The organism is Kocuria sp. CPCC 205258 (assembly GCF_040981005.1).
GTDB lineage: Bacteria > Actinomycetota > Actinomycetes > Actinomycetales > Micrococcaceae > Kocuria > Kocuria rosea.
Genome location: NZ_JAVKPS010000005.1, coordinates 113532 through 169429 on the forward strand (window position 1 = coordinate 113532; position 55898 = coordinate 169429).

General features: G+C 73.0%; 58 protein-coding genes and 1 tRNA gene (2 of these 59 cut by a window edge). 23 read left to right on the plus strand and 36 right to left on the minus strand.

The window, feature by feature from the left end; all coding sequences use genetic code 11:
• Window positions 1–152 carry the 3' portion of a hypothetical protein gene (locus RF644_RS10550; protein WP_017832417.1) on the plus strand. It extends 58 nt beyond the left edge of the window, so 152 of the gene's 210 nt are visible here — the last part of the coding sequence; its start codon lies beyond the left edge, outside the window; its stop codon occupies window positions 150–152.
• A gap of 78 nt (window positions 153–230) precedes the next feature.
• Here the strand turns inward: RF644_RS10550 and ilvA are convergent, their stop codons facing one another.
• Window positions 231–1478, minus strand: coding sequence for a threonine ammonia-lyase (gene ilvA, locus RF644_RS10555; protein ID WP_133411519.1), 1248 nt, complete (start codon window positions 1476–1478; stop codon window positions 231–233).
• A gap of 102 nt (window positions 1479–1580) precedes the next feature.
• A complete protein-coding gene (locus RF644_RS10560; protein ID WP_368796484.1) occupies window positions 1581–2993 on the minus strand; it encodes an AI-2E family transporter in 1413 nt (470 codons plus the stop codon).
• A 112-nt stretch (window positions 2994–3105) separates the two neighbouring features.
• Between RF644_RS10560 and RF644_RS10565 the strand changes: the two genes are divergently transcribed.
• Window positions 3106–3708 (plus strand): nitroreductase family protein, encoded by a 603-nt coding sequence (locus RF644_RS10565; protein ID WP_368796485.1) that lies wholly within the window; start codon window positions 3106–3108, stop codon window positions 3706–3708.
• Between the two features lie 103 nt (window positions 3709–3811).
• On the opposite strand, the gene RF644_RS10570 is transcribed toward RF644_RS10565, so the two are convergent.
• Complete coding sequence (locus RF644_RS10570) at window positions 3812–4684, minus strand: Bax inhibitor-1/YccA family protein (protein WP_017832220.1); 873 nt, start codon at window positions 4682–4684, stop codon at window positions 3812–3814.
• A gap of 213 nt (window positions 4685–4897) precedes the next feature.
• Between RF644_RS10570 and RF644_RS10575 the strand changes: the two genes are divergently transcribed.
• From RF644_RS10575 to RF644_RS10605, 7 genes are all read left to right on the plus strand, one after another.
• Entirely contained in the window at window positions 4898–5164 is a 267-nt protein-coding gene (locus RF644_RS10575) for a hypothetical protein (protein ID WP_017832219.1), read from the plus strand.
• A gap of 15 nt (window positions 5165–5179) precedes the next feature.
• The gene (locus RF644_RS10580) at window positions 5180–5440 is read left to right on the plus strand and encodes a hypothetical protein (protein WP_368796486.1); all 261 of its coding nucleotides are present in this window, start codon (window positions 5180–5182) and stop codon (window positions 5438–5440) included.
• Between the two features lie 139 nt (window positions 5441–5579).
• Complete coding sequence (locus RF644_RS10585; RefSeq protein ID WP_146202118.1) at window positions 5580–8003, plus strand: S8 family serine peptidase; 2424 nt, start codon at window positions 5580–5582, stop codon at window positions 8001–8003.
• Between the two features lie 160 nt (window positions 8004–8163).
• The gene (locus RF644_RS10590; RefSeq protein WP_368796487.1) at window positions 8164–8997 is read left to right on the plus strand and encodes a hypothetical protein; all 834 of its coding nucleotides are present in this window, start codon (window positions 8164–8166) and stop codon (window positions 8995–8997) included.
• Between the two features lie 168 nt (window positions 8998–9165).
• On the plus strand, window positions 9166–9351 hold the full coding sequence (locus RF644_RS10595) for a hypothetical protein (protein WP_368796488.1): 186 nt from the start codon (window positions 9166–9168) through the stop codon (window positions 9349–9351).
• A 266-nt stretch (window positions 9352–9617) separates the two neighbouring features.
• The gene (locus RF644_RS10600; RefSeq protein ID WP_368796489.1) at window positions 9618–10376 is read left to right on the plus strand and encodes an MBL fold metallo-hydrolase; all 759 of its coding nucleotides are present in this window, start codon (window positions 9618–9620) and stop codon (window positions 10374–10376) included.
• A gap of 112 nt (window positions 10377–10488) precedes the next feature.
• Window positions 10489–11562, plus strand: coding sequence for an alpha/beta fold hydrolase (locus RF644_RS10605; RefSeq protein ID WP_368796490.1), 1074 nt, complete (start codon window positions 10489–10491; stop codon window positions 11560–11562).
• 21 nt (window positions 11563–11583) lie between these two features.
• Here the strand turns inward: RF644_RS10605 and RF644_RS10610 are convergent, their stop codons facing one another.
• Both RF644_RS10610 and RF644_RS10615 read right to left on the minus strand, forming a co-directional pair.
• The gene (locus RF644_RS10610; RefSeq protein WP_368796491.1) at window positions 11584–11796 is read right to left on the minus strand and encodes a hypothetical protein; all 213 of its coding nucleotides are present in this window, start codon (window positions 11794–11796) and stop codon (window positions 11584–11586) included.
• A gap of 193 nt (window positions 11797–11989) precedes the next feature.
• The gene (locus tag RF644_RS10615; protein WP_368796492.1) at window positions 11990–12277 is read right to left on the minus strand and encodes a hypothetical protein; all 288 of its coding nucleotides are present in this window, start codon (window positions 12275–12277) and stop codon (window positions 11990–11992) included.
• Between the two features lie 150 nt (window positions 12278–12427).
• On the opposite strand from RF644_RS10615, the gene RF644_RS10620 reads away from it, so the two are divergent.
• From RF644_RS10620 to RF644_RS10630, 3 genes are all read left to right on the plus strand, one after another.
• A complete protein-coding gene (locus RF644_RS10620; protein ID WP_368796493.1) occupies window positions 12428–13261 on the plus strand; it encodes a hypothetical protein in 834 nt (277 codons plus the stop codon).
• Window positions 13262–13341: 80 nt separating this feature from the next.
• A complete protein-coding gene (locus RF644_RS10625) occupies window positions 13342–13878 on the plus strand; it encodes a hypothetical protein (RefSeq protein ID WP_368796494.1) in 537 nt (178 codons plus the stop codon).
• Between the two features lie 37 nt (window positions 13879–13915).
• Window positions 13916–14392, plus strand: coding sequence for a hypothetical protein (locus tag RF644_RS10630; RefSeq protein ID WP_368796495.1), 477 nt, complete (start codon window positions 13916–13918; stop codon window positions 14390–14392).
• Window positions 14393–14440: 48 nt separating this feature from the next.
• Here RF644_RS10630 and RF644_RS10635 read toward each other — a convergent pair whose 3' ends face one another.
• From RF644_RS10635 to RF644_RS10650, 4 genes are all read right to left on the minus strand, one after another.
• On the minus strand, window positions 14441–14734 hold the full coding sequence (locus tag RF644_RS10635) for a hypothetical protein (protein WP_368796496.1): 294 nt from the start codon (window positions 14732–14734) through the stop codon (window positions 14441–14443).
• A gap of 28 nt (window positions 14735–14762) precedes the next feature.
• Window positions 14763–15332 carry a dihydrofolate reductase family protein gene (locus RF644_RS10640; protein ID WP_368796497.1) on the minus strand — a complete coding sequence of 190 codons (570 nt, stop codon included), beginning with the start codon at window positions 15330–15332 and terminating at the stop codon, window positions 14763–14765.
• A 39-nt stretch (window positions 15333–15371) separates the two neighbouring features.
• Complete coding sequence (locus tag RF644_RS10645; RefSeq protein WP_368796498.1) at window positions 15372–15884, minus strand: hypothetical protein; 513 nt, start codon at window positions 15882–15884, stop codon at window positions 15372–15374.
• Window positions 15885–15995: 111 nt separating this feature from the next.
• A complete protein-coding gene (locus RF644_RS10650; protein ID WP_368796499.1) occupies window positions 15996–16400 on the minus strand; it encodes a hypothetical protein in 405 nt (134 codons plus the stop codon).
• Window positions 16401–16634: 234 nt separating this feature from the next.
• On the opposite strand from RF644_RS10650, the gene RF644_RS10655 reads away from it, so the two are divergent.
• The 3 genes from RF644_RS10655 to RF644_RS10665 all read left to right on the plus strand — a co-directional run bounded on the left by RF644_RS10655 (window position 16635) and on the right by RF644_RS10665 (window position 18041).
• On the plus strand, window positions 16635–16838 hold the full coding sequence (locus RF644_RS10655; RefSeq protein WP_368796500.1) for a hypothetical protein: 204 nt from the start codon (window positions 16635–16637) through the stop codon (window positions 16836–16838).
• A 184-nt stretch (window positions 16839–17022) separates the two neighbouring features.
• Window positions 17023–17592 carry a hypothetical protein gene (locus tag RF644_RS10660; RefSeq protein ID WP_368796501.1) on the plus strand — a complete coding sequence of 190 codons (570 nt, stop codon included), beginning with the start codon at window positions 17023–17025 and terminating at the stop codon, window positions 17590–17592.
• The gene (locus tag RF644_RS10665; RefSeq protein WP_368796502.1) at window positions 17589–18041 is read left to right on the plus strand and encodes a helix-turn-helix domain-containing protein; all 453 of its coding nucleotides are present in this window, start codon (window positions 17589–17591) and stop codon (window positions 18039–18041) included. The genes RF644_RS10660 and RF644_RS10665 overlap by 4 nt, the downstream gene beginning before the upstream one ends.
• A gap of 237 nt (window positions 18042–18278) precedes the next feature.
• Here RF644_RS10665 and RF644_RS10670 read toward each other — a convergent pair whose 3' ends face one another.
• Both RF644_RS10670 and RF644_RS10675 read right to left on the minus strand, forming a co-directional pair.
• Window positions 18279–18551: a hypothetical protein gene (locus RF644_RS10670; RefSeq protein ID WP_368796503.1), complete on the minus strand. Its 273-nt coding sequence runs from the start codon at window positions 18549–18551 to the stop codon at window positions 18279–18281.
• 36 nt (window positions 18552–18587) lie between these two features.
• Window positions 18588–18661, minus strand: a tRNA-Leu gene (locus RF644_RS10675).
• Window positions 18662–18949: 288 nt separating this feature from the next.
• Between RF644_RS10675 and RF644_RS10680 the strand changes: the two genes are divergently transcribed.
• A complete protein-coding gene (locus RF644_RS10680; protein ID WP_368796504.1) occupies window positions 18950–19195 on the plus strand; it encodes a hypothetical protein in 246 nt (81 codons plus the stop codon).
• Between the two features lie 140 nt (window positions 19196–19335).
• Here RF644_RS10680 and RF644_RS10685 read toward each other — a convergent pair whose 3' ends face one another.
• From RF644_RS10685 to RF644_RS10765, 17 genes are all read right to left on the minus strand, one after another.
• Window positions 19336–20745, minus strand: coding sequence for an NAD(P)/FAD-dependent oxidoreductase (locus RF644_RS10685; RefSeq protein WP_368796505.1), 1410 nt, complete (start codon window positions 20743–20745; stop codon window positions 19336–19338).
• A 75-nt stretch (window positions 20746–20820) separates the two neighbouring features.
• Window positions 20821–22284: a S8 family serine peptidase gene (locus RF644_RS10690; RefSeq protein ID WP_368796506.1), complete on the minus strand. Its 1464-nt coding sequence runs from the start codon at window positions 22282–22284 to the stop codon at window positions 20821–20823.
• Between the two features lie 34 nt (window positions 22285–22318).
• Window positions 22319–23269, minus strand: coding sequence for an exopolyphosphatase (locus RF644_RS10695; RefSeq protein ID WP_368796507.1), 951 nt, complete (start codon window positions 23267–23269; stop codon window positions 22319–22321).
• Window positions 23270–23304: 35 nt separating this feature from the next.
• A complete protein-coding gene (locus tag RF644_RS10700) occupies window positions 23305–23907 on the minus strand; it encodes a DUF501 domain-containing protein (protein WP_260987152.1) in 603 nt (200 codons plus the stop codon).
• 8 nt (window positions 23908–23915) lie between these two features.
• Entirely contained in the window at window positions 23916–24737 is an 822-nt protein-coding gene (locus tag RF644_RS10705) for a septum formation initiator family protein (RefSeq protein ID WP_368796508.1), read from the minus strand.
• 127 nt (window positions 24738–24864) lie between these two features.
• Window positions 24865–26148 (minus strand): phosphopyruvate hydratase, encoded by a 1284-nt coding sequence (eno, locus tag RF644_RS10710; RefSeq protein ID WP_109222558.1) that lies wholly within the window; start codon window positions 26146–26148, stop codon window positions 24865–24867.
• Between the two features lie 185 nt (window positions 26149–26333).
• Window positions 26334–27068: a MazG nucleotide pyrophosphohydrolase domain-containing protein gene (locus RF644_RS10715; protein ID WP_368796509.1), complete on the minus strand. Its 735-nt coding sequence runs from the start codon at window positions 27066–27068 to the stop codon at window positions 26334–26336.
• Window positions 27065–28189, minus strand: a complete 1125-nt coding sequence (locus RF644_RS10720; protein WP_368796607.1) for an adenosine deaminase — start codon at window positions 28187–28189, stop codon at window positions 27065–27067. The genes RF644_RS10715 and RF644_RS10720 overlap by 4 nt, the downstream gene beginning before the upstream one ends.
• 32 nt (window positions 28190–28221) lie before the next feature.
• Window positions 28222–29946 (minus strand): hypothetical protein, encoded by a 1725-nt coding sequence (locus tag RF644_RS10725; RefSeq protein WP_368796510.1) that lies wholly within the window; start codon window positions 29944–29946, stop codon window positions 28222–28224.
• 83 nt (window positions 29947–30029) lie between these two features.
• A complete protein-coding gene (locus tag RF644_RS10730) occupies window positions 30030–31337 on the minus strand; it encodes a thymidine phosphorylase (RefSeq protein ID WP_017832192.1) in 1308 nt (435 codons plus the stop codon).
• Between the two features lie 18 nt (window positions 31338–31355).
• Window positions 31356–31784 (minus strand): cytidine deaminase, encoded by a 429-nt coding sequence (locus tag RF644_RS10735; RefSeq protein WP_368796511.1) that lies wholly within the window; start codon window positions 31782–31784, stop codon window positions 31356–31358.
• A gap of 7 nt (window positions 31785–31791) precedes the next feature.
• Window positions 31792–33192, minus strand: coding sequence for an ABC transporter permease (locus tag RF644_RS10740; RefSeq protein ID WP_368796512.1), 1401 nt, complete (start codon window positions 33190–33192; stop codon window positions 31792–31794).
• The gene (locus tag RF644_RS10745; RefSeq protein ID WP_368796513.1) at window positions 33189–34460 is read right to left on the minus strand and encodes an ABC transporter permease; all 1272 of its coding nucleotides are present in this window, start codon (window positions 34458–34460) and stop codon (window positions 33189–33191) included. The genes RF644_RS10740 and RF644_RS10745 overlap by 4 nt, the downstream gene beginning before the upstream one ends.
• A complete protein-coding gene (locus RF644_RS10750) occupies window positions 34457–36103 on the minus strand; it encodes an ABC transporter ATP-binding protein (protein WP_368796514.1) in 1647 nt (548 codons plus the stop codon). Before RF644_RS10750 ends, RF644_RS10745 begins: the two co-directional genes overlap by 4 nt.
• 118 nt (window positions 36104–36221) lie before the next feature.
• Window positions 36222–37331: a BMP family protein gene (locus RF644_RS10755; protein WP_017832187.1), complete on the minus strand. Its 1110-nt coding sequence runs from the start codon at window positions 37329–37331 to the stop codon at window positions 36222–36224.
• 107 nt (window positions 37332–37438) lie between these two features.
• A complete protein-coding gene (locus RF644_RS10760; protein ID WP_368796515.1) occupies window positions 37439–38686 on the minus strand; it encodes an amidohydrolase in 1248 nt (415 codons plus the stop codon).
• Window positions 38687–38725: 39 nt separating this feature from the next.
• A complete protein-coding gene (locus RF644_RS10765) occupies window positions 38726–39853 on the minus strand; it encodes a mannose-1-phosphate guanylyltransferase (protein ID WP_368796516.1) in 1128 nt (375 codons plus the stop codon).
• 224 nt (window positions 39854–40077) lie between these two features.
• Here RF644_RS10765 and sdhC point away from each other — a divergent pair, with 224 nt between their 5' ends.
• From sdhC to RF644_RS10785, 4 genes are all read left to right on the plus strand, one after another.
• Complete coding sequence (sdhC, locus tag RF644_RS10770) at window positions 40078–40458, plus strand: succinate dehydrogenase, cytochrome b556 subunit (RefSeq protein WP_017832184.1); 381 nt, start codon at window positions 40078–40080, stop codon at window positions 40456–40458.
• Window positions 40459–40463: 5 nt separating this feature from the next.
• Window positions 40464–40952, plus strand: coding sequence for a succinate dehydrogenase hydrophobic membrane anchor subunit (locus RF644_RS10775; RefSeq protein ID WP_017832183.1), 489 nt, complete (start codon window positions 40464–40466; stop codon window positions 40950–40952).
• Window positions 40953–41060: 108 nt separating this feature from the next.
• Window positions 41061–42812, plus strand: a complete 1752-nt coding sequence (gene sdhA / locus RF644_RS10780; RefSeq protein WP_017832182.1) for a succinate dehydrogenase flavoprotein subunit — start codon at window positions 41061–41063, stop codon at window positions 42810–42812.
• Window positions 42812–43780 carry a succinate dehydrogenase iron-sulfur subunit gene (locus tag RF644_RS10785; protein WP_368796517.1) on the plus strand — a complete coding sequence of 323 codons (969 nt, stop codon included), beginning with the start codon at window positions 42812–42814 and terminating at the stop codon, window positions 43778–43780. The genes sdhA and RF644_RS10785 overlap by 1 nt, the downstream gene beginning before the upstream one ends.
• 75 nt (window positions 43781–43855) lie before the next feature.
• On the opposite strand, the gene RF644_RS10790 is transcribed toward RF644_RS10785, so the two are convergent.
• The 8 genes from RF644_RS10790 to RF644_RS10825 form a co-directional block, all read right to left on the minus strand.
• Window positions 43856–44962 (minus strand): YhjD/YihY/BrkB family envelope integrity protein, encoded by a 1107-nt coding sequence (locus RF644_RS10790; RefSeq protein ID WP_229587312.1) that lies wholly within the window; start codon window positions 44960–44962, stop codon window positions 43856–43858.
• Window positions 44963–44973: 11 nt separating this feature from the next.
• Entirely contained in the window at window positions 44974–45537 is a 564-nt protein-coding gene (locus RF644_RS10795; protein ID WP_017832179.1) for a 2'-5' RNA ligase family protein, read from the minus strand.
• 28 nt (window positions 45538–45565) lie between these two features.
• Window positions 45566–46630, minus strand: coding sequence for a tryptophan--tRNA ligase (trpS, locus tag RF644_RS10800; protein WP_109268805.1), 1065 nt, complete (start codon window positions 46628–46630; stop codon window positions 45566–45568).
• A gap of 56 nt (window positions 46631–46686) precedes the next feature.
• On the minus strand, window positions 46687–47523 hold the full coding sequence (locus RF644_RS10805; RefSeq protein ID WP_368796518.1) for an exodeoxyribonuclease III: 837 nt from the start codon (window positions 47521–47523) through the stop codon (window positions 46687–46689).
• A gap of 76 nt (window positions 47524–47599) precedes the next feature.
• Complete coding sequence (locus tag RF644_RS10810) at window positions 47600–48124, minus strand: hypothetical protein (RefSeq protein ID WP_368796519.1); 525 nt, start codon at window positions 48122–48124, stop codon at window positions 47600–47602.
• 126 nt (window positions 48125–48250) lie between these two features.
• Complete coding sequence (locus RF644_RS10815) at window positions 48251–49138, minus strand: bifunctional methylenetetrahydrofolate dehydrogenase/methenyltetrahydrofolate cyclohydrolase (protein WP_368796520.1); 888 nt, start codon at window positions 49136–49138, stop codon at window positions 48251–48253.
• Window positions 49139–49140: 2 nt separating this feature from the next.
• A complete protein-coding gene (glyA, locus tag RF644_RS10820) occupies window positions 49141–50427 on the minus strand; it encodes a serine hydroxymethyltransferase (protein ID WP_368796521.1) in 1287 nt (428 codons plus the stop codon).
• A 34-nt stretch (window positions 50428–50461) separates the two neighbouring features.
• Window positions 50462–51688 carry a heparan-alpha-glucosaminide N-acetyltransferase domain-containing protein gene (locus RF644_RS10825; RefSeq protein ID WP_368796522.1) on the minus strand — a complete coding sequence of 409 codons (1227 nt, stop codon included), beginning with the start codon at window positions 51686–51688 and terminating at the stop codon, window positions 50462–50464.
• Window positions 51689–51926: 238 nt separating this feature from the next.
• Here RF644_RS10825 and RF644_RS10830 point away from each other — a divergent pair, with 238 nt between their 5' ends.
• The 3 genes from RF644_RS10830 to RF644_RS10840 form a co-directional block, all read left to right on the plus strand.
• A complete protein-coding gene (locus RF644_RS10830; protein ID WP_276321322.1) occupies window positions 51927–52673 on the plus strand; it encodes a response regulator transcription factor in 747 nt (248 codons plus the stop codon).
• A gap of 25 nt (window positions 52674–52698) precedes the next feature.
• The gene (locus RF644_RS10835; protein ID WP_368796523.1) at window positions 52699–54264 is read left to right on the plus strand and encodes a sensor histidine kinase; all 1566 of its coding nucleotides are present in this window, start codon (window positions 52699–52701) and stop codon (window positions 54262–54264) included.
• Window positions 54265–54460: 196 nt separating this feature from the next.
• Window positions 54461–55898: the start of a beta-phosphoglucomutase family hydrolase gene (locus RF644_RS10840; RefSeq protein ID WP_368796524.1), read on the plus strand. It continues 1886 nt past the right edge of the window; 1438 of the gene's 3324 nt are visible here — the first part of the coding sequence; the start codon lies at window positions 54461–54463; the stop codon falls past the right edge of the window.

Here is a 55898-nt window from a genome sequence, read left to right on the forward strand (position 1 = left end):
CGGCGGTGCTCGGGGTCGTGGCCGTGGTGCTGCACTTCGCGGGTCAGGGCGACCCCGCCGCGAGCGCCCCCGGCAGCCTGCGCAACGTCTTCGTCTTCGCGACGTTCGTCAGCGCGTTCGTCACCTACCTCACCGGCCGGCGCCGCACCTGACGCCGCCCCCGCCGACACCGGCGCCGGTCCCCGCGGGGACCGGCGCCGTCGTCGTCCGGGGCCGGTGCCCGGCGGCGGTCAGTGCACGACGACGGGGTGGTAGCCCTCCGCCTCGAGCGCCCGGAGGATCTGGCGACAGTGCTCGTGCCCCTTGGTCTCCATGTCGATGGTGATGGACACGTCGCCCAGGCTGAGCGAGCCGCCGATCCGGGTGTGGTCCACGCCGGTGACGTTGGCGTCCTGGACGGCGATGAGCTCGGAGATGCGGGCGAGCTCGCCCGGGCGGTCGGTGAGCATCATCTTGATGGTCATGTACCGGCCGGCGGCGGAGAGCCCCCGCTGGATGACCTTGAGCATGAGCATGGGGTCCACGTTGCCGCCCGAGAGCACCACCACGGTGTTGCCGAGGTCCGGGTACGCGGCCTGCAGCCGGCCGTCGAGGAGGGCCGCGACGCCGACGGCGCCGGCCGGCTCCACCACGAGCTTGTTGCGCTCGAGCAGGAAGATCAGCGCCTGGGCGAGGGAGTCCTCGGAGACCGTCACGACGTCGTCGGTGAGCTCCTTGATGATGCTGAACGGCAGCTGCCCGGGCTTGCCCACGGCGATGCCGTCCGCGATGGTCGAGACCCGGTCGAGGGTCACGAGCGCGTCCCCCGCGAGGGACGGCGGGTAGGCGGCGGCATTCTCCGCCTGCACGCCGATGAGCCGGATCGGCCGGCCGAGCTGCTCGGCGCGGGCCTTGACCGCCACGGCCATGCCGGCGAGCAGTCCCCCGCCGCCCACCCCGGTGATGACGGTGTCGACGTCGGGCACCTGCTCGAGCACCTCGAGGCCGAGCGTGCCCTGCCCGGCCACGATGTCCGGGTGGTCGAAGGGGTGGACGAACACCGCCCCGGTCGCGGTGGCGTGGCGCTGGGCCTCGGCGAGGGCCTCGTCCACGCTGGTGCCGTGCAGGATCACCTCGGCGCCGTGGTCCTGGGTCGCGGCGATCTTGGGCAGGGCCGCGCCCAGCGGCATGTAGATGCGGGCGGTGATGCCCAGCTTGGCGGCGGCGAGGGCCACCCCCTGCGCGTGGTTGCCCGCGGAGGCCGCCACGACACCGCGGGCCTTCTCCTCGTCGGTGAGCTTGGCCATCCGCACGTAGGCGCCGCGGACCTTGAAGGAGCCCGCGCGCTGCAGGTTCTCGGCCTTGAGGTCGACCTCGGAGCCGATGAGCCGGGAGAGCGCCCGGGAGTGGGTCACCGGGGTCCGGTCGATCACGCCCTCGAGGAGCGCGGCGGCGTCCTGGATGTCGGCGAGACGGACGGGCAGTTCGGCCAGGCTCACGGTGCGTCTTCTTTCCCGGTCGGTGCGTCGGTGCGGGGCCGTGCGGGACCCGCTGGATCGCGCCACGGTGAGCGCCCGCCGGCGGCGGGCGCGGTCCTCATCCTAGTCGCTGCCGGGTGAGCGCTCCTGCGAGGCGGGGGCACCGGGGCCCGCCCCCTGGGCGGCCCCCTGCTCGGCGCTGCGGCCGCGGCCCTGACCCGTGCCGGCGGCGGCCCGGGCGCGGTCGTCCCGGCGGCCGCGCTTGAGCGCGGCCTGCAGCCGTTCCTTCGCGCGGGTCCGGCGGAAGCGCTGGAGCTGCGCCATGACCTGGTCGCGGGTGAGGTCGTTCCTGCGCGCGTGCTTCTTGATCTCCCACGGGAAGTAGTACGGCTCCCACGGGATCTCGTCGTCCGCCTTCCACGTCCCGCCCACGAGGTAGCGCACCACCGTGTTGAGGAAGGCCATCACGGGCACCGCGAACAGGGCGCCCGCGATGCCGAAGAGGATGGTGCCGGACGCGACGGCGAGGAAGACCGCGAGGGGGTGCAGGGACACGGCCCGGCCCATCACGAGCGGCTGCAGGACGTTGGACTCGATCTGCTGCACCAGCAGCACCACGGCGAGCATGGCCAGGGCGGTGCCGAAGCCGTTGGCCACGAGGGCGACGAGCACGGCGACCGCGCCGGTGAGCACGGCGCCCACGATCGGGATGAAGGAGCCCAGGAACACGAGGATGCCGATGGGCAGGGCGAGGGGGACGCCGAGCAGCGCCGCGCCGAGCCCGATGCCCACGGCGTCCACGAACGCCACGAAGCCCTGGATGCGGGCGTACTGCACGAGCGAGGTCCAGCCCCGGCGGCCGGCGCCGTTGACGGCCCGCCGCGCGCTGACCGGGAACAGCCGGACGAGGAAGAGCCAGATCCGTTCGCCGTCCATGAGGAAGAACAGCAGGGTGAAGAGCATGATGATGATGCCGGTCAGCACGTTGCCCGCCGTCGAGCCGAAGGACATGGCACCCGAGAGGATGGCCTCGCTGTTGTCCTGGATCGTGGTGCCGAGGTCGTCGATCCAGTCGTTCACGCTGTCGGCGCTCAGGTTCAGCGGTCCGTCCTCGAGCCAGCCCAGCAGCTGCTGGGTGCCGACCACCACGTTCTCGGACAGCTGCGCGAAGCCCAGCACGATCTGCCGGCCGGCGAGCACGAGCAGACCCGTCACGAGGCCGATGAGCACGAGCACCGCCGTGCCCGAGGCCAGGCCCGCCGGCACGTGCTGTCCGCGCAGCCACTTCACCAGCGGGAACAGGAGCCCGGCGAGCAGGCCGGCGATGAGCACGGGGATGATGACCACCGTGATCGTCGACAGCATGTACCCGAGCAGCCCCACGGCCGCGAGGATGATGATGAGCCGCCACGACCACGCCGCGGCCACCCGCACCGAGACCGCGACGCCACCCGCGGCGTTGCCGTGCAGCGGGGGGAGCTCGGTGCCGGGTCCCGGCCGCAGCGGCCGCTCGGCGTCGTGCGATGTCGAAGGCATGGAGCCATCTTGGCACGGCGGTCCGACCGCCGGGCGCCCCCCGGCCGGGGCCGGACGACGATTCCGCGGGCCGCTCCCGCACGCGGGGCGCGCGCGGTGGAAGACTGGCGGGATGTCACGCACTTTCCTCCGCGTCCTCGCCCAGCGCCGACCGGCTCCTGGCCTGACCCCGGACGCTCCGCCGCGGGAGGAGCTGGAGGCCGTGCTCCGCGCCGCCGCGGGGACCGCGGCCGCCGATCCGGGCCTGAGCTGGCGGGTGGCCGTGACCACCCGCCGCTCCGCGCCGGAGCTCGCGGCCGCGCTGGCGGGGCTGACCCGGGTGCCCAACATGTCGGCGCCCTTCCCCCGGCTCAAGGGCAAGCAGCTGCGCCGGCTCGCGGCATTCCGGGGCGCCCTGAAGTGGGCGAGCACTGGCGGCCTGGGGTGCGCGCTCGTCTTCAGCCCCGACGACACCCTGGGCGTCCCGCGGAAGGAGCAGCTGAACGCGGCGCACGGGGCCCGCCCCCTGCTCGAGGCCGCGTTCTGGGCCGCCGGCTGGGGCACCGTGTGGGCCCACCGGGACGGCGAGGGCGAAGACGCGGTCCGCGCGTTCTACGGGCTGACGGAGGAGGAGAAGCTGCTCGGCTGGCTGTTCGTGGGCCGCCCGCCCCGTGCCGTGGCCGCCGAGCACACGGCCACCCGCCCCACGCCCGGGCCCCGGATCTCGTACCACTGAGCCTCTCCTCCGCGCCCGCCCGCGGGTCGCGGCACGACGACGGCCCGGGACCCGCGGTGCGCGGGTGCCGGGCCGTCGTGGACGGTGCAGCCGGGGCGGGGACCTAGTTCGAGGTCATCTCCCGGATGATCGCCAGGATGCGCAGGATCTCGACGTAGGTCCAGATCAGCGTGACCGTCAGGCCGAAGGCCGCGGACCAGGCCATCTTCTCGGGGACGCCGACCTCGACACCGCGCTTGATGTTGTCGAAGTCCAGCACGAAGCTGTAGGCCGCGAGCAGGATGGCCACGGCGCCGATGAGCAGGCCCAGCCAGGGGCCGAGCGGGCTGTCCGTGCGGATGTTGAAGCCGAACAGCAGCACCGCGCCCAGGTTGACCAGCGCGAAGACGGCGTAGGCCATGAGCGCGACCATGAAGATCTTGGTGGCGCGCGGGGAGGCCCGGACCTTGCCGGAGCGGAAGAGCACGAGCACCGAGACGAACACCGCGATGGTGCCGATGACGGCCTGCACCACGATGCCCGGGTACATGGCCTCGAACATCCCCGAGATGCCGCCCAGGAACATGCCCTGGAACAGGCCGTAGGCGAGGATCAGCGCGGGCGAGGGCTCGCGCTTGAAGGCGTTGACCAGGCCGAGGACGAGACCGACGAGGGCGCCGGGGATGGTGAGGATCGGCATGATCCAGCCGGCGAGCGCGCCGACGACCACGGCGCCGAGCACCGTGGCCGTGCGCATGATGACGTCGTCGTAGGTCATCCGGCCGGTCTGGTTCGTCCCGGCGGCCGGGGCGTTGTACATCGAGTCCAGGCGCTCGGCCGAGTACGGGGCGCCCTGCTGGTAGCCGGTCCGTCCGTAGCCGGGCTGCTGCTGGTAGGGGGTTCCGTAGGAGGTCTGTCCGTACTGGTTCCCGTGGGACTGGGCGCTGCCTGCGCCCGGCTTCGAGAGATCGCGGAGAAGCGGGTTACCGCCGGCCATTGAGGGGTCCTTCCGTGGCACTGATGTGCGAGATGTGCGACCAGCGTAGCAAGGCCTGCCTGACGAAAGCATGAGAACTGCTGTGCTTAAGCCGAGGGCGTGCGGGCGGCCCGGCCGGCGCGGGCCCCGGCCCCCAGGAGAGCGGACAGACAGGCCTTTGCTGTTGCACACATGCTGGGGAGAACGACCGCTGTCCCGATCCGGAGGCCCCTCATGCCCGAGTCCCCCGCCCACTGGGTGCCGCTGGCCGCGATCCCGGTGCTGCTCGCCGTCGGGGCCCTGGCCGTCCTGCACTGGAGCCGCTACCTCGGGGCGATCGGCCGGCTGGAGCGCGCGCGGACCTCTCCGGACGCCGCCCCGGCGACCGCCGCCTGGCTCGAGCTCCGCAGCGAGGAGCACTACCGCCGGGCCTACCGGCTCACCTGGGCGGTGGCCGCGGTGCTCGCCGTGGGCCTGACCGCCGCCGTCCTCGCGGGCTGAGCGGCGGCACGCCCCGTGGTCCCGCTGCCCGGAGCCGTCCTCCTCTACGGCTGCATCGTCGTCGCCGGGGCGGGCGCCACTGCCCTGTGGAGCCTCGTCCAGGTCGCGCTCGACCTGGCCCCGGCCGCCCGCCGCCGGTCCCACGGCGCCCGCGCCTCCGCGCGGAGGCACCTGGGCCGCGCGACGTCCGCGACCGCCGTGGCCCTGCTGACCGCGGGCGTCCCCTCGCTGCTGCGCCATCTCGAGTGGCTCGCCGTGCTGGTGGGGACGGCCTGAACCGCCCCGACGGGGCCGTGGGCCGACGGGGCTGGCGTCACACTTCGTGATGAAGCCGTGATCTTGTTTTAGATCTGTTCGCATTGATTTGCATGTGAGAACCTTTTCCGGGATCCCCCCAGCCCTCAGGAGTTCGCCCATGCAACGATCCATGCTCGCCCCCACCCTGTCCGCCCTCTCCCTGGCCCTCGTGCTGGCTCCTCTCACGCCCGCGACCGCCGCCCCCGCCGAGAACGCCACGACCCTGTCCGCCCAGCAGGTCAGCGCCGAGGCCCCGCCCGAGATCACCGACCGGATGATCGTCAAGTACCGCACCCCCGTGACCGACGCCGAGTCGGAGCAGGTCGTCGAGGACGCCGCCGCCGAGGCCCACGTCCCGGAGGCCGAGGACACCACCGAGGTCCGGACCACCGGCGACGGCGCGGCCGTCGTCGAGCTGGCCGGCGAGGTCTCGACCGACCAGGCCGAGAAGCTGGCCGAGGAGCTCACCAAGGACCCGGCCGTGGCCTACGCCGAGCCCGACCGGCTCGTCTCGACCGCCCGGATCCCGGGCTCGGACGAGGCGGAGCCGGAGGACATGGGCTCCGTCGCCGCGACCGCCGCGGACCCGGGCGTCCCGTCCCTGTGGGCCCTCACCAACCTGCGCGCCTTCGAGGCGTGGGACACCGCCACCGGCAAGGGCGTGACCGTCGGGGTCGTCGACACCGGCTTCGCCAACCACCCCGACCTGGACTCCCAGACCATCGGCGGCTACGACTTCGTCTCCACGGCCGCCCTCGGCAACGACGGCAACGGCCGGGACGCGGACCCGCGGGACCCGGGCACCTACTCCACGGCCGGCCAGTGCTACGCCGGCTCCGCGGCCACCAACTCCATCTGGCACGGCACGCACGTGGCCGGCACCGTGGCCGCCAAGCGGGACAGCTACGGCACCGTGGGCATCGCCCCCGACGCCACCCTGCTCAACGCCCGGGCCCTGGGCGCGTGCGGCTTCGGCTACGTCTCCGACATGGCCGACGCCGTGCGCTGGCTGGCCGGCGACGCCGTCGCCGGGGCCCCCGCCCCGCGCAAGCGCGCCGACGTGATCAACATGTCCCTGTCCATGGGCGGGGGGTGCCCGGCCACGCTGCAGAACGCCATCAACACCGCCTGGTTCCGGAACATCCCGGTGGCCGTGGCCGCGGGCAACAGCGGCCGCCCGGCGATCGAGTACGCCCCGGGCAACTGCTACAACGTCATCACGGTCGGGGCCATCGGCTCGGACCGGGTGCGGGCCAGCTACTCCAACCACGGCGGCGCCGTGGACATCTACGCCCCGGGCCACCACATCCTGTCCGCGGGCAACACCGGCACCCGGGGACCGGTCGCGCCCAACAGCCGCTTCGACTACGGCACGTCGATGGCCACCCCGCACGTGGCCGGGACCCTGGCCCTGCTCAAGCAGAAGAACCCGACGCTGAGCTCAGACCAGTACAAGCAGCTGATCCTCGACTCCGGGGACGCCTGGGCCAGCCTCCCCGGGGGCAAGACGCTGAACTCCCACGACGCGCTGTGGATCACGAAGCCCGCCGTCACCGCCGCACCGGCCGCGCCCACCCCGACCTACACCACCAAGGGCGCGATCGGGACCCTGTACCAGCGGATCAAGAGCCAGACGGGGGCCCCGACCTCCCACGAGCAGGCCGTCGCCGGCGGGGTCCGCCAGAGCTTCACCAAGGGCACGATCTACTGGACCTCGGCCACCGGCGCCTACTGGGTGCGGGGCGGCGTCGAGACCGCCTACAAGCGCAATGGCACCCCCACCGGCATCCTGCGCTTCCCCCGCTCGGACGAGAAGTCCAACGGCATCGGCGGGGCCTACCAGCTGTTCCAGAACGGCAAGATCCTCTGGTCCTCTGGCACCGGGGCCTACGCATTGACCGGGGACCTCGAGAGGGCCTACGCCGCGGCGGGCAACGAGAAGGGCGCCCTGGGCTACCCCACCGCAGACCGCCGGAGCAACGGGAGCGGCGGGTACTACCAGTCCTTCCAGAAGGGGCGCATCCTCTGGGGCTCCGCCCACGGCGCCCACCCGATCACCGGCGCCACCAGCGCCGCCTACTCGCGGGCCGGCAGCGAGCGGGGGGCGCTGGGCTACCCCACCTCCGGGGCGGTCTCCGACGGCCGGGGCGGCACCTCCCAGTCCTTCCAGAAGGGGCGGATCGTCTGGAGCGCCGCCGGCGGGGCGCACGCCCTCAAGGGCTCGATCGGTGCCCTGCACGAACGCTCCGGCGGCACGGCCGGCGCCCTGGGCTATCCCACGACCGACGAGGCGTCCACCGGGACGGGCGGGGTCTACCAGGTCTTCCAGAAGGGCCGGATCTACTGGAGCCCCAGCACCTACTCCCAGGAGACCAGGGGCTCGATCGGCAACGCCTACGTATCGCTCGGGGGCACGAAGAGCCGCCTGGGCTTCCCCCGGACGGGTGAGATCACCCGCGCCGACCGCTCCGTGGTGCAGTACTTCCAGGGCGGTTCCATCACCTGGCGCCCGGGAGGATCCATCCGGATCGACTACCGCTGACCCGGCACCGGTCCCGCCGAGGCCCCGCTCCGTCCTGTCGGAGCGGGGCCTCGGCGCGTCCGGCGCCCTGCTGGGCACCGCACGCGCCGAGGTTCTGGAGTGCACGCGCCGGCCGCCCCACCGGTCCCGCCACCGGCCTCCCGGCAGTAGAGTCACGGCCATGGGGACTCTGCTGTACGAGTGGATGACGGCGCGCCAGGCCGCGGACGCGCTCGACGCGTACCTCGCCGAGCGCGGTCCGGCGCTGGAGCGCCTGCGCGCGGCACTGGCCGAGCACGGCCTGGAGCCCGACGAGATGCTCGACGGCTCCCTCTACTCCGTGTCCCCGCTGTGGGCCTGGATCAGCGCCCGGGCCTCCGAGTTCGGCGTGGACCCGCGTCCTCTCACCGAGGACCCCACCCGCCCGGCGTGGCCGAGCTGGGCCCGGCACGGCAAGCTCGTGGACCCGCACCCGCCGGCCGCCACCATCGCGCTGCTGGACGGCTTCGTCTCCTACCTCGGGCAGCTCGTCGGCGACGCGGCGCCGGAGGCGACCTGGCAGGTCGGCGAGCACCTGATCGCCGACCACCCGCTGCTCAACTACCCGGTGCTGGGCTCGGACCACCACCAGGTCTTCCTCCCCGGCATCCCGCTCTACAGCGCCTACCAGTCCGCCCACGGGCGCGCCCCGATGACCGGGACGGAGATGCTCGCCCACATCCGCCGGACCGTGGACGCCCTCCACGGCGAGGGCCCGGAGGCCGCCGCCGTCGAAGAGCCGCTGGTGACGGTGGTCGCCGAGGTCGACTGCTTCGACGTGGGGCTGCGCGAGGACATCCCGACCCTGCACCCGCAGGTCGTGGAGCAGCTGATCGACGAGCTGTGCGACCGCGACGGCGTCGAGTCGGTGCACCGGTACGGGCCCGCCGCGCTGGTCGTGGACGTCTCCGGCTGGGACGAGCTGCGGTTGAAGCTGTGGTGCACGCTGTGGCTGCAGCGCCACCTGCCGCGCTGAGACCCACCTCCGGCCAGGTGCTCGACCGCCTGGACCGCTCGTTCCCCCACCGGGGAGGAATTGGACCCGCTGACGCTGCACACCGCGGTCACCGAATGAGGGATCAGACCGTTCTGGTCGTTGCGTGGCACGATGCGAGGACCACGACGGCGATCCGGGAGGTCCACCTTGTCGAGACGGGTCAGGCTGCTGACGCTGGACGTCGTCATTCTCATCGCCTGGGTCATCGGGATCCGTCTGGTTCTCGGCGAGTGGGACTGGCTCATCACGGGCATCGGCGCCGTGTTCCTGGGGGCCCGGATGGCCTGGGACGCCCGGCCCCGCCGCGACCCGGGGATGGAGGCGTCCCGATGACGCAGGACCGGCGAAGTCGCCGCGGCGGAGTGTTTCCGGCGCATGGTGCGGCGGCTGCCCGTGGTCGGCCCACTGAGGGTCGCCATGATCGTCCTGTGCGCGTACGAGCAGGCGCTCGGATCCGGTCGGTGCCGGCCGGCAGAGCAGCCGGCGGCCCGGGTACGCCGTCCGGGCACGGCCATGGTGGCCGACCGGCCCCGGGCAACCATCCCGGTAGGCTCGTTGCACAGCGCCACCACCGCCTTCCCCCAGGAGCTTCGAGCCGCATGACCCGATGGACCACCGCGGAGAACCTGCACGATCTGGGCTCCGGCACCACCCTGGTGACCGGCCCCGCCGCCAACTGGCTGATCCTGCGCGAAGGCAGCAGCTGCACCCTGATCGACTGCGGCTACCCCGGTGACCGCACGCTCGTCGACGCCTCCCTGCGGGCGGCCGGGGTGACAGGTCTGCCCGACGCCGTGGTCATCACCCACGCCCACGCCGACCACATCGGCACCCTGGACCGCTTCGTCGCCGCCGGCGTCCCGGTGCACTGCTCGGCCGCCGAGGTGCCGAACATGACCGGCACCGCCCGCGAGCAGATCGGGCCCAAGGAGTCCCTCCCCCGGGCTGCCCGCTCGTGGAAGTGGCTCACCTGGAGCATCCACGCCATCCGGGTCGGCGGCCTCAAGGACGTCACCGTGGACCCCGAGGCCCTCACTTCTTTCACCCCCGACGCGACCGCCCTGGACGTCCCCGGGAGCCCGCGCCCGGTGGCGACCACCGGACACACCTCCGGGCACACCTCCTACCTCATCGGTGGCACCGGAGTGCTCGCCTCCGGCGACGCGGTGATCACCGACCACATGGTCGCCGAGAAGCACGGTGTCCCGCAGCTTCTCGCCGACCCGTTCCACCACGATCTGCCGACCGCTTCGCGCGCCGCGGTCCGGCTGCTCTCCGACACGGACTTCGACGTCCTGGCACCTGGCCACGGCCCGCACCTGCGCGTGCCGGCCGGCCGGCGTCTGTCGATCCACTGAGACGCCCCGTCCCCGCCTCGACAGCCGTCACGATGCGCCATGTCGTTGTCGCACCACGAGGACGTGAATACGCTCGCGCCAAGCACCTGTCCCCCTGCGCTCGGAGCACGGCATGGCCTCGCACCGCCACCAGGATGAATCAGCGGGCACCAACCCGATCCCGCGCACCAACCGGCCAGAACGCCACTGGTGGCGTCGGCTCGCACGCCTCGCCGGGTTCGCCGCTCTGGCCCTCCTGGTGCTGGTGCTCGTCTCGGCAGGGCTCAACCTCGCCCTGACCCAGTACGAGCGCACCAGCACCGATCCCTACGGACAGCGGGTGGCGGTGGACGGGGGGTCGGTCAACGTTGTGGACCACGCCGCGGACGGTCCCACCGTCGTGCTGCTCCCCGGGCTGGGCACCCCGGCCCCGGCGCTGGATTTCGCCCCGCTGGTCCGGGAGCTCGACGGCTGCCGGGTGGTGGTCGTCGAGGGGTTCGGCTACGGCTACGCGGACATGACCGGCCCGGAGCGGACCGTCGAGAACATCTCCCAGGAGCTCCACTCCGCTCTGGAGGCCACCGGGGTCGAGGCCCCGTACGTGCTCGCCGGTCACTCCCTGGCCGGGTTCTACCTCCTCGACTACGTCGACCGGTATCCCGGCGAGGTCTCGGCGGTCGTCGGGATTGACACCACCGTGCCCGCCTTCGCCGCGGCACAGGCCGGCGCCCCGGCCAGCGGGGGCATCCCGTGGGACCGGGTGGCCTCCTCCACCGGGCTGCTCCGCTGGGTGCTGCTGGCAGCCCCCGACCTCGCCCTGCCCGAGACGACGGATCACACGGCAGAGGAGAGGGAGCAGATCCACCGGATGACCATCTGGAACTTCGCCAACCCGGCCGTGGCCGACGAAACCCGGCGGATCGGGGACAACGCCCAGCAGCTGGAGGACGTGGGATTGCCGGCTGACCTGCCCGTGCTGATGCTGCTGGCCCAGGACACCGTGGACGAGTCCCCCGACTGGCTCGCCTCCCACGAAGAGCAGCTGCAGGGCGTGGACGATCACGAGCTCGAGGTGCTCGACGGGCCTCACTACCTGCACTGGACCCGCTCCCCCGAGATCGCCACCAGGATCACCGCGTTCCTCGACAATCGCGACATCGTTGCCCGGAACGGAGCCTGTAGCGCCGCACCGGCGTCTGCCGCCTGAACGCACCGGCCGCTGCCCGGCTCAGACTGCCGACACCAGCCCGCTCCACAGCAGCGGCAGCCCGCGCAGGTTCAGGTACTGGTCGACCGTGGTCGCCGACGGCTCCGTCCGGTCGTCGCCGTCCTCCCACAGCGCGTCGCACTCGTCGCAGACGTGGACGAGCGCGCCGGTGGCCTGCACCCGGTAACGGGCCACCGTCCCGTACTCGCAGTCCGGGCACTCGTCGTCGCTCATCGCGGCTCCCCTCCCTGGTTCTCTCCGGCCGATCGCCGGGCTCGGCGGGCGGATGATCGAGGATCCCGTCAGGCCGGTGGAGCGCTCACGAGGTCCTCGCGTGATCAGATTGTGCACCGGGGCACCCCGGTGGCGATAGAGCTCTCACACGACCACCAGCGCGCGGAGCGCACCGGGCGCGCAACGCCGTGGGTCAGGGCGAACTGCGCCTGCTCCCGCTGCACGTTCGTCCCCGGCATCGGGGCCGCATGTGCTTGGTGCACAACTTCTGGTGGTCCTCCAGCTGGGTCGCCGGGGTTGCCCTCTTCTCGTTGTCCGGCAGGCCGCGCACCGCGTCACCAGTGGGGCCCTCGGGGTTCGTGTGCTTGGCGACCTGCTCCCCGAGGGACCGCTCTTCCTGGTGGCCGGTGCGGCGTGACGGGGCTCGCTCGTGTGCTGCGACGACGTCCCGCAGCTGCTCCAGGCGCTCGGTGGCGCTCATGCGAAGGCTCCTCATGCACTCCATGTGTGCGGACTCCGTCCCAGTCCGAAGACGCAGCCGGGAGTCTTCGACACGATCCGCCGGGGTCGGCTGGCCGCGAAGCGCACCGGAGGTTCCGCAGCTTGCGAACCCGGCAGTAGGGTCACGCCCATGGGAGACCAGCCGTACGAGTCGATGGACGCGCGCCAGACCGCCGACGCCCTCGACGTCTACCTCGCCGAACGCGAACCGGCCCTGGAGAGGCTTCGCGCAGCACTGACCGGCGCCGGCTTGGACACGCGTGAGACGCTCGACGGGTCCCTCTACTCCGTCTCCCCGCTGTGGGCATGGCTCACCGCTCGGGCCGCGCGGCTCGGCGTCGACCCGCGGTCACTGGAAGAAGACGCCACCCGCCCCTCCTGGCCGTCCTGGGCACGCCACGGAAGACTCGTGGACCCGCACCCACCGGCCGCCACGATCGCACTCGTCGACGGCTTCGCCACCTACCTCGGCCAGCTCCTGACCGCAGCGGTCCCCGCTGCGTCCTGGCAGGTCGGTGAGCACCGCATCAGTGACCACCCGCTGCTGAACTACCCGGTGCTCGCCTCGGACCACCACCAGATCTTCCTGCCGGCCCTGCCGCTCTACAGCGTCTACCAGTCGGCCCACAGCCGCGATCCGATGTCCGGCACCGAGATGCGCACCCACGTCCAGCGGACCGTCGACGCCCTGAACGGGCGAGGACCGGAGGCCGCTGCCGTCGACGAGCCGCTGGTGACGGTCGTCGCCGAGCTCGACTGCTTCGACCTGGGCCTGCGCGAAGACATCCCGGCCGAGCGCCCGGAGATCGTGCCGTTGCTGATCTCCGAGCTGTGCGATCGCGACGGCGTCGTATCGGTCCACCGGTACGGACCCGCCGCCCTGATCGTCGACGTCCCCGGCTGGGACGAGCTGCGACTGAAGATGTGGTGCACCCTGTGGCTGCAGCGGAACCTCCTGCGATGACCCGCCGGCGTCACGATCTCGGCCGCCGGCCTCGTGGCCGTGCGCGCCGGCGCCCGGAGGGGGCCGGTAGCCTCGGCACCATGAACGAGTCCGCCCAGCAGACCGCCGAGGGGCCCGTGCCGACCGGCGGCCAGGTCCTCGCCCGCGCCGTGCCGGCGGCTGCCGTGCTCACGGTCGGGTTCCCAGCCCTGGTCCACTGGGGACTGGACGACAGCGGTACCGCACGCAGCCCCTGGGTCACCTTCGGACCGGCTCTGCTCCTGGGACTGGCGCTCATCGTGCAGCGCCTCGTCCAGGCGCCCCGTGCCCGCCTCGACGTCCACCAGGACAAGGGACCGCTGCGCCGATCGATCGGGATCACCGCCTCCTCCGGTCTGGTCCCGGACGATCCGAGCACCCGCGTCGCCGCCGGGGTGCTGGCTTGCACTCAGCTGGAGTCGGCGACCACGATCGTGGCCGGGATCGCCGGCGTCGTCGCCGTCTGGATCCTGCGCACCGAGACGTGGTGGGCGGTGACCGCCGCCCTGATGATGCTGATCGCAGTGGTCCCGGCCCTCCGCGCCCGCCGCGCCTGGGCCTACCTGGACGCCCTGCACGCCGCCGAGCGCACCGGCTGACGGCCTGCTGCCCCGGCGGGGCACTAGGGTGACGGACATGACAAGCCGTACGTCCGCAGCCCTGGCTGCCGCCGCTGTGCTGCTGATGGTCACAGCCTGCGGCCCGTCGACGGAGTCCTCATCGGCTCCCTCGGTCGACCTCGAAACGTGGGCGGCCAACACCCTTCCTGCCGTCGCCGAGGGAGGATTCTCCATCGCCGGCAGCACCGGCACCGACGGCAGTCGCGCCACCGGTTCGACGACCGATGTGGAGCCCGGGTGGTACGCGGTCACGATGGCGTGCGCACCGGCTGACCCGGGGGCTGACGCCGATCGATCCTCCGGACGGATCAGTCTGAGCGGGGAACACGGGTCCTACGGCGAAGGGGACTGCGCGAGCTCACCGGTGACCACGACCGTGCAGCTCGGCGCCCCCGACGACACGACGCCGGAGACGGTCACGGTGGCAGCTGAAGCCGAGGGCTACGAGGCCTTCTGGGGCGTGTCCGCCGCACCAACGACTGCACCCGAATAGCGCACCTGCCGCACCGGTCGACGACCCGATGACCGGAACGAGCAAGGCCTACTCGTCCAGCACGTAGGCCGGCAGCTCCGCGTCGTCGGCGACCTCCAGCTGCACCCGGTAGGCCAGCACCTCGTGCTCCCGCGTGCGCCCCGGCAGCTGCCTGCCGGCGCCGGGAACGGCGTCGAGCTCCACGGCCACTTCGCTGTCGGGTCGGATGATCATCTCGCCAGGGTTCGCGCCCTCGGCGAAGGCGTAGTGCAACGCCTGGATGGTGCGCACCGTGCCGGTCACCGGCAGGTGCGGCACGTGCTCCGGCGTCTGGTCGTGGTGCTCCTCCCAGTACCCGGGCATCGGCCGGCCGCTGTCCTGGCTCGGGTCGTCAGGCCGTCACTCGGGTGGGCCGGTATCGCTGGGCGACCGCTCCCGACCGGAACTCATGGCGGTCCACGAGCTCGAGCTGGATGCGCTCGCGCAGACCGGCGAGCAGCGTCGGCCCGTGTCCGGCAAGAACCGGCTGCACCACGAACTCGTACTCGTCGATCAGCCCCAGGTCCGCCAACGCCGTCGGGAGCGTCACGCCGCCCACCCACAGACCCTCGCCCGGCTCCTGCTTGAGCCGCTGAACCGCTTGCCCCACATCGCCTCGCACCAGCTCGGCATTCCAATCGACCTCGCTCAGCGTGCTCGACACGACGTACTTCTTCACCCGGTCGATGGCCTCGGCGAACGGGATCTCCCACTCGTCCATCCAGTCCGGCCACGTGCCCGTGGCCGGCTTCCGCCACGCCGACTCCATCATCTCGTAGGTCACCCGGCCGAACAGCAGGGCATCGGCTCGCTCCATCTCAGCGGTCCAGTAGCGCATCGACTCCTCGTCCGGGGGAAGCCCGGCCTCGTGATGGCAGCAGCCGTCGAGCGTGACGTTGATCGAGTATCGAAGTGGTCTCATCTCGTTGCTCTCCCTTGCTGTGGCGCCGTCGCGGTTGTCTCAGCGTTCGGCCTGCTCGGTGTCCGAACTTCGTGCCGCGGCGGCGTGCTCGCGCTTCCGCTGGATCGCCCCGACGACTCGGTAGGACTCCTCGGCCGAGACCACCACCGACTCCAACCCGGTGCTGATGCGAACGCTGGGCCCGCCCATCAGGTAGCCGGTGGCCCCGTCGTCCATTCGGCGCCGGCCGATGCGCCACCACTCGGTGCGCGGCCCGACGGCTGCTTTGGTGATCTGCTCGTACGGGATCTGCTGCTGCTTGCGCCAGCCCTGCCGGATCTCCACGGCGTGGTCCCCCAGACTGAGGACGACCGATCGATGCACAGCGAACGAGAGCGCTGTGTAGCCGACTACGAAGACAGGTCCGGTCGTCAGCAGATACGGTCCCTCCGGCACGAGCTCGGCCGCAACCACGATCAGTACGAGGAACACGACGGCGATCGCGATCCGGATCCGCCGCGGCTGGAACGTGACGAACTGCGGTGTCTCCTCCGGGTCTGCGTGCTCGGCCATGCCTCATGATCGCCGACCACACGGGCCGAGGATAGGCCCGGTCCCGGAACAACGGCCCACCTTCCGCACGACCGCCGGCGGCACGCAGTCTGTCGCCGCGACACGACTGGATCAGCTGGTCGCGATCTGCAGCTGCGGGGTCAGGCGCACCCATCCCTCTGGTTCCTCCCCCGGAAGGCCGGCCGGCGCGAAGTCCGCCTTGATGCCCAACTGCCCGCTGGTGCCCACGCGCCCGCCGGGAGTGCAACCAGCGACCCAGTCCCCGGCTGCCGTCGGGTCGTAGGTGAGCAGGCAGTCGCCTTCCTCCCCGGCCACGAGGTAGAACTCGGCGCCCTCGTGGATGGCCAGCAACCGAGAGCTGTCGGCATCCCAGCCGTACTCCGCGGCATCGATCTCCGCGGGAAGCGTGTCGTCCTCGGTCTGCTCGCCGGCGTACAGGTCGACCGAGTCCTGCGAGCAACCAGCGACGACGAGAGCGATCGTCACCGCCAGCATCGCGCGCGTGCACCGGGTCATCATCTGCTCCTTCGCTTCACCGACACAAGCCTCTGATGCCTTCGACCGTCTCACGGAGGGCGCGCCGAGGGGCTGAGGCCACGCCCGGTAGGGCAGGTGTCTCCGCGCCGGTGTTCGAGCACGAAATGCTCTCCTGCTCGCGGCCCTCAGGTCGTGCGGGTCGGCTGCGGTAGCGGAGGTGTGACGGGTGTCGAGGTGGATGGGGAGTACTGCTTCGAGACCGGAAGGTTGCTGGTGCTGAAGATCCGGGCCACGGGCCGCGTCGCGGTGAACGTCCCCGGTCCCACCCGCTTCGCCGCCGAGGCGAAGATGCTCTCCGTGATGGACCCGCTGCCGCTGGGCCGGCTCGGTTCCGACCTGGACGGCGAGGTTTGCCGTTGGCCGGTGGGCCCTGATGACTTCAACGCCGAGGACGCGCTGAAGGTCCGCGCCTCCTAGGGGGCCGGAAGCGTTTCGAGGACATCTCTCGAGCAATCCTTCGGCTCGAGCAGCGAACGCGGCCAGACGCTTACCGGCTCTTGAAGGCTCGTTGTCGCCGTCGGGACGACTGCTACGGTGCGACCAGCAGGCACCGGGCGAACACGTCGCTCACCGCCTCCGACTCCCCGAGGAGCACCGCGCGATGAGCACCCCCACCTGGCAGAACCCTGAGATCCTCGTCGCCGCGGCCGGCGCCCAGGGCCCGCAGGTCCATGCCGTCTTCGAGAAGGCTGCGGACATCGGCCTCGAGCAGTCGCAGGCGCTGCGTAAGGCTTCCGAGCTGCACCAGAAGTTCGTCACCGACAACACTCCCGTCGAGGTGGACTACGACGCGCTCGGTCAGGCTGCCGTGAAGCTGGCGGTCGGCGCCGTGGCCGCCGCCGGGCGCCAGGACGCCCTGGACCTGATCCTCGGGTCGTGGCGGAGCCTGTCGCAGGCGATCGCCACCGACTTGTTCCTCCTGATGCGCCGGCACACCCGCCCCGACTCCGCTCCCCCGTCCGGAGACGCCCTGGAGCGCGCCGCCGAAGCCACCGCCACCAGCTTTCAGATGCCCGTGGCCCACGCCCTGATCGCCCTCGCCGCCCGGGACCTGATCGACGCCGACGGCTTCCCGCAGGACGCCTACGACTTCCTGACCACCCCGTGGAACTGGGCCTTCGGCGCCGCCCACCCCGACGACGACACCGGGCAGACGGTGAAGAGCTCATGAGCGAGGACCTGGCCGCCTGGGCACAGTCCCGCCCGCAGTCGCTGCCCGCGGTGCAGTCGCCGGCCGACGGGCGGATGACGCCGATCGAGCTGAAGGTCGTGCGCGAGGCACTCGGCCTGTCGCGCGAGCAGCTCGCCGCGGCCCTGAACGTCGGGGTGCGCTCGGTTGACGACTGGGAGTCGGGCCGGCGTCCCATCCCCGACGGGGTGCGCGAGGACGCGGAACGGATCGAGGCGTACACCGCCGAGGTCGCAGATCACCTGGCCGCCCACCTGCTCGAGCACGCCGGGCCCGACCCGGTCTTCGAGGTCTACGACCGCGACGCCGACATGCCGGCCCTCGATCTGCCGGGCGCACCGTTGCCGCTCACGGCCAGGTGGTGGCGGGCCGTCGCCTACCAAGTCGCCGAGGATGTTCCGGGCCTGCGGATCGTCGAGGCGCCGAAGTAGTCCAGGCAATCGGCGTCGTAGCACCACATGCTTGTGCACAGAAGTGGGGCTGCCGGGGTGCGGTCAGGCTCTCTAAGCTGAAGCTGTCGGTGAGCAGCTCACGAGCGGCCCGACACAGCGCAGGCCACGTCGGGGGGCGTGGCCGCGCAGCACGCAACGCCCCTGTCGGCGCGCGCCGCCCGTGGCGGCCCTGCTTCCCAGCTGGGGCCGCCACGGAGCCGGCCGAGGCGAAGGCGATCAGTCCCGGGACATCAGGAAGCCGCCGGCGGCCAGGAACAGCGCGGCCGAGACGGCGAGCAGCACCCGGTAGCAATGCTCGGCCAGAATGACCTCATGGTGGAAATCGTCGGCGTCGAGCCTCGCGTCGAGCCTGGTGGAGTGCTTTTTGGACTGCCAGTCGGATGGCGACCGCAGAACGCGCTCCCACCGGACCTCGAGCCGCCTCTGGTGCAGATTCCATGTCGAAAATGGAGGCCAAATGGCGAATCGGCCCCAAGTGACGGTGAGCAACTCCGCCAGTCTGGGCGGATTGCCAACGATTCTTCGTGCCCCCAGTCAGACTCGAACTGACACTGAGCGGATTTTAAGTCCGCTGCCTCTGCCGATTGGGCTATGGGGGCCCGTCCCGGACGCGTCACCGGGACGCCGCCCACCCTATCGCCTCGTCCCGCTCCCACCACCAGGACGGGCCGGGGCCGCGGCCGGGAACCGCGCCTGTCGGCCGGGCGCGGGATCCAGTACGCTGGCACGGTGGTCGAGCAGCCGGCCGCGATGTCGTCGCATCCGCAGGAGGCTGCCCCCGTGCACCACCCCGTTCTCCCGTCCCACCGGCTTCCGCCGGGATCCGGACGTCCCCCGGCCCCCGCCCCGTGCGGGTGCACCCCGACGCCGTGCCGGACGACCGCGGCATGAGCGACGTCGTCGCCCGGCCCACCGGCAGGACCTACCTGGCGCCGGAGGACGAGTTCCCGGCCGACCTGACCGAGCTGTCCCTGGCCGAGCTGCACGTCCTGCACAGCAGGGTCGGCCGGCAGCTCGACCTCGAGTACCTCGGCAGCGCGTCCGGTGCCCACCCGGTCACGCTCGAGCGCCACCAGGAGCTGAGCGTGGAGCTGGACGCCCGCGAGATCGCCCACCCCCGGACCACCGGCTGACGGACGGCGGTCTGCCGAGGCCGGTCGCCATCGGGACCGTGGTGCCATCGGGCCGGGCCGGGGGCGTCACGGCCCCGTGGAACGGCTCGACCCCGCCGCGGCACGTGGCCGGGACGGGGTCGAGCGGTGGACGGATCGGATCAGAGGTTGGCCTTGCGCGGGGCGGGGGCCTTGCCGGCGGCGGTCTGGAACCGCGTGCGCGGGTCCCGCTCGTGGCGCAGCGTGGTGGTGTCCCGGCCGAACACGAAGTTCAGGGCCCACTCGGTGAAGACGCGGGCCTTGCGGTCCACGGTGGGGATCGCGTAGCCGTGGTAGAGCCGGTGCATCGCCCACGCGGCGACGCCGGAGAACTCCAGGCCCTTCGCCGGCAGACCGGGGAGGCCCTTGATGCTGGCCACGCCCTTGTAGAGACCGAGCCCGGCGACCGCGCCGAGGTTCTCGTGGTAGTAGTCCTCGAGCGGCTTGCCCGCGCGGGAGGCCATGATGTTCTTGGCCATCGTGTGCGCCTGGCGCACCGCGTGCTGGGCGTTGGGGACGCAGTACCCGCCGACTCCCCCACCGGTGAGGTCCGGGACGGCGGAGACGTCGCCGGCGGCCCAGGCACCCTCGAGGGGCCCGTCGTCGCCGGTGATCCGCAGGTCGGCCCCGGCACGGACGCGGCCGCGCTCGTCGAGCGGGAAGTCCGTGCTCTTGACGAGCGGGTTCGCCTGCACCCCGGCGGTCCAGATGAGGGTGTCGGTGCCGAACTCGCCGGCCGGGGACTTGTCCTGCATGTTGACGAGCTTCAGGTGCTTGTCCACCGCGGAGGCGAGCGACGTGTTGAGCAGCACCTCGATGCCGCGGCTGCGCAGGTGCGCCACGACCTTCTCCGCGCGCTCCTCGGAGACCTCGGGCATGATCCGGCCCATGGCCTCGATGAGCACGAAGCGCAGGTCGGAGACCGTGAGCCGCTCGTTGCGCTCGACGGCGCTGCGGGCCATGTCCTCGATCTCGGCGATCGTCTCGGTGCCGGCGTAGCCGCCGCCGACCACCACGAAGGTCAGCGCCCGGCGCTTGGCCTCCTCGTCGGTGGTGAGGGAGGCGACCTCGATGCGCTCGAGCACCCAGTTGCGCACCGCCACGGCCTCCTCGATGGTTTTGAGGCCGATGCCGTTCTCGGCGAGGCCCTCGATCGGGAAGGCGCGGGTCACGGAGCCGCCGGCGATGACGACCTCGTCGTAGGTCAGCTCGAAGGTCTCGCCCTCGTCGATGCCCTTGACGGTCGCGGTGCGGTTCGCGTGGTCGACCCCGAGCACGTGCCCGGTGACGATCTCGCAGTCCTTGAGGTGCTGCCGGTGGGGCACCACCGCGCTGCGGGCGGAGACGTTGCCGCCGGCCACCTCGGGCAGGAAGGGGAGGTACATCATGTACGGGTTGGGATCCACCACGGTCACGACTCCGCCGGAGTCCTTGATCCGCTTCTGCAGTTCCTGCGCCACGGTGAAGCCGACGTAGCCGCCGCCGACGATCAGAAGGCGCGGACGGTCCTTGGCCAGTTGAGTGAAAGACATGCCCCCGAGTCTACTCAGAACGCTGTCGATATCGGTTCTCGTCCGGGGCCTCCGCGCCGTGTTCCGGCGCACGCCTCAGGGACGGCCGCCCGGGCCCCCGTCCGGGTCGGCGGCCACGATGCGGCGGATGTGCACCACGGCACCCGCCGTGAGGCCCAGCACGAGCAGCCCGAACCCGGCGAGCACCACGACGGGCAGCAGCCCGGTCTCGTCGATCGGGGCGACGGGCTCGGGCGGGGCGACCTCCGCCTCGACCTCCTCCGTGACGGGCGCCGAGCTCTCGGCCGGGCCCGCCGTGGGGGTCGCCGCGGCGACGCGGCGGTGCACTCGCACCCACTGCTCCATGCTGCCGAGGGGACTGCGGTCGACCTCGGGGACGTCCTCCGTGAGCGCGGCCTCGACGTCCAGCACCCCGTACCCGTAGAGCGGGTCCTTGCCCGGCGAGCCGGTGTCCCGGGCGGTGGAGACGATGCGGTTCGCGATCTGGGCGGAGCTCATCTCCGGCCACTTCGCCTTGATCAGCGCGGCGGTGCCGGCCACGACCGGGGCGGACGCGGACGTCCCGGCCCACGAGGCGTAGCGGTCGCCGGGGATGGCGCCCACCATGTCCTCGGACGGGCCGGCCACGGCGATCGAGATCCCCTGCGAGGAGGACTCCCAGCTCGCCTCTCCCGTGCGGCCCACGCCGCCCACCGTCAGCACGCCGGGGATGGTGGCGGGGGCGCCGACCTGGACGAGCCCCGACCCCCGGTTGCCCGCGGAGGCGACGACGAGCACGTCCTTCTCCTCGGCGTAGAGGAAGGCCTCGTCCCAGCTCTCGGGCCACGAGGTGGCGTTGGAGCCCACCGACATGTTGATGACGTCCGCCCCGTTGTCCACGGCCCACCGGACGGCGTCCGGGAGCTGCTCGTCGACGCTGCGGACCTCCGGGCTCTCGTCGCCCAGCCAGGTGGACACGGCGAGCACCTCGGCGTCCGGGGCCACGCCCACGATGCCGGCGGGCCGGCCCGGGGCGTCGTCGTCCCGCCCGCCCGGAGGCACGTGGCCGCGGCCCGCGGCCACGGACGCCACGAGGGTCCCGTGCTCGGGCTCGGTGCCGAGACCCTCCTGGCCGTCGGCGGAACCGCCGCCCGAGACGTCGGTGCCGCCCACCACGGCGCCCTCCAGGTCCTGGTGCGAGCCGTCCACCCCGGTGTCGATGACGGCGATGCGCACGCCCTCCCCCGTGGACTCCGCCCAGGCCTCCCGCACGCCGTACTCGTCCAGCCAGTACTGCAGCGGACGGATCCCGTCCTCGGCGATGCGGGAGGTGTCCGGGGCGGGGGTGGCGCCGTCGCCGGGCGTGGGTGCCACGCTGACGGGGTCCTCGAGCGGGATGCTGGGGGCGGGGCCGGGCTCCGGGGGCCGGGCCTGCGCCGGCCCCGTCCCGGGCAGGACCAGCGCGCCGGCGCCGACCACGGCCGAGGCCGCCCCCACCGCGCCCCACCGGGTGAGGGCGCGGTGGCGCGGGTGGCGGTGGCGGGGTGCGCTGGAAGACATGTGTCCTTCCGGGTCGGGGGGGGGTCCGGGCGGGTCAGCCGACCTGGGACAGGGCGATCCCGTCCAAAATATCGTGCTCGCTCGCGATCGCCGAGTCCACCCGTCCACCGGTGGCGGCGCCCACCCGCTCGACGATCCGCCGCCACACGAGGGCGCCGCCGCCGATGACGTCGACACGGCCCTCGTGCATGTAGGGCAGCGCGGCGCGCTCCGCGCGGGTCATGGCCGTGAGCTCCCGGCACGCCTGCGCGATCCGCTCGGCGGGCAGCTCGGCGCCGTCGATGGCCGCGGGGTCGTAGGCGGACAGCCGGAGGGCGTGCGCCGTGACGGTCGTGATGGTGCCCGCGACGCCCACGAGGTGGGTCGCCTCCGCGAGGGGCACGGTCTGCAGGACCACGTCCACGGCGTGGTCGACGTCGCGCAGCACGGCCTCCTGCTGGGCGGCGGTGGGCGGGTTGGAGCCGAGGTGGCGCTCGGTCAGGCGGACGCAGCCGATGTCCACGCTGCGCTCCGCGCGCACCCCCTGGGCGTTGCCCAGCACGAACTCGGTCGACCCGCCGCCGAGGTCGACCACCAGGACCCGGTCCTCCGGATCCGTGCCGCCCACGGCGGCCGCGGCGCCGCGGAAGGACAGCTCGGCCTCCTCGTCGCCGCTGATGACCTCGGGGGTCACGCCGAGGCGCTCGCGGATCCCGGCGAGGAAGACGTCCCGGTTGCCGGCGTCGCGGGTGGCGCTCGTGGCCACGAAGCGCAGCTGCTCCACCCTGTGCTCCGCCAGCAGCCGGGCGTACTCGTCCGTGGCCGCGAACGTGCGCTCGAGCGCCGCCTCGGCGAGCCACCCGGTGGCGTCCACGCCCTGGCCGAGCCGGACCACGCGCATCTCGCGCACCACGTCGTCGAGCACCGTGCGGCCCTGCTCCTCCCGGGTGTCGGCGATGAGCAGTCGGATGGAGTTCGTGCCGCAGTCGATGGCGCCTGTGCGCATGGGGAGTCCTCGGGGGTGTCGGGGGCGGGTGGGTCTCAGGCCTCGCGCCAGGCAGGGTCACAGTGGCAGGCGTCGGGGGTCCACCACTCGGCGATGGCGGCGAGGGTCTCGTCGCCGAGCGGGTTCACGCCGGGCCCGGCCGCGAGCGCGTGGCCGGCGAGCACGTGCAGGCACTTGACCCGCACGGGCATGCCGCCGGCGGAGATGCCCTCGATCTCGGGGACGGGTCCGGTGCCGGCCGCGGCACCGATCCGGGCGCGCTCGGCGAGGTAGTCCTCGTGCGCGGCCCGGTGCGCTGCGGCCAGCGCCTCGTCCTCGGCGATGCGGTCCGTCATCGTGTACATCAGGCCGGCGGCCTCGAGCCGGGACACCGCCGCGGTGATCACGGGGTGGGCCAGGTAGAACACCGTGGGGAACGGGGTGCCGTTGGCCAGCCGCGGCGCGGTGGCCGCCACGAGCGGGTTCCCGCACGTGCACCGGGCCGGGATCTCGACGACGTCGCGCACGGGACGCCCGAGCTGCCGGGAGAGCACCTGGAGGTCCAGGGCCGTGGGCTCGACCGTCGCGGCCGTCACGCCGAGTCCCCGGGGTGCGGGGGCCGGCCGGTCGCCGGGCTCGTGTCCGTGCTGGGGGTTCACGCCGTTCCTCACTCCGCGGCGCTGCCGCGGCTGTCCGTCGCCGCGTCCTGCGGCGCGCCGGCCCCGTCCGCCGGGGCGGCCGGGACGCTCTGCTCTGTCTGCTCTGCCTGCTCGGTGGTGCCGGGGTCCTGGCCCGCGCCGGGCTCGTCCGTGCTGCCCGGCTGTCCGGGGGCCGCGGGCTCGTCGGTGCCGCCCGGCTCGGCGTCGGTGCCCGCGTCCTGGGCGGTGTCCGCGTCCTCGCTGCCGGCGTCCGCAGTCCCGCCGGTGTCCGTGTCCCCGGCGGCTCCGGTGCCCGCCGCGGGACGGGCGTCCTCGTAGGCGGAGGCCACCACGGACTGCCAGAGGGCGTCCACCCAGGCGGGCTTCTCGGCCTCGACCTGCGCCGCCGAGGAGTCCACCACGGCGCCGTCCATCTCCTCGGCGCCCACCACGAGGTAGGACCGCTCCCCCGGCATCACGTAGAGGAGCCGGTCCCGGGCCTGCTGCTTGACGTAGGTCTCGTCCGACCACTGGTCCACCTGGTCCTCCAGGGAGGCCTGCTGGGCCTCCATGGCGGCGATGGCGCGCTCGAGCTGGGCGATCTCCGCCCGCTGCTCGAGGAAGATCTTGGTGGTCGGCGCCGCCAGGAACACGATGAGCACGGCCACGAGGGTGAGGATCAGGAACCGCCCGCTGAAGGTGCGGGCGGGGACCGGCGATCCCACGGCGCTGGACCCGCCGCCCGGCCCGTGGCCCGGGCCGCCGCCCGTCCCGCCGTCGCGCCCGCGGGTGCCCGGCGCGGCGTCGCGCCCGCCGAGCAGGCGGGTGGTGCACGGGCGGGGAGCGGGCATGGCGACCTCACGGGGGAAGGGCGGGGACGGGGACCAGTGTAGCGCTCCCGGAGGGAGCGGCCGCCGCTGGGAACGGCCGCTCCCCCCGCACGACGACGGGCCGGCGGGGCCGGTCAGCCGCCAGTGGTCACTTCGCGGTGTAGCGCGGGAACGCGGAGGCCCCCGCGTAGCGCGCGGCGTCCCCGAGCTCCTCCTCGATGCGCAGCAGCTGGTTGTACTTGGCCACGCGCTCGGAGCGGGCCGGCGCCCCGGTCTTGATCTGCCCGGCGTTGGTGGCCACCGCGATGTCCGCGATCGTGGTGTCCTCGGTCTCGCCCGAGCGGTGGGAGATCATGCAGTGGAACATGTGCCGCTGGGCCAGGGAGATGGCGTCGAAGGTCTCCGTGAGGGAGCCGATCTGGTTGACCTTCACGAGCAGGGCGTTGCCGGCGCCCTCGTCGATGCCGCGGGCCAGCCGCTCCGGGTTGGTGACGAACAGGTCGTCGCCCACGATCTGGACCTGGGTGCCCACGGACGCGGTGAGGGCCTGCCAGCCCGCCCAGTCGTCCTCGTCCAGCGGGTCCTCGATGGACACGATCGGGTAGTCGCGCACGAGCTCCTCGTAGTAGGAGGTCATCTCCGCGGCGCTGAGCTGCTTGCCCTCGAAGCTGTACTTGCCGTTCTCGAAGAACTCGGAGGAGGCCACGTCCAGGGCCAGCGCCACGTCGGTGCCCACGGTGTACCCGGCCTTCTCGATCGCCTCGGAGATGAGGTCGAGGGCGGCACGGTTGGACTCGAGGTTCGGGGCGAAGCCGCCCTCGTCGCCCAGCCCGGTGGCCAGGCCGCGCTCCTTGAGCACGCCCTTGAGGGAGTGGTAGACCTCCACGCCGGTGCGCAGGGCCTCGGAGAAGGTCGCGGCGCCGATCGGGGCGATCATGAACTCCTGGATGTCCACGTTCGAGTCGGCGTGGGAGCCGCCGTTGAGGATGTTCATCATGGGCACCGGGAGGACGTGGGCGTTGGGCCCGCCCAGGTACTTGTAGAGCTCGAGGTCGGAGGCGTTGGCGGCGGCGCGGGCCACGGCCAGGGAGACGCCCAGGATGGCGTTGGCGCCGAGGCTGCCCTTGTTGTCCGTGCCGTCGAGGTCGAGCATGGTGCGGTCGACCAGCCGCTGGTCGGTCGCGTCGAGACCGATCACGGCCTCGGCGATCTCCTCGTCGACGGCCTTCACGGCGTCGAGGACGCCCTTGCCGAGGTAGACCTTCTGGTCGCCGTCACGGCGCTCGACGGCCTCGAAGGCACCGGTGGAGGCGCCCGAGGGCACCGCCGCCCGGCCGTAGCTGCCGTCCTCCAGCAGCACCTCGACCTCCACGGTCGGGTTGCCGCGGGAGTCGAGGATCTGGCGGGCGTGCACTGCGGTGATCATGGCCATGGGTTGCTCCTGACGTTGGTGCTGAGCTTGTCGCTGACGTGGGTGGAACGTGCGTGGTGGGGCGGTCGGGGCCCCGGTGCGGGGCACCGGCCGAGGGTCCGCACCGGCGGGGCCGGGCGCCCCCGGCGGCTCCAGCCTAGCGACTCGGCGCCGGTGGCCGGCCGCGGGGGCGGCCCGTGACGGGATCAGTCCCCGTTCCGGGCGGCGGCGTACGCGCGGGCGGCCCCGCGCAGGGCCCGCTCGGCGTCGAGCCCGCGGGCGGAGGCGGAGCGCACGAGCGCGAACAGCGCCTCGCCCAGCTCCTCCTCGGTGCGCGGGCCGCCGGGCTCCTCCGCGGCGGGGACCGCCGGCTCGAGGTCGTGCTTGCGGGCCCGCGCGAGGGTCTTCTCCGCGAGGGCCAGGGCCGGCAGGTGCGGCGGGATGCCGTCGAAGGGCCGGGTCCGCTCGGGCTTCTCGGCCCGCTTGAGGTCCTCCCAGCGGGAGTGCAGCTGCTCGAGGGTCTGCTCCCCCGCGACGTCCCCGGTGGCGCCGGCGTCGAAGACGTGGGGGTGGCGGCGGACCAGCTTGGCGGTGATGGCCTCGAGCACGTCGGCCACGTCGAAGCCGCCCTCGGCGCGCGGGCGCTCCTGGGCGACCCGGGAGTGGAAGACCACCTGCAGCAGGACGTCCCCGAGCTCCTCGACGAGCAGCCCGGCGTGGGCCGCCGGCCCGCCCTCGGCCTCCACGGCCTCGACCACCTCGTAGGCCTCCTCCACGAGGTAGCGCACGAGGGACTCGTGGGTCTGCTGCCCGTCCCACGCGCACCCGCCCGGGGAGCGCAGCCGGTCCATGACCGCCACGAGCTCCGCGAAGCGCTGCCCGGTCCGCTCCGGGACGCCGAGCCCCGCCGCGACGTCGTCGGTGCCGTGACCCTGGCTCATGCGTGCATCCCCTCGAAGCCGTCGGTGATCATCCCGTCCAGGGCGGTGCGGTCCTCGAGCGGGAGGAAGGCGGCGGCCGCGGCGTTGCGCTGCAACCGCTCCAGGTCCTCGAGCCCGTAGCCGAAGTGCTTCACGAGCAGGGCCAGCTCGTCCGTGACCGTGGTCCCGCTCATCAGCCGGTTGTCCGGGGAGATGGTCACCGTGAAGCCGGTCCGGTAGAGCATGTCCACCGGGTGCCGCTCGGGACCGCCGCCGAACGCCGCGACGGCCCCGGTCTGGAGGTTGGACGTGGGGCACACCTCGAGGGCGATGCCCCGGTCCCGGACCCACTCGGCCGTGCGCCCGAGGTCGACGACGGCGACGTCCTCCAGGTAGTCGATGTCGATGTCCTCCGCGATGCGCACCCCGTGGCCCAGGCGCAGGGCGCGGCCCGTGGCCAGCGCGTCCCGGATCGACTCGATGCCGGCGGCCTCCCCGGCGTGGAGGGTGACGGGCATCAGCTCGTCCGCGAGCAGCTCGAGGGCGGCCCGGTGGCGGGCGGGCGGGAAGCCGTCCTCGGGTCCCGCGAGGTCGAAGGCCACCACGCCGCGGTCCCGGTTGTCCACCACGAGGCGGGCCACCTCGAGGGAGCGCTCGGCGTGGCGCATGGCGCAGAGGATCTGGGTGACGGACACGATGTGGCCCGCGTCCTCCGCGGCCAGCACGCCCTCCGAGAGCCCGAGCCGGACGGCCTCGACGGCCTCCGCCATCGACAGGCCGCCGGCGGTGTGCTGCTCCGGGGCCCAGCGCACCTCGGCGTGGACCACCCCGTCCGCCACGAGGTCCTCGACGTACTCCCGGGCGCAGCGCACGAGCGCCTCGGGGGTCTGCATTACGGCGACCGTGTGCTCGAAGGTCGCCAGGTAGCGCAGCAGCGAGCCGGAGTCGGCGCTCTCCCGCACCCACCGGCCCAGCGCCTCGGGGTCCTCGGCCGGCAGCCGGTGCCCGGCGGCGGCGGCCAGCTCGACCACCGTGGCCGGGCGCAGGGCGCCGTCGAGGTGGTCGTGCAGGCACACCTTGGGCAGATCGCGCAGGACCCGGTCCGGCACGCGGCCCGGGTGCTGTTCGGCGGAGGTCAGCATCACGGTCGGGACGGCCCCTGTCTCGGTCGGTCTCAGTAGTTCCAGTCCTGCAGGGCCTCGTTCATGTGCTGCGGGATGTGCGCCCCGGTGCGGGGGTACATGCGCAGCTCCTCCAGGTAGTTCTGCGCGGGCAGCCGGTCCTCGTAGCGCACGAAGGCCTCCTCGTCCGCGTAGTCGAAGGACACCTCCGGGGGGATGCCCGGGCGGAAGCGGAACATCATCGCCAGCGGGGCCCCGTTGCCCTCCACGTAGGACTCGTCCTTGAGCTCCTGCACGTGCAGCAGCTCCTCGGGGACGAGGTCGAAGGTGCGGCGCTGGTCCCAGAAGCCGTTCTTCCGCACGTGGGTCAGGGCGTCGTAGTAGGTGCCCAGGGCCCGCACCCGCACGAGCACGGTGGAGACGTCCATCGCCGTGCCGTCCTCGCCGAACAGGCGCCGCTGGGCGTCCGCGAGCCGGCGCAGGACGTCGACCTCCTTGAGCACGAGGTTGCCCTCGGCCAGCTTGTCCTGGGAGGGCCGGTCCTGGGCCCCCGCCGGGGCCCGGTAGGACGGGGAGACGTCGGTGGAGACCGCGGTCTCCGGGGCGGAGGAGTCGTGGTCGTCCCCGGCGGCGGTGCCGGCGGCGGCCGCGGCGGCCGTCGCGGCCGCCGCCCCGGTGGGCGCGGCCGGCTCGACGTCCTCGTGCCACTCCTCGTGGTCGACGTGGTCGGGGACCTCGTGCTGGGCGGCGCCGTGGTCGGGGACGTCGTGGGCGGTGGCCTCCCGGTCGGCGGCGCGGTCCTCGTCCTGCTCCCGGCCGGCCGCGGAGGCCTCCGTGGCGGGAGCAGTCCCGGGAACGGGCTCCGCCCCGGTGGTCCGCTCGGTGATCGGCTCGGCGGCCGGCTCAGAGCTCCGCGCGGAGACCGGGCCACCGGTCGGCTCGGAGACGGCGCCACGGGCGGCGCCGGCCGCGGAGGACCCGGCCCCACCGGCAGCGGCTCCACCGGCAGCGGCGGCCGCCGCGGCGGGGACTCCCCCGGCCGAGTGCTCCGCGGCCGGGCCCGTCGGCTCCGATGCGGCGGGACGGCGCTCGTCGTCGGACCGCTCCCCGGTGGGGCGCTCACCGGCGGACCGGTCCTCGGCGGAGCTCATCTCCGCAGCGGACCGCGTGCCCGCGGCAGCGGCGCCCGGCACGGGCCGCCCCGACCGCCAGGTGCGGACGTCCTCGCTGCCGTCGGCGAAGCCGTAGGTCGTCACCACGGAGCGGACCCCGTCCTGCTCCGGGCCCACCTCGATGCGGGCGTTCTGCCACGCGCCGCGGGGCGAGGACATGGCCTCGCTGTAGAGGTCGGCCACGGGGTCGAAGAGCGGCGAGTCCTGGTCCACGGTCCCGGACTCCACGGACGGGTCGGCGTCCCCCACGGACTGCTGGGTCTGATGGGTCATGGTGTTGCCGCGCTGGACGAGCGTGAGCACGGCGCGGTCGGCCCCCCGGGACGTCAGCCGGTCCACGAGGAAGGGCAGCGGTCCGCGGTCCGGCAGCGGCCGGACCTCCTCCGGGCCGCGCTCCTCGTGACCGTGCCCGTCCGGACCCCGGGAACCGGTGCCCCGGTCGCCGCCGTCCCGGCCCGTTTCCCGGGTCCCGGTGTCGGGGCCGGCGGTCGGACCGGCCGGCTGCTCGGGCCGTCCGGTCTCGTGGCGCGGTGTGCTGTCCTCGGTGTTCTTCCGGAAAATGCCTCGCAGACCCAACTGGACCCACCCTTCCGAGCGTGTGCGCACGCCCTCGGTTCTCGTTTCGCGCTGGTTCTCTCCGCAGTATAGGCGGGCCCGGCAGCCGGCCCCGGCGCTTCAGCGGCCGGCGATCACCGCACGGTCTCCAGGACCACGGCGCGGTCCGGCCGGGACGCCGGCGCCTCCGGGGCGATCACGGCGGCGCCCTCGAGGGCCTCCCGGGCCCGCGCGAAGCGCTCGGGGGTGTCGGTGAGCAGGGTCAGCAGCGGCTGCCCGGCCCGGACCGCGTCCCCGGGCTTGGCGTGCAGCAGCACGCCGGCGCCGGCCTGGACGGGGTCCTCGCGCCGGGCGCGGCCCGCCCCGAGGCGCCAGGAGGCCACCCCCACCCGGTGGGCGTCGAGCTCGGCGAGCACGCCGTCGGCCTCGGCCACCACGGTCTCGGACTCCCGGGCCCGCGGCAGCGGGGCGTCGGGGTCGCCGCCCTGGGCGGCCACCATGGCCCGCCACACGTCCATGGCCCGGCCGTCCCGCAGCGCCTCCGCCGGGTCGGCGTCCGGGACCCCGGACGCGGCGAGCATCTCCGCGGCGAGCGCCACGGTGAGCTCCACGACGTCGGCCGGGCCGCCGCCGGCGAGCACCTCGACGGACTCCTGGACCTCCACGGCGTTGCCGACCGCCAGGCCGAGGGGCGTGGACATGTCGGTGAGCAGGGCGGTGGTCGTGACCCCGGCGCCGGTGCCGAGGTCGACCATCGTGCGGGCCAGCTCGCGGGCGGAGGCCAGATCCTTCATGAACGCCCCGGAGCCCACCTTGACGTCGAGCACGAGGGACTGGGTGCCCTCGGCGATCTTCTTGGACATGATGGAGGACGCGATGAGCGGGATCGACTCGACCGTCCCGGTGACGTCCCGCAGCGCGTAGAGCTTCTTGTCCGCGGGCGCCAGGCCGGAGCCCGCGGCGCAGATCACCGCGCCCACGTCCCGCAGCTGGGCCAGCATCTCCTCGTTGGACAGGGCCGCCCGCCAGCCGGGGATGGACTCGAGCTTGTCCAGGGTGCCGCCGGTGTGGCCGAGGCCGCGCCCGGACAGCTGCGGGACGGCCACGCCGTACACGGCCACGAGCGGGGCCAGCGGCAGCGTGATCTTGTCCCCCACCCCGCCGGTCGAGTGCTTGTCCGCGGTGGCCGAGCGCGCCCCGGAGCGCACGAGCGCGGAGAAGTCCATCCGCTCGCCCGAGGCGATCATCGCCCGCGTCCAGGCCGCGATCTCGTCCCGGTCCATGCCCCGCAGGAAGATTGCCATGGCCAGGGCGCTCATCTGCTCCTCGGCCACGACCCCGCGCGTGTAGGCGTCCAGGACCCACGCGATCTGCCCGGGCGAGAGCGCACCGCCGTCGCGCTTGGTCCGGATGACGTCCACGGCGTCGAACTGCTCGGTCATGTGGGGTCCTTTCGGGGACTAGAGGTTCTCGGGGCCGAAGGCGTCGGGCAGCACCTCGGCCATGGTGCGCACCCCGGAGACGGTGAGCAACCGCAGGCCGGGCGCGCGGTGCTCGTGCAGCAGCTGCCGGCACCGTCCGCAGGGCATGAGGACGTCGCCGTTCCCGTCCACGCACACGAACGCGACGAGCCGCCCGCCGCCGGACATGTGCAGCGCGGACACCAGGGCGCACTCGGCGCACAGGGTCAGGCCGTAGGAGGCGTTCTCCACGTTGCACCCGGAGACCACCCGCCCGTCCTCGGTGAGGGCGGCCGCGCCCACGGGGAAGCGCGAGTACGGGACGTAGGCGTGCTCGCGGGCGGCCACGGCCGCCTCACGCAGCCGGTCCCAGTCGATCCGGGGCCCGTCGCCGGTCACCTCGCCGCCGGGGCGCAGGGGGTCGTTCACGGGGCGCTCACTCCTTGGTGTAGGGCTTGCCGATGGCCGCGGGACCGCGGGAGACCCCCACGAGCCCGGCCACGGCCAGGATGGTGACGACGTACGGGAGCATGGCCAGGAACTGGCTGGGCACGGGCGTGCCCAGGAAGGACAGGATCGACTGCAGGTTGGACGCGAAGCCGAACAGCAGGGAGGCGAGCAGCGCCCCGACCGGGTTCCAGCGGCCGAAGATCAGGGCGGCCAGCGCGATGTAGCCGGCGCCGGAGGTCATGTCCCGGGTGAACGCGGAGACGGAGACCAGCGTGTAGAAGGCGCCGCCGAGACCGGCGACCATCCCGCCGAGCAGCACGTTGCGGAAGCGCAGGGCGTTGACCTTCACGCCCAGGGTGTCCGCGGCCTTGGGGTGCTCCCCCACCGACCGGGTGCGCAGCCCCCAGCGCGTCCGGTAGAGCGCGAACCACACGAGCGCCACCGCGGCGTACATCAGGTAACCGATCACGGACTGGTCGAAGACGATCGGCCCGATCAGGGGGATCTCCGAGAGCACGGGCACGGCGAAGCGCGGCAGCCGCGGCGGGGAGTTGAACACGCCCGGGTTCGACTCCAGCACCGTGGCGAAGAGGAAGCCGGTCAGTCCGGACACGAGCACGTTGAGCACCACGCCCACGATCACCTGGTTGACCCGGTAGGTGATCGAGAAGACCGCCAGGACGAGCGAGACGAGCCCGGCCCCCAGCACGGCGGCGAGCAGCCCCACCCAGGCGCTGCCGGAGAGGGAGCCGGCCACCGCCGCGGAGAACGCACCGAACAGCAGCTGGCCCTCGATCGCGATGTTGATCACGCCGGAGCGCTCGCACAGCAGGCCGCCCAGGGAGCCGAAGATCAGCGGGATGGCCAGGGCCACGGACCCGGCCAGCAGCCCGGACAGGGACACGTCCGGGCTGCGCGCGCTGCCCACGACCCACACGAGGAAGCCGCTGACGAAGAAGAAGCCGAACACGAGCACCGCCCACCGGGGCAGGTGCGCCCCGGCCCGGGCGCGCAGGACCGCGAGGACCGTCAGCCCGGCGAGCACGGCCACGGTGAGCCAGCCCCACAGCACGCCGTGCACCACGAGGTCCGGCACGCGGAAGAGGTCGCCGGCCTCCGAGACGCGGAAGCTCACCGTGTTGTCCGGGGCGTTGAGCCCGAACAGCAGCAGGGCCACGACGCTCAGGAGGCCGAGGACCACCGGGGTGCGCCAGCTGGTGACGCCCACGACCTCGTTGGCCGCGGTCGTGGACAGCTCCGCCTCGGCCGGCGGGGGCAGGGTCGTCGCGGCGGTGCCGCCGGCCTGACCGCCGGCTGTGCTGCCGGCCGGGCCGCCGGAGTCCCAGGGCGCCTGCTCGGGGCGCGGTTCCGGATGCTGTGAGCTCATGCCCGGCCTCCCTCGGTGGCGGTGGCGGTGGCGGCGGTGGTGGCCGTGGCGCTCCCGCCGCGGCGGGAGCGGACCCGGTCCTGCCCGGTCCGCACCAGCGGCGGCAGGGCGATGAACAGGACGATCAGGGACTGCACGACCAGGACGATGTCGATGTTCGTGCCGGTCATCGACTGCATGGTGACGCCGCCGGCGCGGAACCCGCCGTAGAGCAGGCCCGCGAAGAACGTGCCCCACGGCTTGGACCGGCCCAGCAGGGCCACCGTGATCGCATCGAAGCCGAAGGACGCGGCGACGCCCGCGGTCAGTGCGCGCTCGGTGCCGGAGATCTGGGCCACGCCCGCGAGTCCCGCGAGGGCGCCCGCGAGGACCATGACGACGACGAAGCCGCGCGTGACCGAGATGCCGGCGGTCCGGGCCGCGCGCGGGTTGGCGCCCACGGCCCGCAGCTCGAAGCCGATCGTGGAGCGCTTGAGCAGCCAGGCGACGAACACCGTGGCGAGGACCGCGAGCACGAACCCCCAGTGCAGCCGGAACTGCTCGCCCAGCAGCTTGGGGAACATCGCGGTGTCCGCGACCTGGGGGCTGACGGGGTTCGAGGAGCCCGGGCGCAGGAACGCCGGGCGGGTGAGCAGCCAGGCGACGAGGTTGAGCGCGATGTAGTTGAGCATGATCGTCAGGATCACCTCGTGGGCCCCGGTGCGGGCCTTGAGCACGCCCACGATCGCCCCCCACAGCGCGCCGCCGAGGGCCCCGGCGAGGATCACGGCGAGCAGGTGCACGCCCACCGGCAGCTGCCAGGCGAAGCCGACCCAGGCGGCCAGCGCCGCGCCGATCAGCAGCTGCCCCTGGGCGCCGATGTTGAACAGCCCGGCCTGGAAGGCCACGGCCACCCCGAGCCCCGCCAGGATCAGCGGCGTGGCCACGGTGAGGGTCTCCGCGAGCGGGTAGACCCGCTGCGCGAACGTGCTGCCGTTCGGGTTGTAGACGGCGCCGTAGAACATCGCCTCGTAGGCGGAGGACGCGGCGGCCCACATGGCCGCGAGCGTGTCCCCGGGGCGGGCGAAGAGGTAGCTCGCGGCGTCGGCCACCCGGTCGTCGGTCAGGGCGATGAGGAGCCCGCCCAGGAGCAGGGCGGCGACGATCGCGAGCACGGACTGCACCGCGGAGCCGGTCCAGTCCCGCCGGGGGCTCCCGGGGGCGACGGCCGTGGGCGGCGGCGCCTTCTGCTGGTCGGCGGCCGCGGGGGCCGCTCCGGTGGCACTCATGCCTGCTCCTTCGGGTGCTGCGCCGTGGCCTGCGGGGCGCCGGCCTGCGGGGCATCGGTCGGTGGGGCGTCGGTCTGCGGGGGGACGGCCGGCTGCGCCCCGGTCCGCCGCGCGCCGTCGGGCAGGGCGCCGGCCGCGCCGAGCTCCTCGGCGGTGGCCCCGGCCATCATCTGGCCCAGGACGTCGCGCGGGGTGTCGGGGCCCACGATCCCCATGATCCGGCCGTGGAAGAACACGGCGATCCGGTCCGCGAGCGCGTACACCTCGTCGAGCTCGGTCGAGACGATGAGCACGGCCACGCCCTTGTCCCGCTCGGCGACGATCTGCTCGTGGATGAACTCGATGGACCCCACGTCCACGCCGCGGGTGGGCTGGGAGGCGAGGAAGAGCTCGAGGGGCCGGGAGAGCTCCCGGGCGATGACGACCTTCTGCTGGTTGCCGCCGGAGAGGGTCTGCACGGGGGCGTCCACGGAGGGGGTGCGGACGTCGAACTGCTCGACGGCGCGGCGGGCGTTGGCCTGGACCTCGCCCAGCCGCAGGGACGGGCCGCGGGAGAAGCGGTCGTCGCCGTAGAGGTCCAGCACGAGGTTCTCGGCGACGGTGAACGGGCCCACGAGCCCGTCCGTGGAGCGGTCCTCCGGGACGAAGCCCACGCCGGCGTCGAGGACCTGGCGCACGGACTTCCCGAGCAGCTCCGTGCCGCCCAGCCGGATCGAGCCGGTGGCCCGCTCCCGCAGGCCGAGGATCGCCTCGGCCAGCTCCGTCTGGCCGTTGCCCTGCACGCCGGCCACCGCGAGGATCTCCCCGCGGGCCACGTCGAACCCGACGTCGTCGAGCAGCTTCACGCCGTTGTCCGCGACCACGGTGAGCCCGGAGACCTCCAGGGCCCGCTCCCCCGGCTCGGCCTCGCCCTTGGTGACGGTCAGGGACACGTCCCGGCCCACCATGAGGGCCGCGAGCTCGGAGGTCGAGGCCTCCGGGGACGTCTGGCCCACCACCCGGCCGCGGCGGATCACCGTGATGACGTCGGAGATCGCCTTGACCTCCCGCAGCTTGTGGGAGATGAACAGGATCGACTTCCCGGACCCGCGCAGCTGGCGCATGATCTCGAGCAGCTCGTCGGTCTCCCGGGGCGTGAGCACCGCGGTGGGCTCGTCGAGGATGAGCACCTGCGCCTCCCGCACGAGGGCCTTGATGATCTCGACGCGCTGCTGCACGCCCACGGGCAGGTCCTCGACCACGGCGTCCGGGTCCACGTGGAAGCCGTAGCGCTGCGAGATCTCCCGGATCCGGCGGCGGGTGGTCTCGAGGTCGAGGGTGCCGCCGCGGGTGCTCTCCGCGCCGAGGGCCACGTTCTCCGCGACGGTGAACACCGGCACCAGCATGAAGTGCTGGTGCACCATGCCGATCCCGGCGGCCATGGCGTCCCCCGGGCCCCGGAAGGACACCTCGGCGCCGTCCACCAGGATGCGCCCCCCGCTCGGCCGGTACAGGCCGTAGAGGACGTTCATCAGGGTGGACTTGCCCGCCCCGTTCTCGCCGAGGAGGCAGTGGATCTGCCCGGGCTCCACGACGAGGTCGACGTCCTCGTTGGCCGCGAAGGAGCCGAACCGCTTGGTGATGGACTGCAGTTCCAGCTTCATGGTGGGGTGGTCCTCCTCCTGGGCCGTCCGCCGGCCCCGGGCGGGCACGCCACCGCCGCCAGCTGCGGCCGGGGCCCTCGCTGGCGGCGGTGGGTGCGGTGGTCGGTGTCGTCCGGGATCAGGCCTGCGGCGAGTTCTCGGACTCGACGGTGACCGTGCCGTCGATGATGTCCTGGCGCAGCTGCTCGACTTCGGCGGCGAGCTCCTCGCCCACGGCCTCCTCCTGGTCGTGGAACGGGGCGATGCCCACGCCGTCGTTCTCGAGGGTGCCGACGTAGGGCTCGTTGCTGAACTCGCCCTCGGCGGCCGACTCGACGACGTCCTGCACGGAGGTGCTCATCTGCTTGAGCACCGAGGTGAGCTGGTACTCCTGTCCCTGGTCGAGGGTCTCGTAGCCGTCGGCGTCGACCCACACGAAGCGGACCTCGTCGCCGCCGCCGCCGTTGGCCTCGACCACGGCGTCGAGGGTGCCGAGGGCGGCCTGCCCGGCCACGGGGAGCACGATGTCCGCGCCCTCGTTGATGAAGTTCTGCGTGGTGGTCTTCGCCGCGGAGGTGTCGGTGAAGCTGTTGACGAAGGTGCCGTCCTGGGAGTCCTTGTCCCAGCCCAGGAGCCGCACGTCCTCGCCCTTGGTCTCGTTGTAGTGGTCGATGCCGTCGGCGAAGCCGTCCATGAACACCGTCACGGTGGGGATGTCCATGCCGCCGTAGGTCGCCACGGTCCCGCTCTGGGTGCTGCCCGCCGCCACGTAGCCGGCGAGGAACGCGGCCTCGGCCGTGTTGTAGACGAGCGGCTTGACGTTGTCGAGCTCGATCGAGGCGTCGTCGACGATCGCGAAGTTGGACTCGGGGTTGGCCTCGGCCACGGCCCGGGTGGCGTCGGCGAGGAGGAAGCCCACGGACAGCGTGAGGTCGCACCCGGACTGCACCATGGACGTCAGGTTGGGCTCGAAGTCGGTCTCGGCCTGGGACTCGGCCTGGTTGACCTCGATGCCCATGGACTCCTCGACGGCCTGCAGGCCCTCGTAGGAGTTCTGGTTGAAGGAGCGGTCCTGGAACCCGCCGGAGTCGGAGACGATGCAGCCGGTGAAGTCGGTGGCCTGCTCCTGCGCCTCGCCGCCCTCCTCGGGGGCCGCGCCGCAGCCGGCGAGCACGAGGGCGGAGGCGCCGAGCAGCGCGGCGGCGGAGAGCGGGCGGGTTCCTCGGGACGTCCGGGGCGGGAAGGTCATGGTTCCTCCAGGAGACGGGCGCGGCCGGGCGGTGATCCCGGTCACGCGGCAAGCGCGACGTGGTGCCACTCTACCCACGGGTAGTGGCGGTGCGCCGGAGGCCGGCGTTAATTCGTGGTGACGTCCGGCCGTGTCTGCCGGGCGTGCAGCCGGATGGCGCGCAGGGCCGTGTTGGTCATGACCTGGATGCCGCAGCCGATCGCGGCCTCGTCCGCCACGTAGTCCGACTGGTGCAGGTCGTAGGTGTGCCCGCCCCGCGTGCGCGTGCCCAGCCGCATCATCGCCCCGGGCACCTCCTGGAGGAACCACGCGAAGTCCTCCCCGCCCATCGACTGGTGCACCAGCACCACCGCGTCCTCGCCGAGCTCGGCGCGGGCGGCGTTCTCGATGAGCGTGGTCTCCACCTCCCCGTTGACCACGGGAGGGACGCCGCGGATGTGCTCCAGCTCCACGTCCACCCCGTAGGGCGCGGCCACCTGGTGCACGACCTCGTCGAGCAGCGTGCCCGCCCGGTGCCAGGCGTCGGCGTCGAGGCAGCGCATCGTCCCGGACATGAACCCGGTGGCGGGGATGGCGTTGGGCGCCACGCCGGCGTGCATCTGGCCCCACACCACGGCCACGCCGGAGCGCACGTCGATCCGCCGGGAGAGCACGGCCGGGACGTTCACGGCGATCTGGGCCATCGCGTAGACGAGGTCCTGCGTGAGGTGGGGGCGGGAGGTGTGCCCGCCGCGGCCGGTGAACTCGATGCGCACGGTGTCGGAGGCGGACGTGATCGCGCCGATCCGGGTGCCGACCTGGCCGACGTCGACCTTGGGCTCGCAGTGCAGGGCGAACATCCGGGGCACGCCCTCGAGGACGCCCTGGCGCAGCACGGTGAGGGCGCCGCCGGGCAGCTGCTCCTCGGCGGGCTGGAAGACGATCCGCACGGTCCCGGCGATGTGTGCGGTCCGGTGCAGGTCCGCGAGCACCTTGGCCACGCCCACCATCACCGTGGCGTGGATGTCGTGCCCGCAGGAGTGCGCCACGCCGTCGTTGACGGAGGAGTACTCGAGGCCCGTGCCCTCCTGGATCGGCAGCGCGTCGATGTCCGCCCGCAGGCCCACGCCGATCGGGCCGTGCCCGATGTCCACGTAGCACCCGGTGTCCGAGAGCCGCACCGGGGACAGGCCCATGTTCTCCAGGGCGCCGACGATCCGGTCCGTGGTGCGGAACTCCTGGTAGGACAGCTCCGGGTGGCGGTGCAGGTCCCGCCGGAAGGCGATCAGGTCGGGCAGGTAGCGCTTGAGCAGGGGGCCGATGGCGGGCGGGAGGCCGGCCTCCAGGGCCGCGGCGGAGGATGGCGCGTCAGGCATCTGTCCAGACTACTCCCGGGCGCGCGCCGCCCCCGACGCTCACAGGACGTCCGTGTTGCCGCTCTGCTTGAGGGAGGCCACCGCGTCCTTGACGCGCTGGGCGTGCTCCCGGGTGGTCACCAGCAGCGCGTCGTGGGTGTCGACGACGACGATGTCCTCGACCCCGATCAGCGCGATCAGCCGGCCCGTGTCCGAGACGACGATGCCGCTGGAGCTGTCGGAGAGCACCCGGCTGTTGTCGCCGAGGACCGTGACGTCGGGGTCGGTCTCGGGGTCGACGTGGTTGAGCCGCCGGATCGCGGCGAAGTCCCCGACGTCGTCCCAGGTGAAGCTCGCCGGGACCATGGCCACGTCCCCGGCGGCCGCCGCGGGCTCGGCCACGGCGTAGTCGATCGCGATCTTGGGCAGCCCGGGCCATACCCGGTCCACCACCTCGTCCTGGGCGGGCGTGCCCCAGGCGTCGGCGATCTCGGTGAGCCCCGCGTGCAGCTCCGGCTGGCTCGCGGCGAGGTGGCGCAGCATCAGGGACGCGGGCGCCACGAACATCCCGGCGTTCCACGTGTAGTTGCCGCTCGCCACGTAGTGCCGGGCGGTGTCCTCGTCGGGCTTCTCGACGAACTCCGCGACCTGCAGGGCGTGGGGCGCGTCCGGCAGCCCGAGCTGGGCGCCGGCCCGGATGTAGCCGAAGCCGGTGGCCGGGGAGCTCGGCGGGATCCCGATGGTCACGATCCGCCCCGAGGCCGCCGCGGCCACGGCCTCCCGGACCACGTCCTGGAAGGCGCCGGCGGGCTCGATCACGTGGTCGGCCGCGAAGGACCCGATGATCGCCTCGGGGTCGCGGCGCTGGACGAGCATGCAGGCCAGGCCGATGGCCGCCGCCGAGTCCTTCGGGGACGGCTCGAGCACGAGGTCGCCGGTGGAGAGCTCCGGGAGCTGGCGGCAGACCGCGGCCGCGTGCGTGCGCCCGGTCACGACCATGACCGGGCCGTCGCCCAGGCCCGCGAGCCGGTCGTACGTGGCGCGGAGCAGGGAGGAGCCGGAGCCGGTGAGGTCGAGCAGGAACTTGGGGGCGTCGGCCCGGGAGAGGGGCCACAGCCGGGAGCCCACCCCTCCGGCAGGGATGAAGGGGTGGAAGTGCGCGAGTGGGGAGGTCACGGAGAACACCATACGACGTCGCCCGGGAGCCCACGGAAAACGACGTGCGCGCGCGGCGGAACCCGTGCGCCCGTGCGGGACAGCCTGTCAGTAAACACCGGTCGTGCTGGTATCGTGGGAGGGAACTCGCGCATCATCCGACACAGAGCCGGAGGGCTCCGCTCACGTCGTGCGCAGTGCGAATTCCCGAACATTTCTAGAGCGCACGACGGCGAGCGACTCAGGGAGGTTTTTCAGTGGCGAAGACATCCAAGGGCACCCTGTACCGCGGCCAGGCTCATGGCCAGTGGTCCTGGGTGGCCCATCGCATCACCGGCGTGGCCATCTTCTTCTTTCTCTTGGTCCACGTCCTGGACACGGCGCTCGTGCGGGTCTCCCCCGAGGCCTACAACGCGGTCATGGCGACCTACAAGAACCCGGTCATGGGCCTGGGCGAGGCCGGCCTCGTGGCGGCCATCGTCTACCACGCCTTCAACGGCCTGCGCATCATCATGGTCGACTTCTGGTCCAGCGGCACCAAGTACCAGAAGCAGATGCTCTGGGGCGTCCTGGCCCTGTGGGTCGTCGTCATGATCCCCTTCCTCATCCGTCACCTGTCCCACGTCTTCGGGGGTTAATCACTATGAGCACTCCGCTCAAGGCAAGCATCTCGGTCCCCCGGAGCAAGGACCTCGAGGTCAACGGCATCAAGTACAACCGCTCCTCGTCCCGCCGCAACAACTTCGAGATGTTCGCGTGGCTGTTCATGCGCCTGTCCGGCGTGATCCTGCTGGTGCTCGTCTTCGTCCACCTCTGGGTCAACCTCGTGGGCCCGGAGGGCGGCGTGAACGCCGTCGACTTCGCGTTCGTGGCCGGCAAGTGGGCCAGCCCGTTCTGGCAGGTCTTCGACATGCTCCTGCTGTGGCTGGCGATGCTGCACGGCACGAACGGGCTGCGCGTGATCATCGACGACTACGCGGAGAAGGACCGGACCCGGTTCTGGCTGAAGGTCTTCCTCTTCACCACGTCCGCCTTCGTGATCCTGCTCGGCACCCTCGTCATCTTCACCTTCGAGCCCTGCCCGGCCGGCGCGGACCCCGCGCTGCTCGCGAGCTTCTGCACCGCGGGCTGATCCCTGCCGGAGACGGCCCGCCCCGCGGCGGGCCGTCTCCGCCGTCCGGTCACAGGCGACCGGGCCCCAGCACATCCGACGGAACACCCAACAGAAAGAACAACCGGTATGCAGGTTCACAAGTACGACGTGGTCATCATCGGCGCCGGTGGTGCCGGTATGCGCGCCGCCATCGAGGCCGGTCAGCGCTCCCGCACTGCCGTACTGACCAAGCTGTACCCCACGCGGTCCCACACCGGCGCGGCGCAGGGCGGCATGTGCGCGGCCCTCGCCAACGTCGAGGAGGACAACTGGGAGTGGCACACGTTCGACACCATCAAGGGCGGTGACTACCTGGTCGACCAGGACGCCGCCGAGGTGATGGCCAAGGAGGCCATCGACGCCGTCCTCGACCTCGAGAAGATGGGCCTGCCGTTCAACCGCACCCCCGAGGGCAAGATCGACCAGCGCCGCTTCGGCGGCCACACCCGCGACCACGGCAAGGCCCCCGTGCGCCGCGCCTGCTACGCCGCGGACCGCACCGGCCACATGATCCTCCAGACGCTGTACCAGAACTGCATCAAGCACAACGTGGAGTTCTTCAACGAGTACTACGTCCTGGACCTGATCATGACCGAGGTCGACGGCCAGCGCCGCGTCGCCGGCGTCGTCTCCTACGACCTTGCCTCCGGGGAGCTGCACGTCTTCCAGGCCAAGTCCGTGGTCTTTGCCTCCGGCGGGGCGGGCAAGGTCTACAAGACGACCTCCAACGCCCACACGCTCACCGGCGACGGCATGGCCATCGCGTTCCGCAACGGCCTGCCCCTCGAGGACATGGAGTTCATTCAGTTCCACCCCACCGGCCTGGCCGGGCTGGGCATCCTCGTCTCCGAGGCCGCCCGCGGCGAGGGCGGGATCCTGCGCAACGCCGACGGCGAGCGGTTCATGGAGCGCTACGCCCCGACCATCAAGGACCTCGCCCCCCGCGACATCGTGGCCCGCTCCATGGCCAACGAGGTGCGCGAGGGCCGCGGCGCCGGGCCGAACAAGGACTACGTCCTGCTCGACCTCACCCACCTCGAGCCGGCGCACATCGACGCGAAGCTGCCCGACATCACGGAGTTCGCCCGCACGTACCTGGGCGTGGAGCCCTACACCGAGCCCGTCCCGGTGTTCCCGACCTGCCACTACGCCATGGGCGGCATCCCGACCAACATCAAGGCCGAGGTGCTCCAGGACAACGAGAACGTGGTCCCGGGCCTGTACGCCGCCGGCGAGGTCGCCTGCGTGTCCGTGCACGGCTCCAACCGCCTGGGCACCAACTCGCTGCTGGACATCAACGTGTTCGGCAAGCGCGCCGGCATCTACGCCGCCGAGTACGCGCAGCGGGCCGAGTTCGTGCCCGTGCCGGACACCGCCCTGGACAGCACCGTGGCGCTGCTCGACAACGCCCGCAACGGCACCGGCACCGAGAAGGTCGCCGCGATCCGCAAGGACCTGCAGGACACCATGGACCTCAACGTCCAGGTGTTCCGCACCGCCGACACCCTGCAGACGGCGCTGGACGACATCGCCGCCCTCGAGGCCCGGTACGCGAACATCTCCATCCAGGACAAGGGCAAGCGCTTCAACCTGGACCTGCTGGAGGCCGTGGAGCTCGGCTTCCTCCTGCAGCTCGCGAAGGTCATGACCGTGGCCGCCCTGCACCGCACCGAGTCCCGCGGCGGGCACTTCCGGGAGGACTTCCCGGAGCGCGACGACGCCAACTTCATGAAGCACTCGATGGTCTACCTCGATCCCTCCTCCCCCACCGCGGGGATCCGGCAGGAGACGAAGCCCGTCATCTTCACCCGCTACGAGCCCATGGAGCGTAAGTACTGATGTCTACCGCACACACTCCCGACCGGCCCGAGGACGGCCGCGACGACCCCCAGGACCGCGCCCCCGAGCACGGCCACGCCCCGGGCCACGCCCAGGACGACCGCGCCGGCTACAAGACCGACGCGGACGCCGGGTCGGTCGACGAGCGCGACGAGGCCGCGGCCCCGGCCGTGGACCCCGCCGCCGAGAACGCCGAGGGCGGGGAGCCCGCCGCGCGCGTGGACCTGCCCGAGGAGCAGCAGGGCAGCGACGAGATCCCGACCTTCGACCTCACCCTGCAGATCCGCCGCTACAACCCGGAGGTCTCCGACGAGGTCCGCTGGGACGAGTACAAGCTCACCATGTACGGCACCGACCGCGTGCTGGACGCCCTGCACAAGGTGAAGTGGGAGATCGACGGCTCGCTGTCCTTCCGCCGTTCCTGCGCGCACGGCGTGTGCGGCTCGGACGCCATGCGCATCAACGGCCAGAACCGCCTCGCCTGCAAGGTGCTGCTCAAGGACCTCGACCTGTCCAAGCCCGTCACGGTGGAACCCATCAAGGGCCTGCCGTGCGAGAAGGACCTGATCGTGGACATGGAGCCGTTCTTCCAGTCATACCGCGAGATCATGCCGTTCCTCGTGGCCGGCGGCAACGAGCCGACCATGGAGCGCTACCAGTCCCAGGAGGACCGGGCGCGCTTCGACGACACCACCAAGTGCATCCTGTGCGCCGCGTGCACGTCGTCCTGCCCCGTGTTCTGGACCGACGGCCAGTACTTCGGCCCGGCGGCGATCGTCAACGCGCACCGGTTCATCTTCGACTCCCGCGACGACGCGGGGGACCTGCGCCTGGAGATCCTCAACGACAAGGAGGGCGTGTGGCGCTGCCGCACGACCTTCAACTGCACCGAGGCGTGCCCGCGCGGCATCCAGGTCACGAAGGCCATCGCCGAGGTCAAGAACGCCATCCTGAGCCGCTCCATGTGAGCGTGCCCCAGGCCGCCGCGGCCCGTCCCCTGCACGGCAGGGGGCGGGCCGCCGTCGTCCGTGCGCGGCGGCGGCTCAGCGGCGCCCGGTCAGGGTGGCCATGGGCACCACGGTGATCGCCACGTTCTCGCCGTCGGGGTGCACCCGCCCGCCGCGCTGGTCCGCGTGCACGATCGCCCCGATCGCCGCCGAGAACAGCAGGATCTGGTTGAACAGGTAGAACCACAGGAGCACGCCCACCACGAGGGCGACCGAGAGCAGGTACGGGTTGGTGGTGGCCCCGGCGACCACCGTGCCCCCGATGTAGCGCAGCGCGAAGCTGCCGGCCGCCGCGGCGAGCACCGTGACGGCCAGGGCACGGCGGGTGATCCGCAGCCCGGCCACGCCCCGCACGAGCTCGAGGGCGAACAGGGCGTCCAGCACGACGACGAGCAGGGTGCTCAGCGCCCAGGTCAGCCCGGTGCGCAGCCAGTCGGGGCCGCTGCCCCAGCCGAGCTCGCCGGCGGTGTCCAGCAGGAAGCCCAGGAGGCCCGAGGCCGCGCCGTTGGCCACGACCGAGAGGGCGAGCAGCACGCCCAGCAGGAGCAGCCCCAGCAGGTCGCGCGGCACGGCCGCGATGGGCAGGCCCTGCGCGGGGGGCACCTCGAAGAGCCGGCGGAACGCGAGCCGCACCCCGGAGACCCAGCGCCAGCCGGAGAAGAACAGGACCGCGCCGCCGATGACCGTGGCCAGGGTGAAGGGCCGGGTGTCCTCGAGCAACTCGAGGGGGACCACTCCCCCGTCCCCGGTGTCCAGCAGGCCGGGGACGCGCTCGGTCACGGCCTCCACCACGGCGTCGCGCACCAGGGGGTCGTTGCCGAGGAACACGCCGATCACGGAGAAGCCCATCACCAGCAGGGCGGTGGACGCGAAGATCAGCACGAAGGACAGGCCCGCCGCCATCAGGGGCCCGCCGTGGAAGAGGTAGTGCAGGACCACGCGGACCGGCATCCGCCGGTAGGTCTCGGCGAGCGCCACCGCGAGCACCGAGCCGGCCAGCCCGAGGGCGCCGGCGCCGGCGGCCCGCTTCTCGCGCAGCAGCGCCCGCTGGCGCAGGGCCTCGCGCCGCATGCCGTGGCGGTCGATCGCGCGCGGCGGCAGCTCGGGGGCGGGGCCGGTGCGGGGACCGGCGCGGGTGCTCATGGCCGGGCGGCTCAGCGCCGGTCGCGGTCGCGCCCCGTGAAGGGGAACTCCTCGCGGATCCGCCAGACGCCCCGGCCGTCGAGCTCGTAGAGACCGATCCGGTCCACGAGGAACCCGGCGCGGTAGGTCCGCAGCATCTCCTGGGCGCGGTCGAGGTCCTCCTCCTCCACGGCCTGGGCGATCGTGACGTGGGGGTGGAACTCGAAGGGGGACGCCGAGACGAGCTGCTCCTCGTGCAGGGCGTCGTGCAGCGCGCGGCACTGCTCCTCGCCCTCCTGGATGCGGAGGTAGACCACGGGGCTCACGGGGCGGAACGTGCCGGTGCCGTTGATCTCCACCCGGAACGGCTCCCACTCGCGGGCCACGGCGCCGACCCGCTGCACGACGTCCGCCCAGCGCTCCGCCTGCGGGGCGATCATCAGCGTGATGTGCGCCGGCACGGCGTAGGAGGCGGGGTCCCCGAAGGACGCGCGCCAGTCCTGGAGCTCCCGGCCCACGGGCTCGGGCAGCTCGATCACCACGCCCGCGTACACCTGGCCGGGGCGGATGGTGGGGGACTGCTGCGTTCGGGTCAACTCAACTCCTCACAGGACGGGACCCAGCCTAGCCCAGCCCCCCGGACCCGCCCAGGCGCGGCAGGAAGCCCATCCGGTCGTAGACCCCCGCCAGGGTCCGGACGGTGATCTCGCGGCCCTTCTCGGCGCCCCGGGCGAGGAGGCGGTCCAGCTCCGCGGGGTCGTCCAGCAGCTCCTGGGCGCGGGCCTGGATCGGGTCCAGGGTCTCGGTGACCACCTCGGCCAGGCCCACCTTGAGGTGGCCGTAGAGCTTCCCCTCGTACTCCGCCACGAGGTCGGCCACGGGCCGGCCGGTGAGCGCCGAGTACACGGTCAGCAGGTTGGCGATGCCCGGCTTGGCCTCGCGGTCGAAGCGGATCTCCGTGCCGTCGTCGGTGACCGCGGACTTGATCTTCTTCGCGTTCTTCTTGGCCGGGTCGAGCAGCCGGATCAGCCCGCTCTCGGACGCGGCGGACTTGGACATCTTGGCGGTGGGGTTCTGCAGGTCGTAGACCTTGGCGGACTCGGCGAGGATCTTCGCGTCCGGCACCACGAACGTGTCCCCGAAGCGGGTGTTGAAGCGCTGGGCGAGGTTGCGGGTCAGCTCGAGGTGCTGGCGCTGGTCCTCCCCCACCGGGACCTGGTGCGCCTGGTAGATCAGGATGTCGGCGGCCATGAGCACCGGGTAGGCGAACAGGCCGACCGTGGCGTTCTCGGCGCCCTGCCGGGCGGACTTGTCCTTGAACTGCGTCATCCGGGACGCCTCGCCGAAGCCCGTGATGCAGTTGAGCGCCCAGGCCAGCTGGGCGTGCTCGGGCACGTGGGACTGCACCAGCAGGGTGGAGCGCTCGGGGTCGATGCCCGCGGCGATGTACTGGGCCGCCGTGACGCGGGTCCGCTGGGCCAGGGCGGCCGGGTCCTGCTCGGCGGTGATGGCGTGCAGGTCGGCCACGAAGAACACGCACTCGTTGTCGTCCTGCAGGTCCACCCAGTTGCGCACGGCCCCCACGTAGTTGCCCAGGTGCAGGGAGTCCGCCGAGGGCTGCACCCCCGAGACGACACGGGGTTTGCCGGAGGCGGTGGGGACGTCGAACGGTACGGGCTCAGGGGTCACGGTGCGGGGTCCTTCGATCGGGCGGGCGCCGTCGGGGCGCGGAGCGGGCGAACGGGTCAGAGCTGGTAGTCGACCACCACGGGCGCGTGGTCGGAGAAGCGGGTGTCGTAGCTGGGGGCGCGGTCCACGGCGGCGGTCACCGCCCGGGCCGCGAGCCCCGGGGTGGCCATGTGGTAGTCGATGCGCCACCCGGCGTCGGTGTCGAAGGCCTTGCCGCGGTAGGACCACCACGTGTACGGCCCGGGGACCGGTCCGGCCAGCTCCCGGGCGACGTCCTTGTACCCGTGCTCGCCGAAGAAGCGGTCGAAGTAGGCGCGCTCCTCGGGCAGGAAGCCGGCGTTCTTGACGTTGCCCTTCCAGTTCTTGATGTCGAGCTCGGTGTGCCCCACGTTGAGGTCGCCGACGACGAGCACGTGCTCCCGCGTGCGGGCGAGCTCGGGCAGCCGCTCGGTCATGACGTCGAGGAAGCGGTACTTGTCGTCCTGGCGGGGGGTGCCGACCTCCCCGGAGTGGACGTAGGCCGAGACCACGGTGAGCGTGGTGCCGTCGGCCAGGTCGTGGTCCGTCTCGACCCACCGGCCCGCGGTCTCGAAGTGCTCGTGGCCGATGGAGTCGCGCCGCCGCACGGGCAGCAGGGACCCGTCCCGGGCGTCCCGGCGGGTGGCCACGGCCACGCCCGCCCGGCCCTTGTCGGCGGACTCGGCGTGGTGGACGTCCCACACCTGCTCGTCGAGCAGGTCCCGGACGATCCGGTCGGGGGCCCGGACCTCCTGCAGGCACAGGATGTCGACGTCACGGCCCGCCAGCCAGTCGGCCATGCCGCGCTTGTAGGCGGCGCGGATGCCGTTGACGTTGACGGTGGCGACGCGCAGGACGTTCTCGGGGCGGGACATGCGGGGGCACCTGGCTTCCGGGTGGTGGTGAGCGGGGGTTCGTGCTGCGGGGGTTCGTGCCGCGGGGCGGTCGGGGTCAGTCGACCACGGTGCCGCTGAAGGGCTCCTGGCGCAGCATGCTCATCCCGTTGCCGGCCGTGATGTCGATGGTGTCGAGGGCGCGGTCCAGCGCCTCGCGCTCGGGGCCCTCGACGGGCAGCGCGGCGAGCTCCTGCTTGATCACCTTGGACTGGACCAGGACGATCTGGAAGCTGTGGGAGAGCTTCTCGTCCCGCATGGAGCCGGCGGCGGACCCGGTGACGGTGGGGGCGCGGCCGGTGCCGGTGCGCAGCTGCTCCCGGGCCTCGTCGACCTGCCGGCGGCCGAAGCGGGCGGCCTTGCGGACCATGAGCACCACCCAGGTGGCGAGCAGCAGCCAGCCGAGGGCGATGCCGGCGAGCGCCCAGCCCAGCCACGAGTTGGCGTTCGCGGCCTGCAGCAGCGCCACCACGAAGATCACCACGAGCACGGCCAGTCCGATCACGGTGCCCCACAGGGCGGTGCGGGAGGCGGGCTCGGCGGCCGGGGCGGTGGACGGGGTCGGGGATCCGAGGGAGCGCATGGTCCCCATTGTCTCAAATCCCGGCCCGGGCCACGAACCGGCGCGGGCGCCGTCCCCGCCCGGTCCCGGGGACGGCCGCGCCCCCGGGAGCGAGGGCTCCCGGGGGCGCGGCGCGGTGGACGGTGCTCAGCGGAGGCCGGCGTGCCGCTCGGCGGTCTCCACCACGTTGAGCAGCAGCATGGCCCGGGTCATGGGCCCCACCCCGCCGGGGTTGGGGGAGATCCAGGAGGCCTTCTGCGCGGCGGCCGGGTCGATGTCCCCGGTGAGCTTCTTCTTCCCGGTCTCGGGGTCCTCCACGCGGGAGACCCCGACGTCGAGGAGCACCACGCCGTCCTTGAGGCTGTCGGCCGTGATCATGTGCGGCCGCCCGGCGGCGGCCACGACGACGTCGGCCTGGGCCAGCAGCGCGTCGAGGTCCTGCGTGCCGGTGTGGGCGAGGGTGACCGTGGCGTTGATCTCCTTGCGGGTCAGCAGCAGCCCGATCGGCCGTCCGACGGTCACGCCGCGGCCCACGACGAGCACGTGCCGGCCCGCGAGCTCGACGTCGTTGCGGCGCAGCAGCTCGATCACCCCGTTCGGCGTGCACGGCAGCGGGGAGGTCATCGGCTCGGAGACGTTGAGCACGAGGCGGCCGAGGTTGGTCGGGTGCAGCCCGTCGGCGTCCTTGTCCGGGTCGATGCGCTCGAGGATCGCGTTGGTGTCGATGTGCCCGGGCAGCGGCAGCTGGACGATGTAGCCGGTGCACGCGGGGTCCGCGTTGAGCTCGTCGAGGACGCGCTCGAGCTCCTCCTGGGAGACGTCCGCGGGCAGGTCGCGGCGGATCGAGGAGATGCCGACCTCGGCGCAGTCCTTGTGCTTGCCGCCCACGTAGGAGTGCGAGGCGGGGTCGTCGCCCACGAGCACCGTGCCGAGGCCGGGGGTGATCCCCCGCTCCGCCAGCACGGCCACGCGCTCGGCGAGCTCGGTCCTGATGGCGGCGGAGGCCGCCCGTCCGTCGAGGATCCGTGCGCCCACGCTCACCACTCCTCGAGGCCGTCGTAGAGCGGGAAGTCCGCGGCCAGCCGGTCCACGCGGGCCCGCAGGGCGTCGATGTCGGCCCCGGGCTTGAGGGCGGTGGCGATGATCTCGGCGACCTCCTCGAACTGCGGTGCGCCGAAGCCGCGCGTGGCCAGCGCGGGGGTGCCGATCCGCAGCCCGGAGGTGACCATCGGCGGCCGCGGGTCCCACGGCACGGCGTTGCGGTTGACGGTGATCCCCGCCCGGTGCAGGAGGTCCTCGGCCTGCTTGCCGTCCAGCTCGGAGTCGCGCAGGTCCACCAGGACCAGGTGCACGTCGGTGCCGCCGGTCAGCACGGACACCCCGGCCCGGGCGACGTCGTCGGCCCCGAGGCGCTCGGCGAGGATCCGGGCGCCCTCGACCGTGCGCTCCTGGCGGGCGCGGAACTCCTCGGTGGCCGCGATCCTGAAGGCCACGGCCTTGCCCGCGATGGCGTGCATGAGCGGGCCGCCCTGCTGGCCAGGGAAGACGGCGGAGTCGATCTTCTTCTTGAGCTCGCCCGTGGTCAGGATCACGCCGGAGCGGGGTCCGGCGAGGGTCTTGTGCACGGTCGAGGTGACCACGTGGGCGTGCGGCACGGGGTTGGCGTGCAGGCCCGCGGCCACGAGGCCCGCGAAGTGGGCCATGTCCACCCACAGCTTCGCCCCGACCTCGTCGGCGACCGCGCGGAACGCCTCGAAGTCCAGCTCCCGCGAGTACGCGGACCAGCCGGCCACGATGACCTGCGGGCGCTCGGCGAGGGCCTGCTCCCGGACCCTGTCCATGTCGATCGTGTAGGTGTCGGGGTCGACCTCGTAGGCCGCGATCTCGTAGAGCTTGCCGGAGACGTTGAGCTTCATCCCGTGGGTGAGGTGGCCGCCGTGGGCCAGGGAGAGGCCCATCAGCTTGTCGCCGGGGGTCATGAGCGCCTGCATGACGGCCGTGTTGGCCTGGGCGCCGGAGTGCGGCTGCACGTTGGCGTGCTCGGCGCCGAACAGGGCCGTGGCCCGGTCCCGGGCCAGGTTCTCGACGACGTCGACGAACTCGCAGCCGCCGTAGTAGCGGCGCCCGGGATAGCCCTCGGCGTACTTGTTCGTCAGCACAGAGCCCTGGGCCTCGAGGACCGCCCGGGGCGCGAAGTTCTCGGAGGCGATCATCTCGAGGGTGCCGCGCTGGCGGCCGAGCTCGTCGGCGATCGCCGCCGCGATCTCCGGATCGACCTCGGTGAGGGGCTGGTTGGTGACGGACGGGGACGTGCTCGTGGACATGCCGCTCCTGAAGTCGGGGACCTGGGTGGACCGTCTACGAGTTTAGGCGATGGCGCAGCACCCGGTCCCGTCCGGCGCGGGCGGCCCGGCCGACGACCCGCTCGAGGGGTCCCTGGCCCCGGGCGCGGTGCCACAGGACGGCGAACACGGTGCCCACCAGGACGTGCACGAGGAACCACAGCACCGGCTGCTCGTAGTGCAGCTCCAGGAAGAGCCCGAGCAGGTGCGCCGAGTACAGGGTGAGCGTCATCGAGCCGGCCGCGACCAGCGGCAGCAGCACGTGCCCGGCCCGGCGGGCCACGAGGAGGCACAGGCCGAGCACGAGGGCGCCGGTGCCCACACCGCTCAGCAGGGCGAGCGGGGTGTTGGTGTGCGGGCCGGTCACGGCCAGCCACCACCAGGTGGCGGAGGGCAGGACGGGGTCCGGCCCGTACACGAGGACGTCCTGGACGTCTCCCCGGTCCAGGGAGGGGCTCGCGGCGAGCAGCCGCTCGATGCCGCCGAGGGGGTGCAGCAGCAGCCAGGAGGTGACGGCGGAGAACACCGCGAGCGCGGCCCCGCCGATCGCGAGGCCGGCCTGCGTGCGCACGGCCGAGAGGTCCAGCCGGCCCAGGGCCAGTCCTGCGAGGAGGTAGACGAGGTACGTCACCCCGGGGTACGAACCGGTCACGAGCAGCTGGGCGAGGGTGGTGCCCGGCTCGGTGACGAGCTCGGCGAGGCCGGGGTTGTAGACGGTGAACCCGGGCAGCGCGGGGCCGAGCGAGTGCACCAGCACGGGGCCGAGCACGGCGAGCCCCGCCGCCCAGGCGAGCAGGGCGCGCACGGACAGGTGCAGGAAGGGCAGGGCGAGCAGGAAGAACACGCCGTAGTAGACCAGGATGTTGTAGGCGGGCGGGTCGCCGGGCGAGAGCTGGTTGATCAGCAGCCCCAGCGCGGTGATGAGCACCGCGCGCACGAGCAGGCCGGCCCGGTCGGCGGTCGCCCGCCGGCCCTCGTGCACCCGGGTCCCGCCCGAGCCGAGGGCCAGGCCCACGCCGGCGAGGAGGGCGAAGAGGGCGGCGGCCCGGCCCGAGAACAGCGTCCACTGAACGGTGGCCTCGAAGGTCTCCGGGTCCCAGGACGGCAGGATGTGCACGGAGACCATGCCGAGCAGGGCGAGGCCGCGGGCCGCGTCGATCCCGACCAGGCGCCGGCGGGCGGGCGGGCCCGCGGACGGCTCCGCGGCCCGGGCCTGTCCGGCGGGGTGGCGGGTGTGCAGCATGGCGGTGGTTCCCCTCTCGTGGTGCCCCGCGGGCACCTGCCCGGGGGTCCGGGCCTCCGGGCCCGGTCGTGGATCCACTCCAGCAGACGGGGATGTGGCGCTCTTATCGGGTTCCTGTGCCGGGGCTGTGAAGTGCGTCCGCGAACGATCCGCAGGTGATCGGGGGCCGGTGCGGCGCTACGCTGAGGACGGTCCGAGGACGCCGGCGCCGCCGGCGGGGACCAGGAGGGATTCCGTCGTGACCGAGCCCGTGCAGCGGCCCACCGCCGTGGACCTCCCGCGCCTGCGGCACCCCGACGGCGCACCCGTGCGCGCCCTCGTCGTCGACGACGAGCCGCTGCTGGCCCAGATGGTGTCCATGGGGCTGTCGATGCTGGGCTGGCAGGTGCGCTCCGCCCACGACGGGGACGCCGCGGTGGCCGAGGCCCGCGGCTTCCGGCCCGACGTCCTGGTGCTGGACGTCATGCTCCCGGGGTGCTCGGGGGTGGAGGTGCTCGAGCGGATCCGCTCCTTCTCCCCCACCGTCCCGGCCCTGTTCCTCACCGCGAAGGACAGCACCGAGGACCGCATCACCGGCCTGGCGGCGGGCGGGGACGACTACGTGACGAAGCCGTTCGACATGGAGGAGCTGCTGCTGCGGCTGCACCGCCTGGTGCAGCGCGCGGGCATCGCCCACCCGGACGCCGCGGAGCTGGTCGTGGGCGACCTCGTGCTCAACGCGGACACCCGGGAGGTCAGCCGCGGGGGCGAGGAGATCGCGCTGACGGCCACCCAGTTCGACCTGCTCCGCTGCCTCATGGAGAACGCGCGCCGGGTGCTGAGCAAGCCGCAGCTCCTCGAGCAGGTCTGGGGCTACGACTTCGGCGGCCAGACCAACGTGGTGGAGCTCTACATCTCCTACCTGCGCAAGAAGATCGACGCCGGGCGCCCGCCCATGATCCACACCGTGCGCGGCGCCGGCTACGTCCTCAAACCGGCCGAGTGAGCACCCGCCGAGGACGTGCCGCCCCATGAGCAGCGGTCCCACGAGCACCGATCCGACGGACCCGGAAGCGACCGGGGCGCGGGCCCGGCCGCGGGGCGCGGGACGGGCGCTGCAGCTGCGCACCAAGCTGCTGCTGACGGTCCTGGCGCTGCTGACCGTCGCGTGCGCCGCCGTGGGCGCCCTGGGTCTGGCGGTCCTCAACGTGTCCCTGGGCGAGCAGCTGGACGGCCGGGTCCGGGACGCCTCCTTCCGCACGATCGAGTACGGGGTCCGTGCCGCCGCCGGGCCCTCGGAGGAGCTCGAGGCCATGATGGACGTCCCCGCGCAGGGCGCCGGCACCCTCAACGCCCGGGTCGTCGACGGCGAGGTGGTCCGCGCCGGGCTCTTCGCCCCCGACGGGACGCGGCAGGAGCTGACCGACGAGGACCGGCGGCGGATCGGGGAGCTCGTGACGGCGCTCGGCGCCGAGTCGGACGACGAGGGCGGCCGGCAGTGGGGCCCCGTGGACGTGGAGCTGGCCGTGGGCGGCTACCGCGTGCTGGTGGTCGACGACCCGTGGGACTGGGGCCTCGTACTGACCGGTCTGCCGCTGGCCGACAAGGAGGACACCCTGCGCAGCTTCGGGGTGAGCACCGCGGCGATCTCGACCGGCGCCATCGCCGCCACGGGGCTGGTCGGGCTCGTCGTCGTCCGGCGCACCCTGCGCCCCGTGGAGCGGCTCTCCGACGTGGCGACCCGCGTCTCGGAGCTCGACCTCGACCACGGGGAGGTGGTCCTGCCGGTGGGGGCCGTGGCGCCGGCCGCGCACCCGGACACGGAGGTGGGCCGGCTCGGCCACGCCTTCGGGCGGATGCTGGACAACGTCGCCCACGCCCTGACCGCCCGCCAGCGCAGCGAGACGCGCGTGCGCCGGTTCGTGGCCGACGCCAGCCACGAGCTGCGCACTCCCCTGGCCAGCATCCGCGGCTACGCGGAGCTGATCCGGCTCACGGAGCCGATGAGCGCGCAGGGCCGCAGCTCCCTGTCCCGGGTGGAGTCCGAGGCGGCCCGGATGACCGCGCTCGTCGAGGACCTGCTGCTGCTGGCCCGCCTGGACGAAGGCCGGGCCGTGGTCACCGAGGACGTCGACCTCCTCGAGCTGGTGGTCGAGACCGTCAGCGACCTCCGGGTCGCGGCGCCCGGCCACGTCTGGCGCCTCGAGCTGCCCGACGAGCCCGTGCTCGTGCGCGGGGACCCGGCCCAGCTGCGCCAGGTGCTCATCAACCTGCTCGCCAACGCCCACCAGCACACGCCCGCGGGGACGACGGTCACGGCCTCGCTCGGGACGGAGGCGGGCGCCGGATCGGGGCCCGGCGGCGAGGCCGTGCTCGCCGTGGGCGACGACGGCCCCGGCATCGGCGCCGACTTCCTCGAGCACATCTTCTCCCGCTTCGCCCGGGAGGACCACGCCCGCGCCGCGAGCTCCCGCGGCGCCGGCCTGGGCCTCTCGATCGTCGACGCCATCGTGCGCGCCCACCACGGGCGGATCGACGTCGGCAGCGTCCCGGGCTGCACCCGGTTCACCGTCCGCCTCCCCCTGGCCGACCGCTGAGCGGACGCGGCTTGCCCCCGCGGCCCCCGGGCCGTTTAATGAGCTGGTCAGGAACCGTCGGCACGGACGGCCGTCCCCGCTCCAGTGCCAAACCGCAACGCCGCGTCCGGGGTCCGTCGCGTGCCGCGTGCTGGGGGTTTCTCCGTGCGGTTCCGAGGGGTCGCGGACGCCGCACCCACCTTCCGGAGGAACTCTCGTGAACGCACTGCCCACCGCCCCGTTCACCGCCTCCCTGCCGCGCATCCAGGGCGCGGACGCGCTGCCGCAGTCGGTCGACCAGCTGCGCATCCCCCACGAGGCCGTGATCTTCGACATGGACGGGGTGGTCACGGACACCGCCGCCGTGCACGCGGCGGCCTGGAAGACCCTCTTCGACGCGATCCTGGCCGACGACCGGCTCGAGCCGGCCGAGGCCGGCACCACGGTGGACCGCCGGCCCTTCGACGCCGACGCCGACTACCGCCACTACGTGGACGGGCGGCGGCGCGAGGACGGGATCCGCTCCCTGCTCGCCGCCCGGGGCGCCTGCCTGCCGGAGGGCGACGAGACGCCGGGGGCGTGGACGGTGCAGGGCCAGGCCGTGCTGAAGAACACCTACTTCCAGGACGCCCTGCAGGTCCAGGGCGTCCGGGTGTTCGAGAAGACCGTGGCGCTCATCGAGCGGCTGCGCGCCGCCGGGGTGCCGGTGGGTCTCGTCACCGCGAGCCGCAACAGCGTCCCCGTGCTGGCGGCGGCCGGGCTGCAGGACTCCTTCGACATCATCGTGGACGGCCACTTCGCCGCCGAGCACGGGCTGCCCGGCAAGCCGGCGCCGGACACGTTCCTGACCTGCGCGAAGATGCTCGGGGTGGACCCGGCCCGGTCCGCGGTGGTGGAGGACGCCGTGTCCGGGGTGCAGGCCGCCGCCGGCGGCGGCTTCGGCATGGTGGTGGGGATCCGCCGCCACGGCGAGCGCAAGGACCTGTACCGGGCCGGGGCCACGGTCGTGCTCAACGACGTCGGCGAGCTCGACCTCGGCGCCCGCCGCGACGACCCCTGGAAGCTGGTCTTCGAGGGCTTCGACCCGGCCACCGAGGCCCGGCGGGAGACCCTGCTGACGCTGGCGAACGGCTACATGGGCGTGCGCGGGTCGGCCTGCGAGTTCCCCGACAACGGGGTGCACTACCCCGGCAACTACCTGGCCGGCATCTTCAACCGGGTGGTGAGCCACCTGAGCGGCCGCGACGTCGAGCACGAGTCCATGGTCAACGCCCCCAACTGGACCCACCTGGACCTGCGGGTCTCCGGCGGCGACTGGTGGTCGGAGGGCGGGCTGCGCCCGTCCGAGGAGCGGATCGAGCTCGACCTGCGCCGCGGGCTGCTCATCCGGTCCCTGATCCTCACCGACCTCAACGGCGACCGGGGCGAGGACGGGGCCCACGCCCGGCTGGAGATCGTCCAGCGCCGCCTCGTGTCGCTGCGCTTCCGCCACCTGGGGGCGCAGGAGACCACGGTGACCGCCCGGGGGTTCTCGGGGCGGCTGCACCTGCGCACGGGCATCGACCCCAGCGTGCGCAACAACGGGGTCGCGGAGTACCAGGACCTCAACGACCACCACCTGGTGGACCTCGAGTCGACCTCGCTGCCCGACGACC

Bases quoted from the DNA above. Each gene is read 5' to 3' on its own strand.
- RF644_RS10560 (WP_368796484.1), bottom strand. From the start codon at position 2,993: ATGCCTTCGACATCGCACGACGCCGAGCGGCCGCTGCGGCCGGGACCC.
- RF644_RS10565 (WP_368796485.1), top strand. From the start codon at position 3,106: ATGTCACGCACTTTCCTCCGCGTCCTCGCCCAGCGCCGACCGGCTCCT.
- RF644_RS10570 (WP_017832220.1), bottom strand. From the start codon at position 4,684: ATGGCCGGCGGTAACCCGCTTCTCCGCGATCTCTCGAAGCCGGGCGCA.
- RF644_RS10575 (WP_017832219.1), top strand. From the start codon at position 4,898: ATGCCCGAGTCCCCCGCCCACTGGGTGCCGCTGGCCGCGATCCCGGTG.
- RF644_RS10585 (WP_146202118.1), top strand. From the start codon at position 5,580: ATGCAACGATCCATGCTCGCCCCCACCCTGTCCGCCCTCTCCCTGGCC.
- RF644_RS10590 (WP_368796487.1), top strand. From the start codon at position 8,164: ATGGGGACTCTGCTGTACGAGTGGATGACGGCGCGCCAGGCCGCGGAC.
- RF644_RS10600 (WP_368796489.1), top strand. From the start codon at position 9,618: ATGACCCGATGGACCACCGCGGAGAACCTGCACGATCTGGGCTCCGGC.
- RF644_RS10605 (WP_368796490.1), top strand. From the start codon at position 10,489: ATGGCCTCGCACCGCCACCAGGATGAATCAGCGGGCACCAACCCGATC.
- RF644_RS10610 (WP_368796491.1), bottom strand. From the start codon at position 11,796: ATGAGCGACGACGAGTGCCCGGACTGCGAGTACGGGACGGTGGCCCGT.
- RF644_RS10615 (WP_368796492.1), bottom strand. From the start codon at position 12,277: ATGAGCGCCACCGAGCGCCTGGAGCAGCTGCGGGACGTCGTCGCAGCA.
- RF644_RS10620 (WP_368796493.1), top strand. From the start codon at position 12,428: ATGGGAGACCAGCCGTACGAGTCGATGGACGCGCGCCAGACCGCCGAC.
- RF644_RS10625 (WP_368796494.1), top strand. From the start codon at position 13,342: ATGAACGAGTCCGCCCAGCAGACCGCCGAGGGGCCCGTGCCGACCGGC.
- RF644_RS10630 (WP_368796495.1), top strand. From the start codon at position 13,916: ATGACAAGCCGTACGTCCGCAGCCCTGGCTGCCGCCGCTGTGCTGCTG.
- RF644_RS10635 (WP_368796496.1), bottom strand. From the start codon at position 14,734: ATGCCCGGGTACTGGGAGGAGCACCACGACCAGACGCCGGAGCACGTG.
- RF644_RS10640 (WP_368796497.1), bottom strand. From the start codon at position 15,332: ATGAGACCACTTCGATACTCGATCAACGTCACGCTCGACGGCTGCTGC.
- RF644_RS10645 (WP_368796498.1), bottom strand. From the start codon at position 15,884: ATGGCCGAGCACGCAGACCCGGAGGAGACACCGCAGTTCGTCACGTTC.
- RF644_RS10650 (WP_368796499.1), bottom strand. From the start codon at position 16,400: ATGACCCGGTGCACGCGCGCGATGCTGGCGGTGACGATCGCTCTCGTC.
- RF644_RS10660 (WP_368796501.1), top strand. From the start codon at position 17,023: ATGAGCACCCCCACCTGGCAGAACCCTGAGATCCTCGTCGCCGCGGCC.
- RF644_RS10665 (WP_368796502.1), top strand. From the start codon at position 17,589: ATGAGCGAGGACCTGGCCGCCTGGGCACAGTCCCGCCCGCAGTCGCTG.
- RF644_RS10680 (WP_368796504.1), top strand. From the start codon at position 18,950: ATGAGCGACGTCGTCGCCCGGCCCACCGGCAGGACCTACCTGGCGCCG.
- RF644_RS10685 (WP_368796505.1), bottom strand. From the start codon at position 20,745: ATGTCTTTCACTCAACTGGCCAAGGACCGTCCGCGCCTTCTGATCGTC.
- RF644_RS10690 (WP_368796506.1), bottom strand. From the start codon at position 22,284: ATGTCTTCCAGCGCACCCCGCCACCGCCACCCGCGCCACCGCGCCCTC.
- RF644_RS10695 (WP_368796507.1), bottom strand. From the start codon at position 23,269: ATGCGCACAGGCGCCATCGACTGCGGCACGAACTCCATCCGACTGCTC.
- RF644_RS10705 (WP_368796508.1), bottom strand. From the start codon at position 24,737: ATGCCCGCTCCCCGCCCGTGCACCACCCGCCTGCTCGGCGGGCGCGAC.
- eno (WP_109222558.1), bottom strand. From the start codon at position 26,148: ATGGCCATGATCACCGCAGTGCACGCCCGCCAGATCCTCGACTCCCGC.
- RF644_RS10715 (WP_368796509.1), bottom strand. From the start codon at position 27,068: ATGAGCCAGGGTCACGGCACCGACGACGTCGCGGCGGGGCTCGGCGTC.
- RF644_RS10720 (WP_368796607.1), bottom strand. From the start codon at position 28,189: ATGCTGACCTCCGCCGAACAGCACCCGGGCCGCGTGCCGGACCGGGTC.
- RF644_RS10730 (WP_017832192.1), bottom strand. From the start codon at position 31,337: ATGACCGAGCAGTTCGACGCCGTGGACGTCATCCGGACCAAGCGCGAC.
- RF644_RS10740 (WP_368796512.1), bottom strand. From the start codon at position 33,192: ATGAGCTCACAGCATCCGGAACCGCGCCCCGAGCAGGCGCCCTGGGAC.
- RF644_RS10745 (WP_368796513.1), bottom strand. From the start codon at position 34,460: ATGAGTGCCACCGGAGCGGCCCCCGCGGCCGCCGACCAGCAGAAGGCG.
- RF644_RS10750 (WP_368796514.1), bottom strand. From the start codon at position 36,103: ATGAAGCTGGAACTGCAGTCCATCACCAAGCGGTTCGGCTCCTTCGCG.
- RF644_RS10755 (WP_017832187.1), bottom strand. From the start codon at position 37,331: ATGACCTTCCCGCCCCGGACGTCCCGAGGAACCCGCCCGCTCTCCGCC.
- RF644_RS10760 (WP_368796515.1), bottom strand. From the start codon at position 38,686: ATGCCTGACGCGCCATCCTCCGCCGCGGCCCTGGAGGCCGGCCTCCCG.
- RF644_RS10765 (WP_368796516.1), bottom strand. From the start codon at position 39,853: ATGGTGTTCTCCGTGACCTCCCCACTCGCGCACTTCCACCCCTTCATC.
- RF644_RS10775 (WP_017832183.1), top strand. From the start codon at position 40,464: ATGAGCACTCCGCTCAAGGCAAGCATCTCGGTCCCCCGGAGCAAGGAC.
- sdhA (WP_017832182.1), top strand. From the start codon at position 41,061: ATGCAGGTTCACAAGTACGACGTGGTCATCATCGGCGCCGGTGGTGCC.
- RF644_RS10785 (WP_368796517.1), top strand. From the start codon at position 42,812: ATGTCTACCGCACACACTCCCGACCGGCCCGAGGACGGCCGCGACGAC.
- RF644_RS10790 (WP_229587312.1), bottom strand. From the start codon at position 44,962: ATGAGCACCCGCGCCGGTCCCCGCACCGGCCCCGCCCCCGAGCTGCCG.
- RF644_RS10805 (WP_368796518.1), bottom strand. From the start codon at position 47,523: ATGTCCCGCCCCGAGAACGTCCTGCGCGTCGCCACCGTCAACGTCAAC.
- RF644_RS10810 (WP_368796519.1), bottom strand. From the start codon at position 48,124: ATGCGCTCCCTCGGATCCCCGACCCCGTCCACCGCCCCGGCCGCCGAG.
- glyA (WP_368796521.1), bottom strand. From the start codon at position 50,427: ATGTCCACGAGCACGTCCCCGTCCGTCACCAACCAGCCCCTCACCGAG.
- RF644_RS10825 (WP_368796522.1), bottom strand. From the start codon at position 51,688: ATGCTGCACACCCGCCACCCCGCCGGACAGGCCCGGGCCGCGGAGCCG.
- RF644_RS10835 (WP_368796523.1), top strand. From the start codon at position 52,699: ATGAGCAGCGGTCCCACGAGCACCGATCCGACGGACCCGGAAGCGACC.